This is a genomic window from Nocardioides sp. zg-DK7169 (assembly GCF_013155365.1).
Taxonomy (GTDB): domain Bacteria; phylum Actinomycetota; class Actinomycetes; order Propionibacteriales; family Nocardioidaceae; genus Nocardioides.
This window is the reverse complement of record NZ_JABJRA010000017.1, coordinates 1-54,889: the sequence shown is the minus strand read 5'-3', so window position 1 is coordinate 54,889 and position 54,889 is coordinate 1. Positions and strand designations below refer to the sequence as shown.

Genomic DNA, 54,889 nt, shown 5'->3' with positions numbered 1-54,889 from the left:
CGGCGACCGGGTGCTGACGTTCCGGCTCGTGGTGGACCGCTCGGGTGACCTGCGCGGCTCCCGCCAGCGCGTCGACGTGCTGGACTGCGCGATCTGGGGCGGTCGGGTGCGCGCGGCGGCGCGCGCCTGGGCGGCCGGCGACGTGGTGGAGGTGAGCGGCGCCGTGCGCCGCCGGTTCTTCCGGGCCGGGGCCGCGCCTGCGTCGCGCTACGAGATCGAGGTGCTCAGCGGCCGACGGGTGCGTCGCGCAGCGAGCGGATGAGCAGCCCGGGGGTGGGCTTGGGCTGGAAGGAGGTCGCCTTCTCCGGCAGCAGCCGCCCGGTGGTCGCGATCCTGGTCACCAGGTCCAGGTCGACCGCCGGCATCAGCACCGCGAGCGCGCGGCCCGGACGGGCATCGGCGAGGGCCGCCTCGACGGTGTGGCGGTACTCCACCGGTGGGGGGGTGCCACGGCGGGCCGGCAGCAGGTCCTCGTGGAGGATCTCGACCGCGGCCCGGTCGGTGGTCGAGGCGACCGCGAGCACCGCCCACTGCCGTCCGTCGGTGGCGACCACCGCGCTGGGACCGAGGGCCGCGAGCGCGTCGCGTCGTGCGACGTACGCGAAGTCGACGCCGGCGCTGCGCGCGGCGCTGGTGAGCGACTCGAGGCTGGTGCCCGGCAGCACCCGGTGGATCGGGCCGAGGAACAGCGGCGTGTCGTCCTGGTCGACCAGCATCGCCAGGCCGGTGTTGCGCCCGCCGCCGGGGTGCGCGCCCTGCAGGGCCAGGTAGGCGGCGTAGCGGTGGTGGCCGTCGGCGATCAGCACCCGCGCCCGGGCCAGTGCCTCCTCGACGGCCTCCAGCTGCTCACGGTCGCGCAGCGCCCAGAGCCGGTGCTGCTGCTGGGTGTGGTCGGTGAAAGTCGCGATCGGCTCGGACCGCCGTACGTCCGCCAGCAGCTCGCGCAGGCGCGCGGGCCCGCGGTGGACCAGCAGGATGGGGGCCGGATCGACCTCCATGTGGCCCATGCGGTCGGCGAGCTGGGTCACCTGGTCGCAGTGCACCCCCTCGTGGGGGAGCACGGCCTGCTCGGCGGGGTCCTCGGCGCGCCGGGAGACGTCGAGCGCCCCGACGAGCCCGCGGACGGTGATCCCGGCGGTGGTGTACTCGTGGAGGTAGAGGCCCGGCGTGTCGTCGTGGGTGAGCCGGCCCTCGGCCGCCCACCGGGCGAGCAGCTCCTCCACGCGTGCGCCGGGACGCCCCAGCGCCCGCTCGACCGTGCCACGGGGCCCGCGGGCAGGGGGCAGCATGAGCGCACGGAAGGGGAGCAGGCGCAGCGGGCGGGCCACGTGCGGGGGCACGACCACGGCGCGGGAGCTCATCGGTGCATCGTAGGGTGCTGCGGCAACCACTTCGCACCAAGGAAGGCCTCACATGCTCGGGTCGTCGGACCTGCCACTCGACCAGCGTCACGACCTGGTGATGCTCGACCTCGACGGCGTCGTCTACATCGGCGGCGAGGCCGTCCCGGGGGCCGCGGCTCACCTGCGCCGCGCCCGAGGGGCGGGGGCGCGTCTGGCGTTCGTCACCAACAACGCCTCGCGCACGCCGGAGGCGGTCGCGACCCACCTGCGCGACCTCGGGATCGAGGCCGCCCCCGACGACGTCGTCACCTCCGCCCAGGCCGCGTCGCGGGTGCTGCTGGAGCGGTTCGGCGTCGGCGCCCGCGTGGTCCTCCTCGGCGCGGTCGGCCTGCGCGAGGCGCTGCTGAGCGACGGCCTGGTCCCGGTCGGGGTCGAGGACGACGCGGTCGCCCTGGTCACCGGCTACGGTCCCGACGTGCTGTGGCGCGAGGTCATGCGCGCGGCGGTGCGGGTCCGCGACGGGCTGCCGTGGGTCGCGAGCAACACCGACCTGAGCATCCCCACGGCGTACGGCGTGGCGCCGGGCCACGGCGTGCTGGTCGAGACGGTCGCTCGGTTCGCCGGCGTCGTGCCGGTCGTCGCCGGCAAGCCCGAGCGCCCGCTGCTCGAGGAGACCGTGCGCCGCGTCGGCGGCACCCGCCCGCTGATGGTGGGGGACCGCCTCGACACCGACATCGAGGGCGCGCGCCGGATCGGCATCGAGAGCCTCCTGGTGCTCACCGGTGTCACCGGCCTCGCCGAGCTGGTCAGCGCCCCGGCCGAGCTGCGACCGACCTATGTCGGCTCCGACCTCGGCGCCCTCGCGACGCCTCATGAGGCGCCGCGGACGGAGGAGGGCCGGGCGGTGCTGGGCGGCTGGACGGCCAGCGCGCAGGACGGCCGTCTGGTCGTCGAGGGCGAGGGAGACGTGGAGTCGTGGTGGCGGGCGGTCGCCACGGCGGCGTGGGCCCATCTGGACGCCACTGGAGTGGTGCTCGACACGGCCGGGCTGGCCGTGCCCGGACCGGGTCCTGTCGGTTCGCAGCGGTAGCCTCGGGGCATGACTGAGACCGGCTCCGAGCAGCCCGAGCGACCGCCGCGGACCGGTGACGCCGGCGTCGACGGGGTCCTGGCGGCCGTCGACTCGCTCGCGGGACGCCCGCTCCAGGAGCACGTCGCGGTGTTCGAGGACGCCCACGACCGGCTGCGTGCCGCGCTCGACGTACCTACCCCCGCACAGCCCGGCGCCACGCGCCCGCACACGGACGCCTGAGGGGGACGCAGTGCCTCCTCGTCGTCAACGTCTCGACGCCGAGCTGGTCCGCCGCGGACTGGCCCGGTCGCGCGAGCACGCCAGCGAGCTGATCGCCGCCGGCCGCGTCAAGGTGCAGGGCGCCGTCGCCACCAAGCCGGCGACCGGCGTGACGACCGACGTCGCCCTGGTCGTGGCCAGCGACCCGGACCGCCCGGACTACGTCTCGCGCGGCGGGCACAAGCTGGCCGGCGCCCTCGCCGCGTTCGAGCCGCTGGGCCTGCAGGTCGAGGGGCGCCGCTGCCTCGACGCGGGCGCCTCCACCGGCGGCTTCACCGACGTCCTGCTGCGCCACGGCGCGGCCCAGGTGGTCGCCGTGGACGTCGGCTACGGCCAGCTCGCCTGGCGCATCCAGAGCGACGAGCGGGTGGTGGTCCACGACCGCACCAACGTCCGCGAGCTCGACGTCGCGATGATCGGCGGCAGCGTCGACCTGGTGGTCGGCGACCTGTCCTTCATCTCCCTCGAGATCGTGCTTGACGCCCTGCTCGGCGTCACTGCCGAGGACGGCGACCTGGCGCTCATGGTCAAGCCGCAGTTCGAGGTCGGCAAGGACCGCGTCGGCAAGGGCGGCGTCGTGCGCGACCTGTCGCTGCGCCACGAGGCGGTCCTCGGCGTGGCCGAGGCTGCGGCGCGCCGCGGCTGGGGCGCGCGTGCCGTCGTGACCAGCCCGTTGCCCGGCCCGTCGGGCAATGTCGAGTTCTTCCTGTGGCTGCGGCGCGGGCCGGCGACGATCGGCAGCGAGGAGATCCGCGCCGAGGTCGAGCGCGGCCCGGTCGCGGACCACGGCGGCCCAGCGAGCCGCGCGGATGCCCCGTCGGAGCCTGGTGAGAGGGTGGAGCCATGACTCGACGCGTCCTGCTGCTCACGCACACCGGACGCGAGGAAGCCCGCGACGTGGCCCGCGCCTGCGCCAAGGCGCTCACCGGCCACGGCATCGTCGTCCGCGTCCCGGCGGTGGAGGCGCACGATCTCCGGCTCGAGCCGGAGGCCTACGACCCGCCGCTGGAGCTCACCGGCGCCGAGCAGGGCGCCGGGGACGACTGCGAGCTCGCCCTGGTCATCGGCGGCGACGGCACGATCCTGCGCGCGGTGGAGATCACCCGCGACAGCGGGACCCCGGTCCTCGGCGTCAACCTCGGGCACGTCGGCTTCCTCGCCGAGGCCGAGCACGACGACGTCGAGTCCACGATCGAGGCCATCGTCGAGCGCCGCTACACCGCCGAGGACCGCCTGGCCCTCGACGTGCGCGTCTACCGCGACGGCGAGCTGGTCACCTCCACGTTCGCGCTCAACGAGGCGAGCGTCGAGAAGGCCGCACGCGAGCGGATGATCGAGGTCGTGGTGGAGGTCGACGGACGGCCGCTCTCGCGCTGGGGCTGCGACGGCGTCGTGTGCGCGACGCCGACCGGCTCCACGGCGTACAACTTCAGTGCCGGCGGCCCCGTCGTCTGGCCCGGTGTCGAGGCGCTGCTGATGGTGCCGATCAGCGCCCACGCGCTGTTCGCGCGCCCGATGGTGGTGGCACCCACCTCGGTGCTCGCCGTCGAGCTGATCGCCCGCACCGACGGGCGCGGGGTGCTGTGGTGCGACGGCCGCCGCGCCGTCGACCTGCCCCCCGGCGCCCGGATCGAGGTGCGCCGCGCCGCGACCCCGGTCCGGCTGGTGCGGCTGCACGAGGCCCCGTTCACCGACCGGCTGGTCGCGAAGTTCGGGCTCTCGGTCGAGGGCTGGCGCGGGTCAGCGGAGCGACGTCGACGACAGGGCTCCGATGTTTGAGGAGATCCGGATCCAGTCCCTGGGGGTCATCGACTTCTCCACCCTCGAGCTCGGTCCCGGCCTGACCGTGATCACCGGTGAGACCGGCGCGGGCAAGACCATGATCGTGACCGCCCTGGGCCTGCTGCTCGGCGGCCGCTCCGACAGCGGCGCGGTGCGCACCGGCGCCCGGTCGGCCCGCGTCGAGGGCGTCGTCGCCACCTGGGCGCTGCCGCAGTTCGCCGCGGCGGTCGAGGAGGCCGGAGGCGAGGTCGAGGACGGCCGGGTCGTGCTGGCCCGCAACGTCTCCGCCGAGGGCCGCTCGCGCGCGTACGTCGGCGGCGCCGGCGTGCCGGTGGCGACCCTCGGGCGGCTCACCGAGCCGCTGGTCGCGGTGCACGGACAGTCCGACCAGCACCGGCTGCTCCAGCCGCGCGCCCAGCGCGACGCACTGGACCGCTTCGGCGGTGAGGAGACCGCCGGGCTGGTGGCCGCCTACTCCGAGCTGTTCGCCCGCCTCGCCGCGACCGAGCGCGAGCTCGCCGACGTCGTCGAGCACGCCCGCGACCGCGCCCGCGAGGCCGACCTGCTCCGCTTCGGCCTCGACGAGGTCGAGCAGGTCTCGCCCGAGCCGGGGGAGGACGCCGCGCTGGCAGCCGAGGAGACCCGTCTCGGGTTCGCCGACACCCTGCGCCTGGCTGCCGAGCAGGCCCGCGAGGCCCTGTCCAGCGAGGACGGTTCCCCGGACGCCCTGGCCACCGTCACCGCCGCGCGCACCGCGCTGGACGGCGTCCGCGGGCACGACACCGAGGCCGGCGAGCTCGCCGACCGGCTCGCCGAGATCTCCTACCTGCTCTCCGACGCCGCCGCCGACGTGGCGTCCTACGCCTCGCGCATCGACGTCGACCCGGCCCGCCTGGCCGCGGTCTCCGAGCGCCGCGCCGCGCTGACCGCCCTCACCCGCAAGTACGGCGAGAGCATCGACGAGGTGCTGGCCTGGGCCGAGACCTCCTCGCGCCGCCTGCTGGAGCTCGACGGCACCGACGAGCGGATCGAGCAGCTGCGTGCCGAGCAGGAGCAGCTGCGCGTGGACCTCGCGGCCGCGGCCGCCGCGCTGTCCGAGGCCCGCCGGTCCTCGGCGACCAAGCTGGCCGAGGCGGTCACCGCCGAGCTGCGGCTGCTCGCGATGCCGCACGCCCGGGTGAGCATCGAGGTGCGCCAGCACGAGGTCGACGCGCCCGCCGCCCCCGCGCCGGGCGGTCCGCTGCGCGTCGGCAAGCGCTGGTTGCGCTACGCACCCTCCGGCATCGACGAGGTCGAGTTCCTGCTCGCCGCCAACGTCGGCTCCGAGCCGCGCCCGCTGGGCAAGGGCGCCTCCGGCGGTGAGCTGTCCCGGGTGATGCTCGCCCTGGAGGTCGCGCTCGCCGGTACCAGCCCGGTGCCCACCTTCGTCTTCGACGAGGTCGACGCGGGCGTCGGCGGCACCTCCGCAGTCGAGATCGGACGCCGCCTGGCCCGCCTGGCCCAGAGCGCGCAGGTCCTGGTGGTCACCCACCTGCCGCAGGTGGCGGCGTACGCCGACCGCCACGTCGTGGTGCAGAAGTCCCAGGACGGGTCGGTCACCAGCTCCGGGCTCACCGTGCTCGACCACGAGCAGCGGGTCAGCGAGCTGTCCCGGATGCTCGCCGGCATGACGGAGTCCGACACCGCGCTGGCCCACGCCCGTGAGCTGCTCGAGGTCGCCGCCCCGGTCCGCGCGCTCGGCTGAGCCGGACCGTGGCCTGGGGTGAGGACCGCCACACCGACGCGCCCACGCCGCGCACGTCCGGAGGACGGCCCTGCCGGTTTGTGACACTGGCAGGGCCATGAAGTCCCTTGCTCGTTCCCGGTCCGCAACCGCCCCTCCCGGTGTCGTCGGCACCGCCCGCGTCGCCCGTCGGGCGGGCGCGCTGCTCCCGCGCCTGCGCCCCGGCGACGTCGCGGTCCTCGACCATCTCGACCTCGACCGCGACACCGCGCAGGCGTTCCTCGACGCCGGCGTCGCCGCGGTCCTCAATGCCGCCCCGATGCTCTCGGGGCGCTACCCCAGCCAGGGCGCGGTCCTGCTCGCCGAGGCGGGCGTGCTGCTCGTCGAGGACGCCGGCGCGGCGGTCCTGACCGACCTGCGGGACGGCGGCGTCGTACGCCTCCACGAGGGCGCCGTGCACGCCGGCGGCGACGCCGATGCGCCCGCGGTCGCCACCGGCCACGTCGTCGACGCCGAGACCCTGCGGGCCCGCATGGAGCAGGCGCGCTCGGGCCTCGGCGCCCAGCTGGACAGCCTGACCCGCAACGCCGCGGAGTTCCTGCGCCAGGAGGAGGACCTGCTGCTGCACGGGCGCGGCCTGCCGCGGCTCGCGGTCCGCCTGGCGGGGCGCTCGGTGCTCGTCGTGGTCCAGGGCCACCAGCACGCCGAGGAGCTGCACGGTGCCCGGGTCTGGCTGCGCGAGCAGGCCCCGGTCGTGATCGCGGTCGGTCGTGCCGGCGACGACCTGCGCGAGCGCCGCCAGCGGGTGGACGTCCTGGTGGTCGACGCGGCCGACGAGGCCGCCATGCCCGCCGCGCAGACCCTCAAGGACGCCCGTGAGGTGGTGCTGCGCGTCGAGCGCGGCCGCCCGGCGCCCGTGGACCCGCTGATGCGGATGGGCATCAGCCCGCTCGTCGTCACCACCGCCGCGACCGCCGAGGACGTGGCGCTGCTGCTCGCCGACGCCGGCGACGCCGCGCTCGTCGTGGGCGTCGGGATGACCGCGACGCTCACCGACTTCCTGGACCGCCAGCGCTCCGGGCTGCCCAGCACCTTCCTGACCCGTCTCAAGCTCGGACCGCGCCTGGTCGACGCCACGGCGGTGCCGCGGCTCTACTCCGGACGCGTCCGCCCCCACCACCTGCTGCTGGTCATGCTCGCCGGCCTCGTCGCGCTGGGCGCGGCGCTCGGCGTCACCCCGGCCGGCCAGGAATGGTTCGACCAGCTCCGCGCACTCTTCGAAGGAACCGTCGGTTGATCTCCTACCGCCAGCACGTCGTCTCGCTCGTCGCCGTCTTCCTCGCCCTCGCCACGGGGGTGGTGCTGGGCGGGGGCCCGCTCAGCGAGCTCGGCCGGGACGGCTCGGCCACCGCGGCCGACGCCCCCGGGCCGCGCGAGGAGCGCACCCTCGCCTTCGCCGAGGAGTTCGCGGCCGCCGCCGGCCCGCGCCTGTACGCCGCGGGGCTGCGCCAGCGCCCCGTCGCCCTGCTCACGGCGCCCGGCGTCGAGGAGGAGACCGTGACCGGTCTCACCGCGCAGGTCGAAGCGGCGGGCGGCAGCGTCGCCGGTCGCTACGACCTCAGCACCGAGCTGGTCTCCGGGGCCTCCAAGACCCTCGTGGACACCCTCGGCACGCAGCTGGTCGAGCAGGTCGACCGCGGGTTGGTCGACGCGGGCGCCACGACGTATGCGCGCATCGGTGAGCTGCTGGGCCACGCCGTCGCCACCGCCGGTGCCCCCGAGAAGCCCGGAGCCGACGCCGAGACGATCCGCCAGAGCCTCCTCGCCGCCGAGCTCGTGACCGCCACCGACGAGGAGGCGGGCCTCGCACCGCTGGTGCTGCTGGTGCTGGGGGAGGAGAGCGAGCCCACCGTGCTGGCCGGCCTGGTCTCCGGGCTCGCCTCGGCCGCGACCGGCGTCGTGGTGGTCGCGGACAGCGACTCCGGCGCCGACGGTGACCTCGCCCAGCTGCGCGAGGACCCTGCCGCCGCCCAGGTCACCACGGTCGACGGGGTCGAGACGGTGCTCGGCCAGGTGAGCTCGGTGCTGGCCCTGGTGCGTGAGATGGACGGCACAGGCGGCGCCTACGGGGCGTCGGGTGAGGCAGGACCGGTTCCTCTGGGATAGCATGGAATCCCGTGAAGCCCGGGACCCAGACCAAGCACATCTTCGTCACTGGAGGCGTCGCCTCCTCGCTCGGCAAGGGACTCACGGCCTCGAGCCTGGGCCGCCTGCTGCGCTCGCGCGGACTCCGCGTCACCATGCAGAAGCTCGACCCGTATCTCAACGTGGATCCGGGGACGATGAACCCCTTCCAGCACGGCGAGGTCTTCGTCACCAACGACGGAGCCGAGACCGACCTGGACATCGGCCACTACGAGCGGTTCCTCGACACCGACCTCAACCAGATCGCGAACGTCACGACCGGCCAGGTCTACTCGAGCGTGATCGCCAAGGAGCGCCGCGGCGACTACCTCGGTGACACCGTGCAGGTGATCCCGCACATCACCAACGAGATCAAGGACCGCATCCGCGCCATGGCCGGCTCGGGCAACGACAGCGTCGACGTGGTGATCACCGAGGTCGGCGGCACCGTCGGCGACATCGAGTCGCTGCCGTTCCTCGAGGCCGCCCGCCAGGTGCGCCACGACGTCGGGCGCGACAACTGCTTCTTCATCCACGTCTCGCTGGTGCCCTACATCGGGCCCTCGCGCGAGCTGAAGACCAAGCCCACCCAGCACTCCGTCGCCGCGCTGCGCCAGGTCGGCATCCAGCCCGACGCCATCGTGTGCCGCGCGGACCGTGAGCTGCCCGAGGGCATCAAGGCCAAGATCGCGCTGATGTGCGACGTCGACACCGAGGCCGTCATCACCTGCGCGGACGCCCCGTCGATCTACGACATCCCCAAGGTGCTGCACCGCGAGGGCCTCGACGCCTACGTCGTGCGCCGCCTCGACCTGCCCTTCCGCGACGTCGACTGGAGCCTGTGGGACGACCTGCTGCGCCGGGTCCACCACCCGAAGGAGGAGGTCACGGTCGCGCTGGTCGGCAAGTACATCGACCTGCCCGACGCCTACCTCTCGGTGGTCGAGGCGCTGCGCGCCGGCGGCTTCGCCAACGAGGCCAAGGTCAACATCCGCTGGATCGCCTCCGACGAGTGCGCCACGCACGAGGGCGCCGCACGCCACCTGCACGACGTCGACGCGATCTGCGTGCCCGGCGGCTTCGGCATCCGCGGCCTCGAGGGCAAGCTCGGCGCGCTCACCTACGCCCGCACGAACAAGATCCCGACGCTGGGGCTGTGCCTGGGCCTGCAGTCGATGGTCATCGAGTACGCCCGCACCGAGCTCGGCCTGAGCCAGGCCGGCTCCACCGAGTTCGACCCGCAGACCCCCGAGCCGGTCATCGCCACGATGGCCGAGCAGGTCGACATCGTCGAGGGCGCCGGCGACCTGGGCGGCACGATGCGCCTGGGCCTGTATCCCGCGGTCCTCAAGGAGGGCTCGGTCGTGCGGGAGACGTACGGCGCGCCGCGCATCGAGGAGCGCCACCGCCACCGCTACGAGGTCAACAACGCCTACCGCGAGCGCCTCGAGAAGGCCGGCCTGGTCTTCTCCGGGACCAGCCCCGACGACACCCTGGTGGAGTTCGTCGAGCTGCCGCGCGAGGTGCACCCGTACTACGTCTCCACCCAGGCGCACCCCGAGCTGCGCTCGCGCCCGACCCGCCCGCACCCGCTCTTCGCCGGCCTGGTGAAGGCGGCACTGGTGCGCAAGGACGAGCTGCGCTTCCCGATCGAGTCGCCGGTCGCCGCCGAGGACTGACCCGGCGGCCCTGGGTCGACGCTGGGCCGACACTGGAGCCACGCAGGGATCGCGGCATGGGGGCCGGCTTGTACCGTGCCCCCATGACCGCGATCCCGGACCCGATCTCCGACGTCGACGAGCAGTGGCCGGTGGTCCGCAGCGCCGACCTGCACCGCGACGACTGGATCATGGCGCTGCGCGCGGACTGGGTGGACCGCCCCGACAGCCCCGAGGAGGAGCCGTTCCGGCGCGTGGTGCTCGAGCACCCCGGCGCCGTGATCGTGCTCGCGGTCGACGACGAGGACCGGGTCCTGTGCCTGTGGCAGTACCGCCACGCGGTCGGGCGCCGGTTCCTGGAGCTGCCCGCGGGCCTGTGCGACGTCGAGGGCGAGGACCCGGTGGTCGGCGCGCAGCGCGAGCTGCGCGAGGAGACCGGGTACGCCGCCGAGGAGTGGGAGCACCTGACCTCGGCGTACACCTCGCCGGGGATCCTCTCCGAGGTCATCCACATCTACCTGGCCCGCGGCCTGCGCGAGATCGGGCGCGGCGACTTCGAGCCGCACCACGAGGAGGCCGACATGCAGGTGCTGTGGGTGCCGGCGCAGGAGCTGGTCGAAGGTGTGCTGGACGGGCGCGTCACCGACGCTCCGGTGATCATGGCCACGCTGATCGCCCGCGGGCGCGGGCTGCTGGGTGGCGTCTCGAGCGAGAGGAGCGTGGCGAGATGAAGATCGGTGTCCCCACCGAGGTCAAGGTCCACGAGTACCGCGTCGCCATCACGCCGGTCGGCGTGCACGAGCTCGTCGCCGCCGGGCACGAGGTGCTCATCCAGACCGGCGCCGGCCAGGGCTCGCTGATCACCGACGAGGAGTACGTCGCCGCCGGGGCCCGGCTGTGCCCGGACGCCGACGAGCTGTGGGGGAGCGTCGACCTGGTGCTCAAGGTCAAGGAGCCGGTCGCGGAGGAGTACCACCGGCTGCGCCCGGGGCTGGTGCTCTTCACCTACCTGCACCTGGCCGCCGACCCGCGCCTGACCGAGGAGCTCGTCGCGCGCGAGGTCACCGCGATCGCCTACGAGACCGTGCAGCTGTCCTCCGGGGCGCTGCCGCTGCTCTACCCGATGTCGGAGGTCGCCGGCTGCCTGGCGCCCCAGGTGGGCGCGCACGCGCTGCTGCGTGCCGAGGGCGGGCGCGGCGTGCTGCTGGGCGGCGTGGGCGGCGTCGCGAACGCCAAGGTCGTCGTCATCGGGGGCGGCGTGGCCGGCCAGAACGCCGCCAACATCGCGCTCGGCATGGGCGCGGACGTGACGATCCTCGACAACGACCTGGACAAGCTGCGGATGTCGTTCTGGCGCTACCAGAACCGCGTGCACGGCCTGGCCTCCTCGCGCCTGGCCATCGAGCAGCAGGTGACCGAGGCCGACCTGGTCGTCGGCTCGGTGCTGATCCCCGGGGCGCGGGCGCCCAAGCTGGTGAGCAACGAGCTGGTCGCCGCGATGAAGCCCGGCTCGGTGCTGGTCGACATCGCGATCGACCAGGGCGGCTGCTTCGAGGACTCCCGGCCCACGACCCACGCGGACCCGACGTACACGGTGCACGGCTCGACGTTCTACTGCGTGGCGAACATGCCCGGCGCGGTGCCGAACACCTCGACCTACGCCCTCGCCAACGCCACGCTGCCCTACGTCGTCGCGCTCGCCGGCAAGGGCTGGCACCGCGCGTGCGTCGAGGACGCCGCGCTCGCGCGCGGCCTCAGCACCCACGTCGGCCGGCTGACGAACGCCGCCGTCGGGGAGGCGACCGGGATCGAGGCGATCACCGTGACCGAGGCGCTCGCTGCCGGTGGCTGAGGTCTCCCGGGCGGTCCGCACCTATCTCGACCACCTCTCGGTCGAGCGCGGGCTCGCCGCCAACACGCTCCAGTCCTACCGCCGCGACCTGCGCCGCTACAGCGCCCACCTGGCCGCGGTCGGCATCGACGACCTCGACGCGGTCACCGAGGCGACGGTCGCGGAGTTCCTGGCCCGGCTGCGCGAGGGCGACCCCGAGCACCCGCCGCTGAGCGCGACGTCGGCGGCCCGCACGGTCGTGGCGGTGCGCGGCTTCCACCGCTTCGCGGTGGCCGACGGGCTGGCGCAGACCGACCCGGCGGCCGCGGTGAAGCCGCCGACGCCGGCCAAGCGGCTGCCCAAGGCGCTGCCGCTCTCGGACGTCGAGGCGATCCTGGAGGCGGCCGGCGCCCCGGGCACCGTGCTCGCCCTGCGCGACCGCGCGCTGCTCGAGGTGCTGTACGGCACCGGGGCCCGCATCTCCGAGGCGGTCGGGCTCGACGTCGACGACCTCGACTGGGGGCCCGGGGGACCCGAGGCCTCCGAGACGGGCGGGACGCCCGGGCAGGGGACGGTGCTGCTGCGCGGCAAGGGCGGCAAGGAGCGGCTGGTCCCGGTGGGCTCCTACGCCCGCGAGGCGGTGGCCGCCTACCTGGTGCGCGGGCGCCCGGCGCTGCTGGCCGAGGGACGCGGCACCCCTGCGCTCTTCCTCAACGCCCGCGGCGGCCGGCTCTCGCGCCAGTCCGCCTGGGCGGTGCTCACCAAGGCCGCCGACCGGGCCGGCGTGACCCGCGACGTCAGCCCGCACACGCTGCGCCACTCCTTCGCCACGCACCTGCTCGACGGGGGCGCCGACGTCCGCGTGGTGCAGGAACTCCTGGGGCACGCGTCGGTGACCACGACCCAGGTCTACACACTGGTCACCGTGGACAACCTGCGCGAGGTCTTCGCGACCGCACATCCGAGAGCACGGGACTGATGACTGAGACCAAGACCGACGGTGCCGCCTGGGTCCCCCGGGTCGACGACCCGGACCGCGTCTACGAGGCGATCACCGACTGGGTCGGGCGCCAGGGGCTCGCCCTCTACCCGCACCAGGACGAGGCGATCATCGAGCTGCTGGGCGGGGGCAACGTCATCCTGGCGACCCCGACCGGGTCCGGGAAGTCGCTGGTCGCCATCGGCGCGCACGCCGCGGCGCTGGCCGGCGACCGGGTGAGCTTCTACACCGCGCCGATCAAGGCCCTGGTGAGCGAGAAGTTCTTCGCGCTGTGCGAGGTCTTCGGCGCCGAGAACGTCGGCATGCTGACCGGCGACGCCTCGGTCAACGCCGACGCCCCGATCATCTGCTGCACCGCGGAGGTGCTCGCCAACCTCGCGCTGCGCGAGGGCGCCACCGCCGACGTCGGCCTGGTGGTGATGGACGAGTTCCACTTCTACACCGAGCCGGACCGCGGCTGGGCCTGGCAGGTCCCGCTCCTGGAGCTGCCGCAGGCGCAGTTCCTGCTGATGTCGGCGACCCTCGGCGACGTCAGCGAGCTGGCCCGCGACCTCACCACGCGCAACGGCCGCGAGACCGCCGTCATCGACGACGCCGAGCGCCCGGTGCCGCTGACCTTCAGCTATGCCCTCACCCCGCTCTCCGAGACCCTCGAGGAGCTGGTCACCACCGGGCAGTCCCCGGTGTACGTCGTGCACTTCACGCAGGCCGCGGCCGTCGAGCACGCGACCTCGCTGCTCTCGCCGTCCTCGGGCATCGGCCAGCCCAGCGCCGAGGTGCGCGCCGAGATCGCCGAGCGGATCGGCGCGTTCCGCTTCGGCGCCGGCTTCGGCAAGACCCTCTCCAAGCTGCTGCGTCGCGGGATCGGCGTGCACCACGCGGGGATGCTGCCGCGCTACCGGCGCCTGGTCGAGCAGCTGGCCCAGAGCGGGGTGCTGCGGGTCATCTGCGGCACCGACACCCTCGGGGTGGGCATCAACGTCCCGATCCGCACGGTGCTGTTCACCGGGCTGGCGAAGTTCGACGGCAACCGCCAGCGGATCCTGCGCAGCCGGGAGTTCCTCCAGATCGCCGGGCGCGCGGGTCGCGCCGGCTACGACACCGCCGGGTACGTCGTCGTACAGGCGCCCGAGCACGTGATCGAGAACGAGCGCGCGAAGGCGAAGTCGGCGGCCAAGAACGCCGCGAACCCGAAGAAGAAGTCCAAGGCCCAGCTCAAGAAGGCGCCCGAGGGCGCGGTGGTGTGGAGCGAGCAGACCTTCGACAAGCTCGTCTCCGGCCAGCCCGAGCAGCTGGTCTCGCGGATGAAGGTCGACAACTCGATGCTCATCAACGTCCTGGCCCGCGACGAGGACGCCTTCGCGGTGATGCGCCGCCTGCTCACCGACAACCACGAGGACGAGCGCCAGCAGCGCCGCCTGGCCCGCCGGGCGCTGCGCCTGGCCCGCTCGCTGCTGCACTCCGGGGTGATCACCCGCCTCGACGAGCTCGACGAGCACGGCCGGCGCTACGTGCTCACCGTCGACCTCCCGGTCGACTTCGCGCTCAACCAGCCGCTCGCGCACTTCGCGCTCGCGGCGCTGGACGTGCTCGACCCCGACTCGCCCGACCACGCCCTCGACGTGGTGTCGGTGATCGAGAGCGTGCTCGACGCGCCGCGCCAGATCCTCTTCGCCCAGCAGCACGCCGCCCGCGGCGAGGCGATCGCGGAGATGAAGGCCGACGGGTTGGAGTACGACGAGCGGATGGCGCTGCTGGAGGAGATCACCTGGCCCCAGCCGCTGGCCGAGCTGCTCGGCGCGACGTACGAGATCTACCGCCAGCGCCACCCCTGGCTGCCCGAGGACGCTCTCGGCCCGAAGTCGGTCGTGCGCGAGATGTACGAGCAGGGGATGAGCTTCACCGACTTCGTGCGCCGCTACCAGCTGGCGCGCTCGGAGGGCCTGGTGCTGCGCTACCTCACCGACGCCTACCGCACGCTGCGCCAGACCGTCCCGGAGGCGCACCGCACCGCCGAGCTGGAGGACCTCCAGGAGTGGCTGGGGGAGACGGTGCGCCAGACCGACTCCTCGCTGCTCGACGAGTGGGAGGCGCTCACCGACCCCGCCGCGGTGGAGCGGCGCGCCGCCGAGCTGGCCGAGAACGGCCCGCCCACCTCCGCGCGCCCGATCTCGCGGCAGGAGCGGGCCTTCGCGGTGATGGTCCGCAACGCGATGTGGCGCCGCGTCGAGCTGGTCGCCCGCGACGACCTGGACGGCCTGATGGCCCTCGAGCGCGCCGCCGCCGACCGCACCGAGCCCGCGCGCGAGGTCGTGATGACCCGCTCCGCGTGGGACCGCGCGATCGAGGACTACTACGCCGAGCACGACCGGGTGGAGACGGCGGGCGACGCCCGCGGCCCGCAGCACCTGGTGGTCGAGCACGCGACCGGGGTCCCGCTGGGCGTGGACCCCGACGAGCACGAGGAGGCCCGCCCCGGCGGCTCCCGGCTGTGGCGGGTGCGCCAGACCATCGAGGACCCCGAGGGCCACCACGACTGGGTGATCGAGGCCGTCGCGGACCTCGACGCCTCCGACGAGGCGGGCGAGCTGGTGCTGGCGACGGAGGCGATGCGGCGGCTGTGAGGTCGCGACGCCTCAGACAGGCGCCGCGACGCGGTCCTTGGCCCGCAGGAAGGGCTGCTCGACGAGGCGGAAGCTCAGTGCCGCGAGGGTGAACGTCAGCACCACCTGGGCGGGGACCATCAGCGGCCCGGGGAGCGGGCTGGCGACCACCACCCCGACCACCGGGAGGTTCCAGAGGTACAGGCCGTAGGAGCGTCGCCCGATCCAGCCGAGGAGCGGCGTCGAGCCGAGCCTCGCCAACGGCTGGTCGGGATGCTGCACCAGACCGGCGATGAGCACGGCGGCGGCCAGCGCGACCAGGGTGGAGCCGCCGCCGAGGTAGAGCGGCTGCCCCAGCTCGCCGGGCAGGAGGCTGAAGAGCACGAACGAGAGGGCGGCGAGCGTCGTCGCCCGGCTGCCGACACGGATCATGCCCGCCCGCAGGAGCAGCGCCAGGAGGCAGCCGATGAGCAGCTGCTCGGCGCGGGTGTCGGGGGCGTAGTAGATCCGGGCCGGGCTCCAGTCCGTCGCGTACGCAGCGAGCAGGCGCCAGACCACGGCCAGCCCGGTCAGGAGCGCCACCGCGACTACCGGACGCCGGCGACGGGCGACGAGCACCAGCGCCAGCGGCCACACGAGGTAGAAGTACTCCTCCACGGCGAGCGACCAGGTGTGCAGCATCCAGCCCAGCACGGTGCCGGAGGCCGCGACGGGCGAGGAGGTGTAGGTCAGCGCGGTGAAGATGCCGAGGAGCGAGTCGTCGCGGTGTGCCAGGCCGGGGACCAGCCAGAAGACGAGCCCGGCCACGAGGCACACCGTGAGGAGGGCCGGGAAGAGCCGCAGCGCTCGCCGCAGGTAGAACCTGCCGAGCGCGACCCGGCCGGTCCGGCCCACCTCCCGAGCGAGGATGCCGGTGATCAGGAAGCCGCTCAGCACGAAGAACAGGTCGACGCCGATGTAGGCGCTCGGCATGAGGTCCTCACGGGCGTGGAACGCCACGACCGCCAGCACCGCGACGGCGCGGACCCCGTCCAGGCTCGCCACGTGGGTGGCGGCGGGGTCGACCGGGTCGTGGGGCTGCGGGCCTCTGAGCCGGAGCTCTGCGGATGTCATGCGCCAGACCGTGTGCGGTACGGGTGAGAGCGCGGTGCACCGACGCGTGCGGCTACCGCAATCTGGTGAGCCCGTGGTCGCTCGGGCCGCGGGCTAGGGTCTGGGCATGAGTGAGATCGACGTCGCTGACGCACCCGAGAACAGCCGCTACGAGGCCCGCATCGACGGGGAGCTGGCCGGCTTCGCCGACTACGTGCTGCGCGAGGGCCGCATCGTGTTCACCCACACCGAGGTCGACGACGCGTTCGAGGGCCGGGGCGTGGGCTCCGCGCTCGCCCGCGGCGCGCTGGACGACGTACGACGCTCGGGGGAGCGCGAGGTGGTGCCGATGTGCTCCTTCATCAAGGGCTGGATCGACAAGCACCCCGACTACACCGACCTGGTCGCCGACCCGGTCTGAGCAGCCCCACCGCTCGGCCCAGCCGTCGCGCCGCGCCACGAGCGCCGACTCGGCGCGCCACAAGGGCCGACTCGGCGCGCCACGAGGGCCGACTCAGCGCGCCACAAGGGCCGACTCGGGGTGATTTCCTCCACAGGTCTGTGCACAGGGGAGGGGTGGCCTGTGCACGGCCCGTGGGGGCTCTGCACAGATGTCGGCCGCGCGAAGGCCGGGGGGCTGGAGCGCTTGTTCGGCGTCGGCGGGCGGTCCTAGGCTCCCCGAGTCGGTCACAAGTCGTCGTGTCGACATAATGGGACGGGAGCAGCAGATGAGCGATGGCGGTATCCACTTCGGGTCCGGCGCCCCGGAGATGCCCCCGCTGGTGCGCACCCCGCGCCCGACCCCGCCGGCAGCACCGGCACCACCGACCCCTTCCGGAGATGACCACGTGTCCGACCCCCTGCCGTTCGAGCAGCCCCTCGTGCCCGAGCGACCCACCGCCGCCCCGACGCCGGAGGTGGTGCTCGGCCCCACCGGACGTCCGATGCCGGTGATCCCCGAGCCCAAGCCGCTCACCGAGCACGGCAACGGCCGGGTGATCGCGATGTGCAACCAGAAGGGCGGCGTCGGCAAGACCACCACGACGATCAACCTCGGTGCCGCACTGGCCGAGTACGGCCGCAAGGTGCTGCTCGTCGACTTCGACCCGCAGGGCTCGCTCTCCGTCGGCCTGGGCCTGAACCCGCACGAGATGGACTTCACCGTCTACAACCTGCTGATGGAGCGCGACGTCCACGTCGACGACGTCATCGTGCCGACCAACGTGCCGGGCATGGACCTGCTGCCCTCCAACATCGACCTCTCCGCCGCCGAGGTGCAACTGGTCCACGAGGTCGCCCGCGAGCAGACCCTGGCGCGCGTGCTCGGCCCCGCGGTCAAGAACTACGACGTCGTCCTGATCGACTGCCAGCCCTCGCTCGGCCTGCTCACCGTCAACGCGCTCACCGCCGCCGACGGCGTGATCGTGCCGCTGGAGTGCGAGTACTTCGCGCTGCGCGGCGTGGCGCTGCTGAAGACGACCATCGACAAGGTCCAGGAGCGGCTCAACCCGCGCCTGGAGGTCGACGGCGTGCTCGGCACCATGTTCGACGGGCGCACCCTGCACGGCCGCGAGGTCATGGAGCGTCTCGTGCAGGCGTGGGGCGACAAGGTGTTCCACACCGTCATCCGACGCACCGTGAAGTTCTCCGACTCCACCGTCGCCGGCGAGCCGATCACCTCCTACGCCTCGAGCTCGAACGGCGCGGAGGCCTACCGCCAGCTCGCCCGGGAGGTGCTCGCACGTTGTCTCGACGGGTGAGCCTGCCCTCGGCCGACGACCTGTTCCGGCCGACGGTCCCGCAGGCCGAGGCCACCCCGCCCCGGCCCCCGGCGGTGCGCGCCGTGCCCGACGCCGTACCGGACCGGGCCCCTGCCACCGACGCTGCCGACGCCGGCGCTGCCGACGCCGGCGCGGTCGACGCCGCGAAGCCGGCCAGGAAGCCGCGCAAGCCCAGCGGCCGGGTGCGCCACGACGAGAAGATGACCGTCTACGTCACCTCCGAGGAGCTGCTCGAGATCGAGCACGCCCGGCTCGCGCTGCGCCGCTCGCACGGCCTGGCGGTCGACCGCGGCCGGCTGGTGCGGGAGGCGGTCTCGCTGGTCCTGGCCGACCTCGAGGCGAACGGCGAGGACAGCATCCTCGTGCGCCGGCTGAGCGAGGGATGACCACGCCCGCCGCCACCTCCGACGACGCGGGCCGCGCCGGGTTCGAGGTGCGGCTGGACAACTTCGAGGGCCCCTTCGACCTGCTGCTGAACCTGATCGCCAAGCACCGCCTCGACGTCACCGAGGTCGCGCTGTCGCGTGTCACCGACGAGTTCATCGCCCACGTCAGGGCCGGAGGACCGGTCTGGGACCTGGAGCAGACGACGTCGTTCCTGCTGGTCGCCTCCACCCTGCTCGACCTCAAGGCCGCACGGCTGCTGCCGCAGGGCGACGTCGAGGACGAGGAGGACCTGGCGCTCCTCGAGGCCCGCGACCTGCTCTTCGCCCGGCTGCTGCAGTACAAGGCGTTCAAGACCGTCGCGGCCGCCCTGGGCGAGCGGCTCACCGGCGAGGCGCGGCGCCACCCGCGCGCGGTCGGGCTGGAGGAGCGCTACGCCGGGCTGCTGCCGGAGGTCCTGATCGGGATCGGCCTGGAGCAGTTCGCCGCCCTCGCGGCGCGCGCCCTGGCACCCAAACCGGTGCCGCAGGTGGGCCTGGCCCACATCCACGCCCCGCAGGTGAGCGTGCGCGAGCAGGCCGCGATCGTCGTGGAGCGGCTGCGCCGCCACGGCGCGATGACCTTCCGGGCGCTGTGCGGGGACTCCCCGGACCGGCTGACCACCGTGGCGCGGTTCCTGGCGCTGCTGGAGCTGTTCCGTGAGAGCGCGGTGGCCTTCGACCAGGTCACCCCGCTCGGCGAGCTGACCGTGCGCTGGACCGGCGACGACGGGGACGGCGTGGAGGTGGTCGACCTGATCAACGACGAGTTCGACGGCGCCCCGCCCGAGGCGCCCACCGAGGGGGACCAGCCATGAGCGAGCCGACCGACAGCGCCCCCGAGGCCCCGGAGGTCCCGGAGGTCCCGGAGGCCCCGGAGGTCCCAGCGACCGCCCTGCGGCCCTCGCTGGAGGCGGTCCTGATGGTCGCCGACCAGCCCCTGGACGCCCCGACCCTCGCGACCGCGGTCGGGCACCCGGTCGAGGACGTGGTGGCCGCGCTCCAGCTGCTCGCCGAGGAGTACGCCGAGCAGGACCGCGGCTTCGAGCTGCGCCACGTGGCCGGTGGCTGGCGCTACTACACCCGGCCCGAGCACGCCGCGGTCGTCGAGCGGTTCGTGCTGGAGGGCCAGCAGGCGCGGCTGACCCAGGCGGCGCTGGAGACCCTCGCCGTGGTGGCCTACCAGCAGCCGGTCTCGCGCGCCCGGGTCTCGGCGATCCGCGGCGTCAACGTCGACGGGGTGATGCGCACCCTGCTGACCCGCGGCCTGGTCGAGGAGGCCGGCCAGGACCGGGAGACCGGTGCGAACCTCTACCGGACCACGGGATACTTCCTGGAGCGGATCGGCGTCACCTCCCTCGACGACCTCCCCGAGCTCGCGCCGTACCTGCCCGACCTCGACGACCTGGACGACATGGAGGAGGAGCTGGCCGCCATGACCGCTCCCTCCGCGGCGCCCTCGGCCGCGAGCGGCGCCGCCGCGAGCAGCCCCACTTCCACCGACACCCCCACCGACAGCAGCAACCCGAAGGACATGACGACGTGAGCCCCCAGATCGAGACCGACGACGACGGCCTGATCCGCCTGCAGAAGCTGCTGGCGCAGTCCGACGTGGCCTCCCGGCGCAAGTGCGAGCAGCTGATGCTCGACGGGCTGGTCGTGGTCGACGGCGAGGTCGTCACCCGGCTGGGCACCAAGGTGGACCCGCGCACCGCGGTGATCCACGTCGACGGCAAGCGGCTGCCGCCGATCTCGGAGAAGGTCTACCTGGTGCTGAACAAGCCGCGCGGGGTCGTCTCCACGATGTCGGACCCCGAGGGCCGACGCACCATCTCCGACCTGGTCGCGGACCGCCCCGAGCGGCTCTTCCACGTCGGGCGCCTCGACACCGACACCTCCGGGCTGCTGCTGCTCACCAACGACGGCGACTTCGCCAACCGGATGGCGCACCCCTCCTACGAGGTCGACAAGACCTACGTCGCGGAGGTGGAGGGCACCATCAGCCGGGCCACCGTGAAGCGCCTCCTCGACGGGGTCACCCTCGAGGACGGGCCGGTGACGGTGAAGAAGGCCCGCCTGATCGGCGGCAACCAGAAGGCGTCGGGCAGCTCGATCATCGAGCTGGTCATCCACGAGGGCCGCAACCGGATCGTGCGCCGCCTCCTCGACGAGGTGGGCCACCCGGTGCGCCGGCTGACCCGCACCGCCTTCGGCCCGGTGCTGCTGATGGGCATGAAGCCGGGCGACATCCGCGACCTCAGCCGCGAGGAGCTCGGGCTGCTGCTCGACAGCGCCAAGCTCTGAGCCGCCGTACGGTGGGGGGATGGGCAGCCCGGTCCACCCCGCGCTCGCGCCGTACGTCGCCTCGCTGACGGCGTACGACGTCGACCTCGGCGCGCCGGGCGTGCACCGCGGGCTGCCCGGCACCACCCTCACCCTGGTGCTGCCGGTGGGCGAGCCGCTGGACGTCGGCTGGGCCGGCACGCCCGCGGCCCGGGCGCGGCGCTGGTCCACGGTCTCGGGGCTGCACGTCGGCCCCGCCCAGATCCACCACGACGGGCACCAGACCGGGGTGCAGCTGGAGCTCACCACCGCAGGCGCCCGCGCGCTGCTCGGGGTCCCGGCGGCGGCGCTGGCCGGTGCGCTGGTCGAGCTCGGGGATGTCGACCCCGCCCTGCGGCACCTGCCCGAGCAGCTGGCCGGCACCCGGGCCGAGGACCGCGGGGCCGTGGTGCAGCAGGCGCTGCTGGCCCGGCTGCGAGGAACGGCGGCGGCGCCGCGCGCGGAGGTCGGGCGCGCCCTGGCCGCCCTCACCCGAGGCGCCCGGGTCGAGCAGGTCGCCGCGGAGGTCGGCTACTCCCGCCGGCACCTCGCCGACCTGGTGCGCGCCGAGTGCGGGCTCACCCCGCGCTCCCTGCGCCGGCTGGGCCGCTTCGAGCGCTCACGCGGCGTGGTCGGCGCGATGCCGCTGGCCGAGGCGGCGTACCGCTGCGGCTACGCCGACCAGGCCCACCTGACTCGCGAGTGGGTCGCACTGGCCGGCTGCGCCCCGACGACCTGGCTGCGCGAGGAGTTCCCGTTCGTTCAAGACCGGGGGAGCGGTCTCGACGCAGGCTGAACCCATGAGCAACGCAACCGACATCCGACTCTGGCACACCCTGAGCTTCTCCGACGCCGACGCGGCGATCGCGTGGTTGAGCGCGATCGGCTTCGTCGAGCACGCGACCTACCGCGACGAGTCCGACCCCGGCACCGTGGTCCACGCCGAGTGGCTGTGGCCCGGGGGCGGCGGGATCATGTTCGGCAGCCGGCGCCCCGACGCGGCCGTCGACAACGTCGGGGGCTCCGCGGCCTACCTGGTCACCCCCGACCCGGACACCGTCTTCGCCAAGGCCGTCGCGGCCGGCGCCACGGTGCTGCGCGAGATGGTCGACCAGGACTACGGCGGGCGCGGCGGCAGCGTGCTGGACCCCGAGGGCAACCACTGGTCCTTCGGCGACTACCAGCCCGGCTGAGCGCCGTCCCCGGCCCGCGGGTGCGGGTGTCCAGCGGCCCGCACCCGGCCGCGCCGCCCGGACGCGCGCCAGTAGCCTTGCCCGGTCAGGCAGCCGGAGGCAGGGAGCGACGTGGCGCACGCAGACAGTGACGGCCCCAGCGGGCCGAGCGAGCTGAGCGGACCGGTGGAGGTCGTCGGCGCGGGGCTGCTCGGCACCTCGATCGCGCTGGCGTGCCGCCGGGCCGGGCTCGAGGTCCTGCTCAGCGACATCTCCTCCGAGCACCTGCGCACCGCCTCCGGGCTCGGCGCCGGACGCCCGCGCCGCGACGAGGACCGCCCCGCGCTGGTCGTGGTCGCGGTGCCGCCGGACCACCTGGGCGAGGCGATCGGCGAGGCACTGGACCGCACCGCGGGCACCGGCGCGGTCGTCACGGACGTCGGCTCGGTCAAGGGCCGCCCGGTCGCCGCGGTCGCCGCGCACCCCGGTGTGGGGCGCTACGTCGGCAGCCACCCGATGGCCGGCAGCGAGCGCTCCGGCCCGCTCGCCGGCAGCGCATCGCTCTTCGACGGCCGCCCGTGGGCGATCACCCCGCACCCCGGCTCCGACGTCGACGCCGTCGAGGTGGTCGAGGCACTGGTACGCCTGTGCGGCGCGACGCCGGTGTGGCTGACCCCCGAGGAGCACGACCGGGCCGTCGCGCGCACCTCCCACGTGCCGCACCTGATGGCGGCGACCGTCGCCTCGCGGCTGGCCGTCGCGCCCGAGAACCACCTCGCGCTGTCCGGGCAGGGCGTGCGCGACGTCACCCGGGTGGCCGGCGGCGACCCCGCGCTCTACGGCCAGATCGTGTCCGGCAACGCGGAGGCGGTGCTCGCGCTGCTCGGCGAGGTCCGCGACCAGTTGGACCGGGTGATCGAGGCGATCGGCGCCGGTGACCGCGCGGCGCTGGAGTCGCTGCTGGCCGAGGGCGTCGCCGGCACCCGGGCGATCCCGGGCAAGCACGGCGGGCCTCCGCGCCCGATGGGCTCGGTGTGGGTCTCGGTGCCCGACGTCGCGGGCGAGCTGGCCCGGCTGCTGGCCGACGCCGTCGCCAGCGAGGTCAACATCGAGGACATCCGCATCGACCACGACCCCGCCCGACCGGTCGGACTCGTGGAGCTCGTGGTCGAGGAACCCCGCGTCGAGCGGCTGCTGGTCTCCCTGGAGTCTCGCGGCTGGGTCACTCACCGGTAGGCTCACCCCCCGTGAGCAACGGGATCGTCAACGGAATCGTCGTGGCCGTGGACGGGCCGTCCGGCTCGGGCAAGTCCAGCACCTCGCGCGGCGTCGCCGCCCGCCTCGGGCTGCGCTACCTCGACACCGGCGCGATGTTCCGCGCGATGACCTGGGCGATGCTGCGTGACGGCGTGGACATCCACGACGCCGCGGCGCTCGCCGCCCGCGCCGGCGCCCCGCGCATCGAGTCCGGCACCGACCCACTCGGCCCCACGATCGCCGTGGACGGCACCGACGTCGCCGAGGCGATCCGCACCGAGGAGGTCACCCGCGCGGTCAGCCCCGTGAGCGCGGTGCCCGAGGTGCGCGCCCGGCTGCTGGAGCTGCAGCGCCGCGTCATCGCGGACGCCACCGGCACCGGGCCCGGGATCGTGGTCGAGGGCCGCGACATCGGCTCGGTCGTTGCGCCCGACGCACCGGTCAAGGTCTACCTCACCGCGGACCCCGCCGCCCGCGCCGCGCGCCGCGCCGCCGAGGAGGGCGGCTCCGACCTCGCCGCCACCGAGCAGCTGCTGCTGAGCCGCGACAAGATCGACTCCTCGAGGGCCACGGCCCCGCTGGTGCGCGCCGACGGCGCGGTCCACATCGACACCACGCCGTACACGCTCGACGAGGTGGTCGACCAGGTCGTCGCGCTGGTGAGAGCGGTCGAGTGAGCGGCCCCCGCCAGGCGCGACCGTGCACGACGCACGGGGCGCTGCCACGCAGCACCGGGGTCCGCCACCCGTTCCGCGGCGCACTGCACGGACCGCTGCGTCCGTTCGCACGGTTCCTGATCCGGCGCCGCTACGACGTGCACGTGCACGGCGGCGAGCTGATCCCGCGCACCGGTCCGGTGATCTTCGCGGCCAACCACATCGGCATCGCCGACGGCCCGTTCCTGGCGATCCTCACGCCGCGGCGCCCGGTGCACGCGCTGACCAAGATCGAGATGTTCCACGGACCGCTGGGCGCCTTCCTGCGCTTCGCCGGGCAGATCCCGCTGGACCGCTTCCACAGCGACCCGCGTGCGGTGAAGACCTGCCTGCGGGTGCTGCGCGACGGCCATCCGGTCGGCATCTTCCCCGAGGGGCGGCGCAACACCGGCGACCTGTCGCGCTTCCACCGCGGCGCGGGCTACCTCGCGCTGGTCTCCGGAGCCCCCGTCGTTCCGGTGATCATGCTGGGCACCCGCCCGCCCGGCGGGCACCGCTCGTCGCTGCCGCCGAAGGGCGGTCGCGTCGACCTGGTGTTCGGCCCGCCCTACCACTGTGATCCTGTCCCGTGGCCCCGAACCCGGGAACAGGTGGAGCGCACGTCGTTGTTGCTCCGTGAGCACATGCTGGTCCACCTGGACCATGCCCTGGCCCTGACCGGGCAGTCGCTGCCCGGTCCGTTGCCTGGCGATGAGAAGGACCCCGACCCCGACACGGGGGTCACCGACCGAGGAGCACCATGACCGAGGGCTACGACCTGCCCGAGCACGACACCGACCCGACGACCGACGGGGGCGCGTCCGGACCGGTGCCCGTCCTTGCCGTCGTGGGACGTCCGAACGTCGGCAAGTCGACGCTCGTCAACCGCATCATCGGCCGCCGCGAGGCGGTCGTGGAGGACATCCCCGGCGTCACCCGCGACCGGGTCTCCTACGACGCCAACTGGAACGGCCGCGCCTTCACCGTCGTCGACACCGGCGGCTGGGACCCCGACGCGCAGGGCCTCGCCCTGTCGATCTCGGCGCAGGCCGAGGTGGCGGTCAGCCTGGCCGACGCGGTGCTGTTCGTCGTCGATGCGACCGTCGGCATCACCGACTCCGACGAGGCGGTCGTCAAGATCCTGCGCAAGTCCGGCAAGCCGGTCGTGCTGGCCGCCAACAAGGTCGACGACCAGCGCACCGAGGCCGAGGCCTACGGCCTGTGGAACCTCGGTCTCGGCGAGCCGTACCCGGTCTCCGCCCTGCACGGCCGCGGCTCCGGCGACATGCTGGACGCCGTGCTCGCCGCGCTGCCCGAGCCGCCCCCGCAGCCCGAGGCCGAGGTCGGCGGCCCGCGCCGCATCGCGATCGTCGGCAAGCCCAACGTCGGCAAGTCCTCGCTGCTGAACAAGCTGGCGGGGGAGAACCGCGTGGTCGTCGACAACGCCGCCGGCACCACCGTCGACCCGGTCGACGAGCTGATCGAGCTCGGTGGCAAGACCTGGCGCTTCATCGACACCGCCGGCATCCGCAAGCGCGTGAAGTCCGCGTCGGGCCACGAGTACTACGCCTCCCTGCGCACCACCACCGCGATCGACCGCGCCGAGGTGGCCGTGCTGGTCGTCGACGGCGGGGAGTCGATCTCCGAGCAGGACATCCGCATCATCCAGACCGTCCGCGACGCGGGCCGGGCCCTGGTCATCGCCTTCAACAAGTGGGACCTGGTCGACGAGGAGCGCCGCTACTACCTCGAGCGCGAGATCGAGCGCGAGCTCGTGCAGGTGCAGTGGGCGCCGCGGATCAACATCACCGCGCGCACCGGCTGGCACATCGACCGGCTGCTGCCGGCGCTGGAGAAGGCGCTGGCCGGCTGGGAGACCCGCGTGGGCACCGGCGCGCTCAACACCTTCCTGGGCCGCCTGGTCGCCGAGCACCCGCACCCGGTGCGCAGCGGCAAGCAGCCCAAGATCCTCTTCGGCACCCAGCCGACCACCGCGCCGCCGACGTTCGTGCTGTTCACCTCAGGCAAGCTCGACGCCTCCTACGAGCGGTTCATCGAGCGCCGCCTGCGCGAGGAGTTCGGGTTCGCCGGTACGCCGATGGTGATCCTGCTGGGGGTGCGGGAGAAGCGCAAGCGCTGATCTGACGCCTCGTCGGGCGGGCGGGTCGAGGGCGATGTGGCCTCGACCCGCCCGCCCGCTGCATTTCTGGCAACGGGGAGTCGACTGAGGTCAGAAGCTGACCGCTTCGGCTCCTAGCGTGGTCGACATGACACACGACACAGTGAACCCCGATCAGACCACCCCCCAGATGAGCGCCGAGCGCCGCGACCTGCTGGACCTGCTGGGCAAGCACCGCGGCTTCCTGCGCTACGCCGTCGCCGGCGTGAGCGACGCGCAGGCCGCGACCCGGCCGACCGCGAGCGAGCTGTGCCTCGGCGGCGTGCTCAAGCACGTCACGGCCACCGAGCGGAACTGGGCCGACTTCGTCGTCAACGGTGCGGGGGACGCCGTCGACTGGGAGTCGGTCGACTGGGCCGACCCGCCGCCGGAGATCCTCGCCCACCAGGCGGAGTTCCAGATGACCGGTGAGGACACCGTCGCCGGCCTGCTCGCGGCGTACGACGAGGTCGCCGCGGCCACCGATGAGCTGGTGGCCAGCGTCGATCTCGACCGCGCGCAGCCGCTGCCGCAGGCACCGTGGTTCGAGGCGGGCGCGTCGTGGACGGCGCGGCGCGCCTTCTTGCACATCGTGGCGGAGACCGCCCAGCACGCCGGGCACGCCGACATCATCCGCGAGACGATCGACGGTCAGAAGACGATGGGCTGAGGGGGGGCCGGCGCGGGCGGCCACCGAGGCTCAGGCGTTGATCGCGGCGCGGCCCTCTCCGTCGTCCTCGGACCCGCCGGCGATCTGGATCTTGCGGGGCTTGGCCTTCTCCGCGACCGGGACGACCAGGCGGAGCATGCCGTCGGCGTAGGTCGCCTCGATCTGCTGCAGGTCGAGGTTGTCCCCGAGCACCAGCTGGCGGCTGAAGACGCCGGTGGGCCGCTCGGAGGCGAGCATCTCGGCGTCACCGGCGCGCGTGGTGCGCTCGGCGCGGATGGTCAGCACGTTGCGCTCGACGTCGAGGTCGATGCTCTCGCGCTGCACGCCGGGCAGGTCGAACTCGATGACGAAGCGGTCGCCCTCGCGCCACGCGTCCATCGGCATCACCGCGGGGCGGTTCGAGGTGCCGAGGACCTGCTGGGCGAAACGGTCGAGGTCACGGAACGGATCGGTCGTACGAAGCAACATCACATGCCCTCCTGGGTGCTGGGGTCCGCGGACTCCCGCCGTGGACCTGTAACGGCTGTTAGAGATTTCTTATACTCAGGGCATGACGACAACGCAAGCGGGTGATCGCCGCCGCGGCGTGTTCGCGATCTCGGTCGCCGCGGACATGGTGTCCATGCAGATCCAGAACCTGCGGGTCTACGAGCGCCGCGGCCTCGTCGAGCCGGACCGGACGCCGGGCGGCTCGCGCCTCTACAGCCCCGACGACATCGACCGGCTGCACCGCATCCGCGACCTGCTCGCCGACGGGCTCAACCTGGCCGGTGTCGCGCGCGTGCTCGCCCTGGAGGAGCGGGTGCGGGTGCTGGAGGAGCGGCTGCGCCGCCACGAGCGCTCCAGCCGCTCCGGCGGGGAGGGCTGAGGCGGGGCCGGGGCATCCGCACGGGCTGCTCGGGTACCGGCCGGGCTCACCCACCCGAGCCCCGACACCGGAGGTATGCAAGTGCGAGCAGTCACGTGGCAAGGCCGGCAGGACATGCGCGTCGAGGAGGTTCCCGACCCCACGATCCAGGAGCCGACCGACGCGATCGTGCGCATCACGAGCACCGGGCTGTGCGGTTCCGACCTGCACCTGTACGACCCGCTGACCCCGTTCATGACGCCCGGCGACATCGTCGGCCACGAGCCGATGGGCGTCGTCGTGGAGGTCGGGCCCGGGGTCCGCGAGCTCAAGGCCGGCGACCGGGTGGTGGTGCCGTTCAACGTCAGCTGCGGCTCGTGCTGGATGTGCTCCCACCAGCTGCACAGCCAGTGCGAGACCACCCAGAACCGAGACCAGGGCACCGGCGCCAGCCTCTTCGGCTTCAGCAAGCTCTACGGCCAGGTCCCGGGCGGGCAGGCCGAGCTGCTCCGGGTGCCGTTCGCCGACTTCCTCCCCGTCAAGGTCCCGGACGGCCCGCCGGACGAGCGCTTCCTCTACCTCTCCGACGTGCTCCCCACCGCCTGGCAGGGCGTGGAGTACGCCGCGGTGCCCGACGGCGGCACGCTGCTCGTGCTCGGCGCCGGGCCGATCGGCGACATGGCGGCGCGGATCGCGCTGGACCGCGGTCACCGGGTGGTCGTCGCGGACCGGGTCCCCGAGCGCCTGCACCGGGTCGCGGCCCGGGGCGCCGAGGCCGTCGACATCGACAAGGTCGACGACGTGCCGGGCCTGATCCGCGAGCTCACCGGCGGCCGCGGGGCCGACTCCGTCATCGACGCGGTCGGCATGGAGGCCCACGGATCCCCGGTCGCGGAGACCGCGCAGCGGGCGCTGGGCCTGCTGCCCAAGAAGGTCCAGGAAGCGGTGATGACCAGGGCTGGCGTCGACCGGCTGAGCGCGCTGTACCTCGCCATCGAGAGCGTGCGCCGCGGCGGCACGATCTCCATCTCCGGGGTCTACGGCGGGGCCGCCGACCCGATGCCGCTGATGCAGATGTTCGACAAGCAGATCCAGCTGCGGATGGGTCAGTCCAACGTGCGCTCCTGGACCGACGACATCCTCGAGGTGCTGAACCAGGACGAGGACCGCCTCGGCGTGGAGGACTTCGCCACCCACCGGCTGCCGCTGGACGAGGCGCCGGAGGCCTACGCGAAGTTCCGCGACAAGGCCGACGGCATGGTGAAGGTCGTCTTCAAGCCCTGACGGACGGGCTGGACCGTGACGGTCGAGCCTGTCGGGACCGCGGTCTCGACGGGCTCGACCGACGGGGTGGGCTACGCCGGGTGCAGGGGCGAGAGGTGGGCCTCCCAGTCGATGTCCAGCAGGTCGCCCGGTCCGTCGACGACCGCGGCCGCGCCGGCGGCGAGCAGCTCCTCGCGTCCGAATCCGCCGGAGAGGACCCCGAGGCAGCGCAGGCCGGCGCGGCCCGAGGCCTCCACGTCGTACGGCGTGTCGCCGACGAACACCGCCCGCTCGACGCCGCCGAGGCGCGACAGCGTCTCACCGACCAGGTCCGGCTCGGGCTTGGAGGCCTCGACGTCCTCGGAGGTGGTGAGCAGCTCGACGTCATCGCCGATCCCGACCAGCTCGACGGCCTCCCGGGAGAACTGCGGGTCCCCGGAGGAGGCCAGGGCGACCCGGTGGCCGCGCGCCCGCAGCCCGCGGACCAGGTCGGCGGCGCCGGGCAGCGCGAGGACCTCCTCGCGCACCGCGGCGTACTCCTCCTTCCAGGCGTCTCGCAGCTTGTCACCGGAGCGCTGCTCGACCTCCTCCCCGGCGACGTGGGCGACGAGCTTGTCGCCGCCCATGCCGATGGTGCGGTGGATGCGCCAGATCGGTGGGGCGCTCTCGTGGCGCGCGAACGCACGGTGCCACGCCAGGGCGTGGTGGTAGGTCGAGTCGACGAGGGTCCCGTCGATGTCCAGCAGCACGGCGGTGGTGGAGTCGCTCATCGCGGGCCGGTACCCCGTCGTGGCGCCGCATGTCCCGGGTCTCCTCGGGTTACCGCGGTCACGACCAGGAACCAACGAGGAGAGCGGATGCGCATCGGGTTCTTCCTGTCCACAGAGGAGTACACCCCCGCCGAGCTGGTCGCCCAGGCCCGCGCGGCCGAGGAGGCGGGCTTCGCTGGCCTGTGGATCAGCGACCACTTCCACCCCTGGAACAACGAGCAGGGCAACAGCGCGCACGTGTGGAGCGTGATCGGCGCGGTCAGCCAGGTCTGCGACCTGCACGTCACCACCGCCGTCACCTGTCCCACGGTGCGGCTGCACCCCGCGATCGTCGCCCAGGCCGCCGGCACCTGCGCGGAGCTCCTGAAGGGCCGCTTCACCCTCGGCGTCGGCACGGGGGAGGCGCTCAACGAGAGCATCCTCGGCGGGCCCTGGCCCGGCGCCGACGTACGCCTGGAGATGCTGGAGGAGGCAGTGGAGGTGATCCGCCGGCTGTGGACCGGCGAGGTGGTCAGCCACCGCGGGCGCCACTACACCGTCGAGCACGCCCGGATCTACAACGTGCCCGAGACCCCGCCGGAGATCTTCGTGTCGGCCTTCGGGCCCAAGGCGGTCGAGGTCGCCGCGCGCATCGGCGACGGCTACATCGGCACATCCCCGGACGCCGAGCTGGTCGCGGCCTTCAAGCAGGCCTCCGGTGGCCGGCCGGCGCAGGGCGGTGCGAAGGTCGCCTTCGCACCCACCAAGGAGGAGGGCTGGGAGCACGCCCACCGGCTGTGGCCCAACGCCGGCCTGCCGGGGGAGATGGCGCAGATCCTCCCGACGCCCGAGCACTTCGAGCAGGCCACCCAGCTGGTCACCATGGAGTCCACCCGCGAGTCCGCGGTCGCCGGCAACGACCTGGACGACCACCTCGACCTCGTGCGGGAGTACGCCGAGGCGGGCTACGACGAGCTCTACCTGGCCAACATGGGGCCGCACACCCTGGAGATGATCGAGTTCTACGGCACCCACGTGCTGCCCGCAGTGGACGAGGAGAGGACCCGCTGATGTCGACCAACGAGACGGTGATCCACGCCAGCCCCGAGCGCGTGTGGGAGGTGCTCGCCGACGGCTGGACCTACCCGCTGTGGGTCGTGGGCGCGTCCCGGATGCGCGCGGTCGAGCCGAGCTGGCCGGAGGTGGGCGCCCGGCTGCACCACTCGGTCGGCACCTGGCCGGTGCTGATCGACGACTACACCGAGGTCACCGACGTCGACCCCGGGGTCTCGCTGAGCCTGCGGGCCCGCGCCCAACCCAGCGGCGTCGCCTCGGTGACGCTGCGCCTGGAGCCGCACGGCCCCGACACCCGGGTGGTGATGGAGGAGGACCTGGTCTCCGGCCCGGGCACGCTGATGCCGAAGCCGCTGCGCGACGCCTCGCTGGCGTGGCGCAACAACGAGAGCCTGCGGCGCCTCGCCTACGTCGCCGAGCGCCCGGTCACGGCCCCCAGTGACTGACTGGGACGCGGTCGTCGTCGGCGCCGGGCCCAACGGCCTGGTCGCGGCGAACCTGCTCACCGACGCCGGCTGGTCGGTGCTCGTCCTCGAGGCGCAGGAGACGCCGGGCGGCGCCGTGCGCAGCGACCGCGACGTGCACCCGGACTTCGTGCACGACACGATGAGCTCCTTCTACCCGCTCGCGGCGGCCTCGCCGGTGGTGCGCGGGCTGGGGCTCGAGGAGCACGGGCTGGCCTGGAGCCACGCCCCGGGCGTGCTGGGCCACTTCCACCCGGGGTCCGAGAGCTGGGCGGTCCTGCACCGCGACCGTGAGGTCACCGCACGCGGTCTCGAGCAGCTGCACCCCGGCGACGGCGAGGCCTGGCTGGAGCTGTGCCGCACCTGGGACGTCATCGGCGACTCGGTCGTCGGGGCGTTGCTCTCGCCGTTCCCGCCGGTGCGCAGCGGCGTCTCCGCGGCGCTCGCCGTACGCCGGGCCGGCGGGCTCGACCTGGTCCGCACCCTGCTGACGCCGGCGTCCGCGCTGGCGCGCGAGCGCTTCGGCGGCGAGCCGGGGCGGCTCCTCATGGCCGGCAACGCCAGCCACGCCGACATCCCGCTCGACGCCCCCGGCTCCGGGCTGATGGCCGTGCTGCTGGCGATGCTCGGCCAGACGGTCGGGTGGCCGGTGCCCCAAGGCGGGGCCGGTCGCCTGGCCGAGGCGCTGGTGCGCCGCCTGGAGTCCCGGGGCGGCACGCTGCGCTGCGCAGCAGAGGTCGTCGGGATCGAGGTGGACCGGGGCCGGGCCCAGGGGGTGCGGCTCGCCGACGGCGAGCGGATCCGGGCCCGCGCGGTCCTCGCCGACGTCTCCGCGCCGCTGCTGTACGGCGGCCTGGTGCGCCCCGAGGACCTGCCGGCGCGCACCCTGCGCCGGATGGAGGGCTTCGAGCTGGACCCCTCCACGATCAAGGTGGACTGGGCGCTGTCCGGCCCGGTGCCGTGGGCGGTCGAGCCGTCGCACGCGCCGGGCACGGTGCACGTCGCGGACTCGGTGGCCGAGCTGACGGAGACCTACGCCCAGATCGAGGCCGGCGCGGTGCCGTCGCGACCGTTCCTCCTGCTGGGGCAGATGACCACCACCGACCCGGGTCGCTCGCCGGCCGGGACCGAGTCGGTCTGGGCCTACACCCACATGCCCCAGAAGGTGCTGCGCGACGCCGGTGAGGACAAGATCACCGGCCGCTGGGACCACGACGACCTGGAGCGGATGGCCGACCGGATGCAGGCGCGCGTCGAGCGCCTCGCGCCCGGGTTCGGGGACCGGGTGCAGGCGCGCCGGATCCTGGGCCCCCACGAGCTCGAGGCGCGCAACGCGAACCTCATCGGCGGGGCCATCGGCGGCGGCACGGCGCAGCTGCACCAGCAGCTGGTCTTCCGCCCGGTGCCGGGCACCGGGCGCCCCGAGACCCCGGTGCGCGGGCTCTTCCTCGCCTCCGCCTCTGCCCACCCCGGCGGCGGCGTGCACGGGGCGGCCGGCAGCAACGCCGCTCGCGCGGCCCTGCTCGCCCGGCGGCTGCGCCGGGTGTAGCCGAGACGTCACATGCCCGCGGGGCCGGCGGGTACCGAGCCGGCCCCGGCCCTGATCGAGGAGGATCCATGCGCGTGGTCGTCACCGGTGCGTCCGGCAACGTCGGTACGGCGCTCGCGCGGCGGCTGCGCGCGGGCGGTCACGAGGTCGTCGGCATCGCCCGCCGCCCGCCGGCCCCGGGTGCCGACGACGGCCCGCAGGAGTGGGTGCGCGCCGACCTGTCGCGCGAGTGCCACGACGAACTGGTCGCCGCCTTCCGCGGCGCGGACGCCGTCGTGCATCTGGTGTGGGGCTTCCAGCCCACCCACCGCATCGACTACCTCGAGGAGGTCGGGGTCGGCGGGACCCGGCGGGTGCTCGACGCGGTCGCCGCCGCCGGGGTGGGACAGCTGCTGCACCAGTCCTCGATCGGGGCGTACTCGCCGCGCCTGGACGACCGGCCGGTCACCGAGGACTGGCCCACGGGTGGGATCCAGGCCTCGCCGTACAGCCGGCACAAGGCCGCCGCCGAGCGGCTGCTCGACGACTTCGAGGCCGGGCACGGTGTGGTGCTCACCCGCACCAGGCCCGGGATCATCGGCCAGCGCAGCGCCAGCAGCGCCCAGCTGCGCTACTTCCTGCCCACGGTGGTGCCCGCGCGGGTGCTGCGCCACGTGCCGGTGCTGCCGCTGGACCGCCGGGTGACCCTGCAGGTGGTGCACGCCGACGACGTCGCCGACGCGATGACGCGGATGCTCCAGGCGCGGGCGCCGGGGGCGTTCAACCTGGCGACCGATCCGGTGCTGGACCACGGCGACATCGCCGGGGTGCTGGGCGCCCGGCCGGTGCACGTGCCGTTCCCGGTGCTGCGGGCCGCCGCGGACCTGTCCTGGCGCGCCCACCTCCAGCCGATCGACGCGGGCTGGCTGGACATGGCGTACGGCGTCCCGGTCCTCGACACGACCCGGGCACGCACCGAGCTCGGCTGGGAGCCGCGGAAGGCCGCGCACGACGTCCTGGCCGAGGCGGTCGCGGGCATGGCGGACGCGGCTCATGGCGACGCCGAGGTGCTGCGCGAGCGCACCATCGCCGACGGGCTGCGCCGGGCCGTGCGCCAGGGCACGGTGAGCCGGCGCCGGATGCCCTGAGGCCTCCCCGGGGCCGGGGGCGCATGCGCGCCGCCGCGGTGGAGACCGGGCGGCATGGACTCCCACACCGACGCCCCGCTCGCCCTGGTCACCGGTGCCTCGACCGGTATCGGACGGGCCCTGGCCCGCCAGTTCGTCGATCACGGCTTCGACGTCGTGGTGGTCGCGGAGGAGGACCGCATCCACGACGTCGCCCGTGAGCTCGAGTCGTCGGGGCGCCGGGTGGTGCCGGTGCTCGCCGACCTGCGCACCCCCGGCGGGGTCAACAGCACCTGGGCGGCGGTGGACGCCGTCGGTGCCCGGTTGGAGGCGGTCGCGCTCAACGCCGGGGTCGGCGTGAGCGGCCGCTTCGACCAGATCCCGTTGCAGGACGACCTCGGCCTGATCGACCTCAACGTCCGCTCGACCGTGCACCTGGCCAAGCTCGCGACCCGCGTGATGGTCCCCGCGGGGCGCGGCCGGGTCCTCATCACCTCCTCGATCGCCGCCGTCGCGCCCGGGCCGTTCCAGGCGACGTACGCCGCCTCGAAGGCGTTCGTGCACTCCTTCGCCGAGGGACTGCGCCGGGACCTGCGCGACACCGGGGTGACGGTGACCTCGATGATGCCCGGCCCGACCGACACCGAGTTCTTCGCGCGCGCCGACATGGAGGACACCAGGCTGGGTCAGATGAAGGACAAGGACGACCCGGAGACCGTCGCGAAGGAGGGCTTCGAGGCGATGATGGCCGGGCGCTCGAGCGTGGTGCCGGGGTCGTTCAAGAACCGGCTCCAGGCCGAGATCGGCACCCACCTGCCCGATGCGCTCGCCACGCCCCTCCTGGCCCGGCTGACGAAGCCGCGCGACTGAGCGGAGGTGGCGGGAGCGAGGTCACCCATTTGGGGGTCGTGCCGCGGGATGCGCTCGGGTACTTCGAGCCAGTGACCACCACCAGCAGCGCCCCCGGACGGCACCGGAGCGCGACCCCCCACGACCGGCCGGTCCGGGTGGCGTCGGTGCCCTCCGGGCACGTCTACGTCCGCCACCTCGCCCCCGAGCACGGCACCGCGCCGTACCGCCTCCCCGACCCGGACCCGGCCCACCCCGACCGTCCGGCCGGGGCGACCTGGTGGCCGCCGGTGATGCTGGACCCGGAGTGGGCCGCGAGCGCGGACTTCGACCTGTTCCACCTGCACTTCGGCTTCGACGCCTGCGACCCCGCCCGGCTGCGCGAGCTCGTCGCGGTGCTGCGCGAGCGCGGCGCGCCGTTCGTCTACACCGCCCACGACCTGCGCAACCCCCACCACCTCGACCGGGCGGCCCACGACGCGCACCTCGACGTGCTGGTCCCGGCCGCGGACGCGCTGGTCACTCTCACCGAGGGCGCGGCACGGGAGATCGAGCGGCGCTGGGGACGCGAGGCGATCGTGCTGCCGCACCCGCACGTCGTCGAGCTGTCCACGATGGCCCGGCTCCAGCGCGAGCGCGCGGCCCGCACCGGAGCGCCGTTCCGGGTCGGCGTGCACGTGAAGAGCCTGCGCGCCAGCATGGACCCGCTGGCGGTCCTGCCGACCCTGGTCGAGACGGTGGCGGCGCTGCCCGACGCGGTGCTGCAGGTCAACGGCCACCGCGACGTGCTCGACGACGACGGCGCCCGCCGCGACCCCGAGCTTGCGGACTACCTGCACGCCGAGGCCGGGCGCGGCCGCCTCGAGCTGCACGTCCACGACTTCCTGCCCGACGACGAGCTGTGGCGCTACCTGTCCTCGCTGGACGTCTCGGTGCTGCCCTACCGCTTCGGCACCCACTCGGGATGGCTGGAGGCCTGCCGCGACCTGGGCACCACGGTGGTGGCGCCCAGCTGCGGCCACTTCGCCGACCAGGGACCCGTGCTGGGCTACGTCCACGACGAGGACGGCGTCGACACCGCCTCGCTCGCCGCCGCGGTGCGCGAGGCCTGGAGCGAGCGCCCCCGCCTCGGCGCCAGCGTGGAGTCGCGGCGCGCCCAGCGCGCCGCGGTGGCCGCCGCCCACGACGCCCTCTACCGCTCGTTGCTCGGGTGAGTGCATGCGCGTCTGCCTGATCGCCTCGAGCCGCTACCCGGTGCGTGAGCCGTTCGCCGGCGGGCTGGAGGCACTGACCCACCAGCTCGCCCGGCAGCTCGCCGCCCGCGGGCACGAGGTCTCCCTCTTCGCCGCGTCCGGCAGCGACCCGGACCTGCCCGTCACCCTCATCGACGCCGGGACCTTCGAGGCCAGCCCGGCCGCCCAGCGCGACGTCAACGCCCCCGCGGCGACCTGGATGGCCGAGCACCACGCCTACCTCTCGCTGATGCTGGACCTCGCCCGCGACGGCGCCGGGCGCTTCGACCTGGTCCACAACCACAGCCTCCACCACCTGCCCGTCGCGATGGCGCCGATGCTCGACGTCCCGCTGCTCACGACCCTGCACACCCCGCCGGTCCCGTGGCTGGAGTCGGCGATCGCCACCGCGCCCGGCGCCTCGGCGTTCACCGCGGTGAGCCGGCGCACCGCGCAGGCCTGGTCCCACGTCGTCGCCAGCGACACCGTGCTGAACGGCGTGGACGTCGAGACCTGGTCGCTCGGGCCCGGCGGGGGACCGGCGGTGTGGTCGGGCCGGCTGGTGCGCGAGAAGGCGCCGCACGTCGCGATCGACGCGGCCCGCGCCGCCGGGCTGCCGATCGTGCTCGTCGGCCCGGCCCCCGATCCCGACTACTTCCGCGAGCACGTCGCGCCGCGGCTGGGACCCGACGCGGTCCACGCCGGACACCTCGACCACCGCGCGCTCGCGCGGCTGCTGGGGCGCGCGGCCGTGGCTGTCGTGACGCCGGAGTGGGACGAGCCCTACGGGCTGGTCGCCGCGGAGGCGATGGCCTGCGGGACCCCGGTCGCGGCGTACGCGCGCGGCGCGCTGCCCGAGCTGGTCGACGAGGGCGTCGGCGCCCTCGCCCGGCCCGGGGACCCCGCGGACCTCGCGGCGGCGATCGACCGGGCCCGGCGCTGCGACCGGCGCGCGGTGCGCCGGCACGCGGTGGAGCGGCTCTCGGCGGACCGGATGGTGAGCGAGTACGAGCAGCGCTACGCCCGCCTCGTCGGGGCCGAGGCCGCATGATCGGCTACTACGTCCACCACCAGGGCCGCGGGCACCTGCACCGCGCCCTGGCCGTGCAGGAGGCGCTCGGCGAGCCGGTCACGGTGCTGTCCTCGCTCGAGCCGCCGCCCGACCAGCGGGTCGGCTGGGTGCGGCTGGAGCGCGACGACCTCGGTGTCGAGCCGGGAGACGAGGGGGGCCGGGAGTCCCGCGACGTCACCGCCCGGGGTCGGCTGCACTGGGTGCCGCGCGGCGACACCGGCCTAGCGGCGCGGATGCAGCAGGTCTCCGCGTGGCTGGTCGCCGCCCGCCCGCGGCTGCTGGTCGCCGACGTGTCGGTCGAGGTCGCGCTGCTCGCGCGGCTGCACGGCGTACCGGTGGTGGGCGTGGTGCTGCCCGGTCGCCGCGACGACGCCGCGCACCTGCTCGGCTTCGACGTCGCCGACCGGTTGGTGGGAATGTGGCCGCCCGAGGTGACCCCGGCGATGCTGCCCGGCCTCCCCGCGCCCGTCGTACGACGGGTGCACGCGGTCGGTGCGCTGTCGCGTCGACCGGTGGTCGAGCCGGGCACCCGCCGGCCGGGACCGCCGCGGGTCGTGGTGCTCGGCGGCGCCGGGGGCTCGCAGATCTCCGAGGCGGCCCTCGCCGAGGCGATGCGCTCCGCGCCGGGCTGGGAGTGGCGGGTCTGCGGACCGCCCGGCCCCTGGGTGGAGGACCCGCACGCCCTGGTCCGCGACGCCGACGTGGTGATCACCCACGCCGGGCAGAACGCCGTCGCCGAGGTCGCCGCGGCCCGGCGCCCGGCGGTGCTCGTGCCGCAGGAGCGCCCGCACGAGGAGCAGCGGGTCTCCGCGGCCGCGATCCGCGCCGGCGGCTGGCCGGTCCTGGTCGAGCAGGACCTCCCGACCACCGGCTGGGCCGAGCGCCTCACGCGCGCCGCGGCGCTCGACGGGACCCGCTGGGCGACCTGGTGCGACGGCGCCGCCGCGCAGCGGTTCGCCGCGGTGCTGGCACCGGAGCGGGCGGGGGAGCCCGTGGAGGTGCCGGCGTGACCGCGGTCGGCGTGGTGAGCGTCGTGCACGGGCGCCACGACCACCTGCGCGCCCAGCAGGCCACCCTCGCCCGGGGGGAGCGGGCGCCCGACGTCTACGTCGTGGTGGCGATGGGCGACCCCGAGGTCGAGCGGGTGCTGGCGGGCGGCGGCGCGCAGGCGCAGGTGCTGGCCCTCGAGGCAGACCCGCGTCGGCTGCCGCTCGCGGCCGCCCGCAACCGGGGCTTCGAGGCCGCCTTCGCCGCCGGCTGCGACGTGGTCGTCGGCCTCGACGTGGACTGCCTGGCCGGTCCCGGGCTGGTCGCCGGCTACGCCGACGCCGTGACCACCGACCCCGACCGGGTCTGGTCGGGCCCGGTGACCTACCTGTCCCCGCCTGGCCCGGGCGGCTACCCGCTGGACCGCCTCGAGGAGCTCGACGACCCCCACCCCGCCAGGCCCGCCCCGGCACCCGGGGCGGTCGAGACCGGGGGAGACCCCGACCTGTTCTGGTCGCTGTCCTTCGCGCTGTCGGCGCAGGCATGGGAGCGCACCGGCGGCTTCGACGAGGCCTACGCCGGGTACGGCGCGGAGGACACCGACTTCGGGCGCCGGGTCGTGCGCGCGGGGCTGGACCTGGCCTGGGTCGGCGCCGCGCGGGCCTACCACCAGCACCACCCGGTGAGCAGCCCTCCGATCGAGCACCTCGACGACATCCTGCGCAACGGCCGGCTCTACCGCGCCCGCTGGGGCAGCTGGCCGATGCGCGGCTGGCTGGAGGAGTTCGAGCGCCGCGGCCTGGTGGCCCGCCGTGGTGAGGACTGGGTGCGCCTCGGCTGACCTCGCCCCCCGGGGCGCGGCGTCGTGGCCGCGGGTGGGTACCGGCCCGGCGTGTACGAGGACGAGAAGCCATGTGAGGTCTGCGGATCCCCGGTCCGGCTGCGGGCGCGCCGCGACGTCGGCGCCGCGGAGGCGGCGAGCGACGGGCCGGTGGGGCCCGCCGACGGTGTGGTCGGCGCCGGGGACGACCCGGTGGACGAGCGGGTCTGCCAGAACCCCGACTGCCCGACCCGCACCGGCGGCGGCTGAGCCACCGCCGGCGGCTCGGGTCGCCGAGGCCGCGGTGGCGGAGGATCAGCGGGCGGCCACGTGCCCGGTGTCGTCGGTCCGCCGCGCGCTCGCCGTCCCGCGTCGCTGGAGCAGCTCGCCCACGACCACCAGCACCGCGCCGAGGGCCAGGAACCCCAGGTCCCACGACAGCGGGCCGCCGAGGTCGTCGCGCACGTGGTGCACGCCGAGCAGCTGGTGGTTGACCAGCCCCTCGGCGAGGTTGAACAGCCCCCAGCCGCTCAGCACGCCGCCTGCGTGGAAGGTCCACGACGGGGCGAGGCGGCCCTGGCGCCACAGCGCGACGGTGACGATCGAGGCGGCGACCACGACGAACCACGTGAAGATGTGGAAGAACCCGTCGGCCATGGTGTTGACCTCCAGGCCGGCGAGGGTGTCCGGGTCGTGCGAGGTGGCGCTCGCCATGTGGTGCCACTGCAGGACCTGGTGCAGGACGATGCCGTCGAGGAAGCCACCGAGGCCGATGCCGAAGAGCAGGCCGGGGGCGCGGGAGGGACGCTGATCCTCGATCAGCGGGGTCGTGTCGGTCATGGGTGCCCTGTTCCCGTCCGCGCGCCGCGACACGCGCCTCCGGTCAGGTGACCTGCTCGGCCGTCAGCGGGTGACGATCCGCTTCCACGGCCCCCGCGGGACGTCGCGGGCGTCGACGAAGCGCCAGGAGACCCGGTCGCGCATGCCGTTGAGCGCGCGGAAGCCCAGGCACCCGTTGAGGGCGGGGGAGACGTCCATGCCGGCGTTGTTGTAGCGCTTCGAGGCCGGGCGGGCGTCGCGGTGGCCGAAGACGTAGCGGGCGTCGTGGTACTTCCCGGGCCCGGCGTCCTGCACCTGGCCGTAGCAGGTGCGTCCCCGCGAGCGGACCTGCACCCAGCGGTTCTTCATCAGGCTCACGGAGCGGTCGTCGACGAGGTCGGCGTACCGCGGGCGGGACGCCCAGGGGACCACCGCGCCGCGGCGGCGGAAGCCGATGCGGTCGTTGAGGTCGTCGTAGGGCACGTCGAGGTAGAAGGGGTTCTGCTTGGGCGTCATGTGCCGCGGGAACCAGCCGTCGCGCCGGAGGCGTCGCTCGGTGCGGCACACGCCCTTGCGGATGCGTCCGTCGCAGCCGCCGTAGCTGGCGTACCAGTCGTCGTCGTAGGTCGAGATCATCTGGCTGCCGTCGGGGGCGTCCGGGTCGAAGACCTCCCCGACCCAGAACGTCGTGGCCACGATCCGCGTGTGCCAGGGGTACGTCGCGCGCTTCGGCGCCGCGGCGCCCGGGCTGTCGGAGACCGGACCGGCGAGCGCCGGGGCGCCGGCCAGCACGGACGCGAGGAGCACCAGCACGCTGACGGTGGCGCTCGCGGTGGTGTGCCACCGGGTCGCGGTCGGTCGGGCCACGGGAACCTCCAGGATGTCGACTGCGAGGCACGCCACGCTAGCGGCCGTCGCCCCTGTTCAGGGATGCGGCGGCCCTACTCCAGCACCCCGAGCACGTTGCCGAGGACGAGCGCGAGGACGAACGCCCAGCCGCCGCCGGTGCGGGGCCGTGCCGGGCGCGCGACCGGCCTGGCCGACAGGACCCCCGACAGCGCCAGGAAGGCCAGCGAGCCCACCGGCCCGGTCAGGAGGATCAGCCAGAACCACCCCCACGGCGTGACCCGCCGGGGCTCCGGGCTCAGCGCGAGCAGCACCAGGGTGGCGAAGCACGCCAGGGTGTACGCCCATCCGGTGCCTGCAGGGGCGACCCAGCCGAGGGCCGCGGGACCTTGCGGGTGGGGGCCCCTGGTGCGACCGACCTCGAGGTCGGGGTCGAGCGTGCGCAGCGCGTCGGGCACCGGCTACCTCAGGACGGCGCTGACCTCGCCCCAGTTCGGCACGGGACGACGCGGGCTCGCCTCGATGACGGTGGTCGTGTGGTCCACCCACCCCTCCCGCCAGGTGATCCGGACGGTGACGGAGCCACGGCCGCGCAGGCCCGGGGACACCTCGACCGCACTGACGTCGCCGTCGCGGATCGCGGCCCGCAGGTCGTCGTACGACGAGGCGCGGTGGCCCTCGAGGACGCTGAACGTCAGGAGAGCCAGCCAGGCGCCGAGCAGCAGGACGGCCACCGCCTGGGTCACCCGCAGCAGCCGGCGGTCCCAGCGTCGCGTCGGGCCCTGCGAGGCAGGGGCGGGGCCGGTCGCGGGCGCGTGCTCGAGGGAGCGTGCAGGTTCCACAGGTGCCCTCTCGGCAGCGGATGTCGAGCGGAGCCTACGGGGCTCAGCCGCCCGGTCGGGGTGACCCAGCGGCCGCCCCGGTTCTTCCAGAACTCCAGCACCCGGGAGTCCAGGCGCACCCGCGTGCTGACGGTCCGCCCCGGCAGGGATGCTGGCGGGCCCCCTGTCCCGGCCCGCCCGCCCTGGCGCGTGCCGTGGGTGCGGTACGCCGGCGGACCGTCGCGGTGGAATCATCGGGTTCCCCACCCCCGAGGAGAGACCCCGATGGACCTGTACGACGTCATGGCGCGGCGGCGCGACACCCGCGCGGAGTTCACCGGGAGGCCGCCGCGCGCGGAGGTCCTGGAGCGGGTGCTCGGCGCGGCCCACCTGGCCCCGAGCGTGGGGACGTCGCAGCCGTGGGTGTTCGTGACGGTGCGCGACCCCGACCGGCTGGCGGCCTTCCGCGATCACGTGGAGACCGAGCGGCAGGTGTTCGCCGCCTCGCTGGACGGCGAGCGCGCCGAGACGTTCGCGCGGATCAAGGTCGAGGGGATCCTCGAGTCCGGCCTTGGGGTCGTGGTCGGCTACGACCCGACCACCGCGGGGGAGCAGGTGCTCGGGCGCCACGCCATCGCCGACGCCGGGCTCTACTCGGTGTGCCTGGCCATCCAGAACCTCTGGCTCGCGGCCACCGCCGAGGACCTGGGCGTGGGCTGGGTGAGCTTCTACCGCGAGGAGTTCCTCCGCGACCTGGTCGGCTTCCCTGCGCACGTGCGGCCCGTCGCCTGGCTCTGCGTCGGTGAGGTGGCCCACCTCCCCGCCGTACCCGACCTGGAGCGGTTCGGGTGGCGCGACCGCGGGCCGCTGGTGGTGCACGAGGAGACCTACGTCCCCGCCGGTGGAGCCTGACGGGAACCACGCTCGGGGACGACGAACCGGTGCAGTGAGATGGTGACGGGGTGAGCGCGCCGTCGCAGGCTCCCGGGACCGGCCTCGGTGGCGCGCGCAGCGGCCTGCTCGTCCTCGCCGTCGCGGTCTTCGCCGCCATCACCACCGAGCTGCTGCCGGTCGGCCTGCTTCCCCAGATCGGCACGGCGTTCGGGGTCAGCGACGCCACGGCCGGCCTGCTCGTCAGCGCGTACGCCGTGATGGTCGCAGTGCTGTCGGTCCCGCTCGCGCTCGCGACCCGGCGGCTGCCGCGCAAGCCGGTCCTGCTCGCCACCCTGGTCGGCTACCTCGTGAGCAACGCGGTGTCGGCTGCCGCGCCGAGCTTCGCCGTCCTCGCGGCCGGTCGGGTCGTCGGCGGCGTCACCCACGCCCTCTTCTTCTCGGTGTGCATCGGCTACGCGGCCCGGCTGGTCCCGGCGACCCGGACCGGCCGGGCGATGGCGCTCGCGTCGGTCGGGATCTCCGGCGGCCTCGTGCTCGGGGTGCCGCTCACCACGGCGCTGGGCGACGCCTTCGGCTGGCGGGCCGCGTTCGGCGTGCTCGCCGGGCTGGTCGTCCTCGTCCTGGCGCTGGCGGCGGTCGTGCTGCCGCCGGTCGAGGGACCGCGCGACGACGACGCGGCGTACTCGGGACGGCGCGGCGACCTGGCCACCGTGGTCGCGGCGAACGGCGTGACCTACCTGGGCACCTACGTCCTGTACTCCTACGTCAGCATCCTGCTGCGCGACGCCGGGGCACCCGCCGGGTGGACCGGCCCGATCCTGCTCCTCTTCGGCGTCTGCGGGCTCGTCGGGCTGCGCGTCGCCGCGACCGGGCTCGACCGCCGCCCGCACGGCAGCGCGGTCGTTATCCCGGCGCTGATGGCGGCGGGCACGGTCGCCGTGGCGCTGGCCTACCCGCGGCTCGGCCTTGTCGTCGTGGCCGGCATGTGCTGGCTGGCGGCCTTCGGGCCGGCCGCGTCGCTGTACCAGTCCGCCTCGGTCCGCACGGCGGCGAGCGCGCCGGAGACCGCCGGCGCGTGGATCAACGCCAGCAGCAACGCCGGCATCGCCACCGGCGCCGCCCTCGGGGGAGCGGTGATGGGCGCCGCGGGGCTCACCTGGATGGCCTGGACCTCGGCCGGGATGGTCGCGGTCTCCGCGGTCCTCGCCCTGGTGGCCCGCTCGGCCTTCGAGCCCCGCGAGACCGTGCCCGGCCCCGGGTCGCCGCCCACGAGTCCGTACGGTGGGCGCGGCGGAAAGGAGTGGGACGTGGCTGATCGGGACCGGAACGCCGACGGGCGGGCCCAGCAGGCGCGGCCGCGCGACGCGCTCGGGCGACCGCTGGCATACGGCGCGGTCGGCGTCGAGCCGATCTCCGAGGAGCCGCGCCCGCCGGCGGAGACCCTCGCCTACGCCCGCGAGCTGCTGGACCAGGGGCGCCCGTTCGCGGCGCACGAGGCCCTGGAGGTGCGCTGGAAGTCGTGCCCGGAGCCGGAGCGCGAGCTCTGGCAGGGCCTCGCCCAGCTGTGCGTCGGCCTGACCCACCACGAGCGCGGCAACGCGGTCGGTGCCGCCCGGCTGGTCGAGCGGGCCGCGGGCCGGCTCGCGGCGTACGCGCGCAGCGGCGGACCGACGTACGGCCTCGACCTCGACGCGGTCGTCGGGTGCGCCCGGGAGCGGGTGGAGGAGGGGTGAGGACCCGGTCGGTCTACGTCCGCCGGGCGAACCGGATGTCGCCGTTGGGCATGCGTTGGTGCAGGTAGCGCTCGTCGTGGACCAGGTGATGGTGATGGGCGCAGAGGAGCAGGCCGTTGGCCAGATCGGTCCGCCCGCCGGAGGCCCAGGGGCGTAGGTGGTGTGCCTCGCACCACGTGGCGGGGATCGTGCAGCCGTCGGCGCGGCACTCGCGGTCGCGGATCGCCAGCGCCTTGCGCTGCCCGGGACTGAACAGCCGGGTGGCGTGGCCGAGGTCGAGGGGCACCGAACGGGTGCCGAGGACTGCGGGCACGAGGTTGGCCGTGCAGGCGAGTCGCCGGGCGTCGCCCGCGGTGATCCGGGACCCGTCGGCCAGGGTCGCGGACCCGAGCCCCTCGATCAGCGACGTGAGGTCGATGGTGATCACCAGCGTCGTGGCGTCGCCGCCGTGCAGCGGCAGCCTCGCGGGGTCGAGGGCCTCCAGCAGGGAGCAGAAGGCCTCCCCGAGGCGCCGCTCGTAGGGCACCCGCCGCCCGTCGTCCGCGGGATCGGAGCCAGCGTCGTCACCGGCTCGGCGCGGGTTCGTGAACGCCTCCAGCGCGGTGGCCAGTCGCAGCGCCGTCGCTTCGGGGACGCGCGCCTTGACCAGCGCGGTCCCGTCGCCCAAACGCTGCGTCCTCAGCCAGGTACGCCGCCGCGCGTGGCGCTCCGCGTCCCGCAGGCGCCGTTCCTCGAGCTGCTCGGCCCACCGGGGCGCGACGACCTCGAGGATCCGCTCACCCAGGCGGTGCAGCGCGCGGGGGCCGAACTCCGCGGCCTGCTCGACCAGGTGGGTCTCCGCCCGATCCAGCACCTCGGCCCATTGCGGGGCCGTCGCGTCGACCAGGGCGCCGGCGTGGGCCAGGTCGTCGAGCGCGGCGACGATCACGTGGCCCTGGTCCACGCTCACCGCGCCGCGCAGCAGCGCCGCGCCGAGGTGGTGGAAGTGCTGCTCGCACGCGACCCCGAGCCGCTGCGCGCGCCGCGTCGTGGCGGACGACTCGTGGGTGCGGTGGGTCAGCCAGGACGCGACGTCGCGGTGCCCGTCGGCGTCCGCGACGTCCTCGGCACACGCGATCACCCGCGCTCGCAGCGCCTGGGCGCGGGAGCAGACCTGCGCCATCATCAGCAACGCCTGGCGCTTCTCCGTCAGCGACAGGAAGACCGGATCCCGCGCCGCCAGCTTGTCGAGGAACTCGCTGACGCAGCCCACTTCGGCGAGGTAGGGATGAGCCATGTCGGCCATCGGAGCCTCCCGAGACGGAGTGTGAGAGTGGTGCGATCAATGCCTCCATCGTACAGGTGTTCGAGGACAGTTTCGGGGGCGCGAGCCCGGCTGTGGAGAACCACCGCGGGTGCTCGGCGGCGTACCGTGGCCGCCCGGCCGTGACGGAAGGATGTGCGCGCATGAGGATCCCCGGGACGACACCGCACCTGCGGACCCCGCGCACGTTGCTGCGACCGTTTCGACCCGATGACGTCGACGGGATGATCCGCTGCGGCAAGGACCCCGAGATCGTGCGGATGTTCGGCGGCTCTCCGGACTTCGACGAGCCGGTCCCGATGTCTCGCGACGAGGCGTCGGCGTGGTTCGAGCACGTGACGGCGGACGCGAACCCGCTCCACTGGGCGGTGCAGCACGACGGACGGTTCATCGGCACGGCGCGGTTGCACGGCGTCGTCGAAGACGACCGACGCGCCAGGTATGCGGTCGGCTTCCACGACCGTGTCGTTCTCGGCAGGGGCCTGGGCCTCGAAGTCACCCGAGCGGTCGCGACCTACGGCTTCACGGTGGTCGGGCTGCACCGCATCGACCTGCGCGTCCTGGCGTACAACACCCGGGCAATCCGCTGCTACCGGCGGGCCGGATTCGTCGAGGAAGGGCGCGAGCGCGAATCAGCCTTCGTCGACGGCACGTGGCACGACGACGTCATCATGGCGATGCTGGAGCACGAGGTCGCAGCCGGGCGGTGAGCCCCGAGCGGGCGCCGCGGGACGGGTCTCAGGCGCCGGCCGACGAGCCCGGCCCGGGCGTGGCGTACCGGGCGGCGGTGGTGCGGACGGCCTCGTCGACCACCTGAGCGACGCGTTCGGCGAGCCATGTGCGTGCCTTCCAGCGGAGGGGGCGAACGTGGTGATCGGGGACATCGAGCCGAAGGCGGCGCCGCCCTCGCCGACGAGCTCGGGACCCGCGCCCGCTTCACCCACCTCGACGTGACCGACGAGAGCTCGTGGTCCGCCGCCGTGCTGGCTGCCGAGAGCGCCTTCGGCGGCCTGGACGTGCTCGTCAACAACGCGGGCGTGCAGAACCCGCCAGACGGGACGCCGCACCGGCCGGCCGCGCCGCATCGAGATCTTCTTCTGCCGCGCTGTGGGCTCCACCTACCTGTGCAGCGGCGCCGGTGGGGGTGCCACCGACTGGCACGCGAACCTCCTCGCCGATCCCGCCTTCACCTTCCACCTCAAGAACGGGGTCCGTGCAGACCTCCCGGCACTGGCCACGCCGGTCACCGACCCGGCCGAACGTCGGGCCGTGCTGGAGGAGATCGTCGCGGATCTCAACCAGCCCCACGACCCTGGCACCATCCGACCGACTCGCCTCGCGGACTGGGCCGACGGTCGGCTGATGCGGATCAGCTTCCTCGACCGGCCGTGAGCGGGCCATCTCGGGCGGCGCGGGACCGCGCAGCAACGAGACAGCGGTGCCGCGCAGCCACCTGGTGACTGCGCAGCACCGCTGTCCGGTGCGGGCCGGTCTCAGGCAGCCTCGAGCCGGGCGACGAACGGCGCCACCGTGCGCTCGACGAGGACCCGACGCGCTGGGCGCGGCAGCATCAGGCACTGGAGGGTGACGCCGTCGATCATCGCGAAGAGCTGGGACGCCGCGTGGTCGGTCAGGCCCTGGTCGGCGAACCAGCGGCGAAGCTCCTCGTCGAGCCGAGCCGACGTCGCCGCCAGGTCCGCGTCCACGGCTGCGATCGCCGCGTACGCCAGCCAGACGCGGGCGCGGCGCTCGCGGGGCTCGTCCAGCGGCAGCCACTGCTCCACGACACCCATCAGCGTGGTGGGCTTCGCGGCCGCGACGTCGGCGAGGAGCTGTTCGCCTGCGTGGTCGAAGGCGGCGCGCACCAGCTCGCTCTTCGTGCGGTAGTAGTACTGCACCTGCGCCGCAGACACGCCCGCGGCCGCGGCGACGCTGCGGACGCTGAGCGCCCCGACGCCCTGCTCGGCGAGCACCGCCAGCACGCCGTCGAGCACGCGAGCGGCGCTCATCGATCTTGCGGTCGCCGCGACCGGCCGATCGACCACCCGGTCGCAGCGAGCTCGACCAGCCCGAGCACCGCGATCACGAGTCCGGCCTGACGCAGGCCGACCACCGGGGTCTCGACGTCATGGAGGAGGAAGAACATCGCCAGGCCGCCGAGGGTCATGACCGCGCCGATGCACAGGTCCCGTCCGTGTCTGCTCATGCTGTGCTCCGTCCTGTACGTATGTACAGGACGAACGCGGGACCGGCCGGGCATGCACAAGCCGCTGCTCAGCGCAGCAGCTCCGCACCGGATCTGGTCCGGTGCGGAGCTGAGCGGTACGGCGCACGACGAGGCGAGCCTCAGTGAGCGGCGACCACCGCGTCGGTCGGCGGCGCGACCGCGGCCCTCGGGCCACGGATGAGCGCGAAGGAGGTGACGGCGCCGAGCACCATCACCCAGGCGGCGGCGAACAGGACGTCGCCGTACGCGCCGGCGAGCGCGGGCATCCGCGCGGTGCCCGAGCCCAGGGCGTCGGTCAGCGAGGAGCTGTAGAGCGCGGTGAAGACCGCGACCGCGATCGAGCCGCCGACGTGCATGGAGGCGTTGGCGAGCGCGGAGGCGACGCCGGCGTCGTGCGGGTCGACGCCGGAGAGGGCGAGGTTCTGCAGCGGCACGAAGATCAGCGAGAAGCCGAGGCCCATCACGACCATGCCGGGGAGCACCTCGGACCAGTAGCTGCCCTCGGCGGTGATGCCGCTGAGGAAGAACAGCCCGGCCGCCGCGAGCAGCGGGCCGACGGTGAGCACCACGCGCGGGCCGAAGGTGGTGAAGAGCTTCGTGGAGATCGGCGCGGTCGCCATGATGACCACGGTCATCGCGACGTTGCCGAAGCCGGCGGCCAGCGGGCTCATGCCCAGCACGATCTGGAAGTGGAAGGTCAGGTAGAGCATCGCGCCGACCATGACCACGCCGACGAAGGCCTGCAGCAGGAACGCGCCGCCGCGCACCCGGTCGCGCACCACGCGCAGGGGCAGCAGCGGGTGGGAGGTGCGGCCCTGCCACCACACGAAGACGGCCAGCAGCACGACGCCGGCAGCCAGGAAGCCGAGCGTGTCGGCCTCGCCCCAGCCGTGCTCGGCGCGGGCGAAGCCGTAGATCAGCGCGCCGAGGCCCAGCGCGACGGTGAGGGTGCCGAGCACGTCGTAGCGGGTGTCGCCCTGCGCGCGGCTCTCGACCAGCAGCAGCTTGCCGCCGATGAGCCCCGCCACCACGAAGAACACGTTGACCAGCAGGCACCAGCGCCAGTCGGCGTACTGGGTGAGCGCGCCGCCGAGCAGGAAGCCGAACGCCGCTCCGGTGCCGGCGATGATGCCGAAGACGGCGAAGGCGATGTTCCGGTCCCGACCGCTGGGGAACAGTACGGCGACCATCGCCAGCGCGGCCGGCGCGAGCAGCGCGGCGAACACGCCCTGCAGCCCGCGGGCGGCGATGAGCTCTGCGCCCGACTGCGCGAGGCCGCCCCACGCGGAGGCGACGCCGAAGCCGAGCATGCCGACCATGAAGGTCCGCTTGCGCCCCCAGTAGTCCGCGATCCGACCACCGAGCAGGAGCAGCGCGGAGAAGGTGACGGCGTACGCGGTCACCACCCACTGCCGCTGTCCGTCGTCGATGCCGAGGTCGGCCTGGGCGGCCGGGAGGGCGATGGCGACGATCGTGCCGTCGAGGACGACCATCAGCTGGGTGAGGCCGAGCACGACGAGGGCCCACCAGCGCGTGCTGGGGGCAGGGGAGGGTGAGGACATGCAGGAGGCTCCAGTGGTGCCGGGAGGGCTCTGGAGGTTTCCAGCCTCGGACCGCCGGCGCGAGAGCGCACGTTCGCCTCACCCGGTCCGTCCCGGGTCAGAAGGAACAACGTAGCCCACGGCACGGCCGGGGTCCGGCTCCGGCGGGCGTGACCTCGGCGACAGCTCGCCGTCGGACGGGAATCCGGTTCCAGATCGTGAAATCCCGGACCCGAGGAGGCCTAGCCGACCCTCGATCTGGTTAAGAGACAGCCATGAGGACTCGAAACTTCGCCATCGCCCTGAGCGCGGCCGCGCTCGCGCTGGGCGCGGCAGGCTGCGCCAAGGACGACACGACCACCGTGACCGAGTCCGGTGCCAAACTGCTCGAGGACGGCACGCTGACCATCTGCACCCACCTGCCGTACAAGCCGTTCGAGTTCCAGCAGGGAGGCGAGGTCGTCGGCTTCGACCCCGACGTGCTCACGATCGCCGCCGACGCGCAGGGCTGGGACACCGAGGTCGTCGACCTGGGCTGGGAGAGCATCTCCTCCGGCGAGGCGCTCAACACCGGCAAGTGCGACGTGGCCGCCGGCGCCATGACCATCAATCCCGAGCGGGAGGCGGTCATGGACTTCACCGACCCCTACTTCGAGGCGACCCAGGCGCTCATGGTCAAGACCGGGTCCGGCATCTCCTCCCTCGACGATCTGGCCGGCAAGACGATCGCGGTCCAGGACGCGACCACCGGCGCGGACTTCATGCGCGAGAACGCTCCGGCGGACGCCGAGATCATCTCCTTCGAGGACTCCGCGCTGATGCAGCAGGCGGTCAAGACCGGCAAGGCCGACGCCGGCGTCAACGACAATGGCCTGCTCAACTTCTTCGTCAGCCAGAACCCCGACGTCGAGGTCGTCGAGGAGTTCTCCACCGACGAGTCCTACGGCTTCGCGGTCAAGAAGGACGACAACGACGGGCTGCTCACGATCATCAACGACGCGATCGCCAGCGACGACTACGACAAGGTCTACGAGAAGTGGTTCGGCAAGGCGCCGACCGAGTGAGCGCGCCGATGAGCCTCCTCACGACCCTCACCGCGAGGAGCTGAGCGGTGGCGAGCCCACGACAGCGCGCCCAGCGGTGGCGCGCGGTCCAGTACGCCGTACTCCTGCTGATCGTCGTCGCGGTCGTCCTGCTCGCCGACTGGGGCCAGCTGCGACGCGCGTTCTTCAACTGGGAACTGGTCCAGGAGCAGTTCCCCGACGTCATCACGATCGCGTTGAAGAACACGATCATCTACACGGCGTGCGGCTTCGCGTTCGGTCTGGTGCTGGGCCTGGTGCTGGCGTTGATGCGGCTCTCGAGCGTGGGGCCGTACCGCTGGCTCGCGACGTTCGTGATCGAGCTGTTCCGCGGCCTGCCGGCCCTGGTGGTCTTCATCGGGCTGAGCGTGGGGTTCAGCCTGGCGTTTCCCGACCGGGAGATCCCGTTCGGCAACCTCGGCATCGTGACCCTGGCGTTGGGTCTGGTCGGCGGCGCCTACATGGCCGAGACCATCCGGGCCGGCATCCAGGCGGTGCCGAAGGGGCAGATGGAGGCGGCGCGGTCGCTGGGCATGTCCCACTCGCGCGCCATGATCAGCGTGGTGATCCCGCAGGCCTTCCGGATCATCCTGCCGCCGCTGACCAACGAGCTGATCCTGCTCACCAAGGACTCCTCGCTGGTCTACATTCTCGGCCTGGCGCTCGCGGACTACGAGCTCACCAAGTTCGGTCGTGAGGCTATGAACGCCAACGCCAACATGACGCCGCTCGTGGTGGTCGCACTGTGCTACCTGCTGATCACGGTGCCGCTGTCGATCGTCGTACGTCGCATGGAGAGCCGTGCGGAGAGGGCCCGTTGATGAGCAACGCTCAGACCAGCACCGAGACCAGCACCCTGCGCAGCGACGCCGCGATCGACGTGCAGGACCTGCACAAGTACTTCGGTGACAACCAGGTGCTCAAGGGCATCGACTTCCACGTCGGCAACGGCCAGGTCGTCTGCGTGATCGGCCCCTCGGGGTCGGGCAAGTCGACGCTGCTGCGCTGCGTGAACCTGCTGGAGGTCCCGACCAAGGGCAAGATCCTGATCGAGGGGGAGGAGATCACCGACCCTGACGCCGACGTGGACAAGCTCCGCTCGCGCATCGGGATGGTGTTCCAGCAGTTCAACCTGTTCCCGCACATGACCGTGCTGAAGAACCTCACGATCGCCCAGCAGAAGGTCGCGCACCGCAAGAAGGACGAGGCGGTCGAGATCGCGCGGGCCAACCTCGCGAAGGTCGGGCTGGCCGAGAAGGAGTCGGCCTATCCCGCGCATCTCTCGGGCGGACAGATGCAGCGCGTCGCGATCGCGCGGGCGCTGTCGATGCAGCCGGACATGATGCTCTTCGACGAGCCCACCTCCGCGCTCGACCCCGAGCTGGTCGGCGACGTCCTGGCCGTCATGAAGGACCTCGCCGCCGAGGGCATGACGATGATGGTCGTCACCCACGAGATGGGCTTCGCCCGCGAGGTCGGCGACAAGCTGGTCTTCATGGACGACGGGGTCATCCTCGAGGAGGGCGACCCCGCCGCGGTCCTCGCCGACCCGCAGCACGAGCGGACGCGGTCGTTCCTGTCGAAGGTGCTGTAGGCCTTTCACCTGGCGCCCGCCCGCGCGAGGAGCGGCCCGTCGTTGCGGGTTCAGGCCACCCCGTTGAGCACGCCGTACCCCAGGCTCAGCACACCGGTGGCCGCCGCGGCGCTGGCGACGACACCTGCCGCGGCGGCAGGCGTGCGCAGGCGTGTGGCCGTGACTGCGACCAAGGCGGCGCCGGCCACGAGGCAGGCGGTCCAGTAGACCGGGCTCGTGGTGGAGCGGACGAGGGTCAGGCCGTAGATCCCGTCCGCGATCAGTACGCCCGCGAGGGCTCCGGCGCCGAGCGCGGCGTGGACGGCGCGGCGGCCTACGACCGCGGCTGCCGCGATGCCGACGAAGGGACCGGCGATGATGCCGACCACGCCCCAGAACAGCGGGTCGTAGGCGAGCCCGCGCAGCTCGGAGGCGACGGTGTAGCCCAGCACCAGGACAACGAACGAGGCCACCCCGAGCACCGCGCCCAGAGCCAGTGACGGCCGCGCCGCAGCGACGAGCAGGGCGGTCAGCGCCGTCCAGCCGGAGGGCGAGTTGGCGAACGACGCGAGCGCATCCGGCAGCACGCCCTGGGCCCACGAGGTCAGGCCGCCGAGCAGCAGGCTCGCGCCGACGACGGCCAGGACGGAGAAGAGGATGCGCGGGAAGGGGGTCACGGGCCCATCTTGGGCGCCGACTGCGTGCGATCGGCGTCGTTCGGGCCCGCGCGGTACCTGGGTCCAGGAAGTCGGTACCTGCGAAGGAGATGACGTCCAACACTCGAGCGGTCGACTCCGCGGGCGCGGCGTGATCAGGGCCCGCCCATCAGGGCGTACGCATGGACGTGCGCTCCGTCCTTCACGACGATGACGGTGCTGGTGCCTGCGTCGCGCCGGGACGTGTAGATCTCGCCCCCGCCCGGCGTCTCGCCTTCGAGAACGTAGCGACTGGGAACCGCGTCGGACTGCTCGCCGCCGCGGTGGTAGTCGCGGCCCTCGAAGTGGATCTTGGGCGGGGCCGCTGATGGGGTGAGGGTCCATTCCCAGCCATAGCGGTGGTTCTCCGTCAGGCGGACGCCAAGCGCAACGGCGGCTACCGCCAGCACCAGGGCGAAGAGGACTAGGACGTGCCGTCGCCCGCCGACATTCGTCATGGCTGGAGAGTACGGGTTGGCGCGATCCCTTCGCGCCCGTCCGGGCAGAGTGCCCGCACCACCGGCAGATCCAGCCACTGTCGTGCGTGCCATCGCGGTGCTAAGACGCACCTCTCGAAGCGCGCGGATCGCGGCATGTGCGGACGTGTTCTGGAGACGCGTTACGAGATCCGGGCTTGTGGTCAGTTCCGCCGTGCCATCAAGTAGCAGCGGCGGCTGGGGTACTCGGAGTCGCTGAACGGCTGTCGAATGGTCGTCAACATCACCGTGAAGCCAGCGGCCTCGACGTCGCTGGTCACCGCATCGGGTTCGAGGAAGTACCCGTCGATGTGGACTGCATGACCGAACCAACTGGTCGCGTGGTTGACCGTACCCACGGCGAACTCGGGACTGTCGATGTGAAAGGCGAGCAGCAGCCAACCACCCGGTCGTACGGTCCGGGCGAACTCACGGCACGCGGTTGTCCGCTCGTCGGGGGTGAGGTGGATGATCGAGTACAGGGCGATCGCACCGGACCAAGCGCTGTCGATGACCGGGAGTTGAAGCATCGAGCCTGCCGCGAACGCTATCTCTGGCGCATGCTCGCGTGCGACGTCGAGCATGCCGACCGACAGGTCGACGCCGATCACGTCGGCCCCGCGTTCGGCCAAGAATCTGGTGACGTGTCCCGGGCCGCAACCCAGGTCCGCGATGGGTCCCCCGTCCACCAGACTCAAGAAGCCTTCCAGCAATGCGCGGTCCAGTGGTTTGAGGGTGAGTTCGTCGCTATACGCCGAGTCGTAAGCGCGGGCGACCGCGTCGTAGGTCCCGCGAACGTCGTCAGCCATGCAGTGCCCCCAACGGGAACCTGGCTGCCCTGCCCCAAGCGCCGCCTGCCTCGGTTTGAGTCATGAGCGTGACTTGTCTGGCGCATCCATAGATGGGCAGCAGTCCTTCCACCGCACGCTCGGCGGCGTGCATCTCTACTGGGTCGCAACCGTGAGCGATTGTCAGGTGAGGGACCACGTCAGCGAACTGGCCCGCGAACGGCGGAAAGTCGGGAAACGCGCTGTAGACGTGTTCTGTCAACGTCCGGAACGGTTGGGGATCCTCCGGCGCGAGCCACAAGACATCGTGGTCGAACCATGACGTGTGCGTCAGTTTGACGTCGAACGGCTTCGCAGCGGCGAAGAGTTGCCGGAGCCGGGCCAAGATCGTCGAATCGATCTGAACCGGTGGCATGAACGGGAAGAGCACCGTGATGTGCGCAGGAACGCCGAGCCGGGCGTTGGCGTCCAGAGCGTCGCGGTGCCGATCCACCGCCGTCTCCGACTCAGGGTCGATTATCAACCCGCTCTGGGGGAGCACCTCACTCATGCCCGGAGCCTATGCGAGGACTCGGACAGGACGACGGTGCTGCGGGCCGCTCATCGGCTGCGCGGAAAGCGACAAATCCGGGTGTCGGACTTGTCAGGACCTTGCATATGGCGCGAGTGAGCGTCGGCCCGCCATGGCGTCCGCACATCGGCATGTGAGTACGTTTCGACTCGCGCCGATAGGCGGCGAAATGACGCGCTGTACCAACGGCCCCTGCTGTCGGCGGAGGTTGCTGGCGTGTGAGCTCGGACTAGCCAGGCTTCACCTCGGCCTGGGCGCTCCGCGTTCCCACCAATCGATTGCCGATTCTCCTCGGAGCTGGCTTGCGGTGATCTCGACGTCGCCCAGGTTGCAGAACTGTCGCGTGCCGGGTCTGATGGAGGCTCTCATTCCACGGAAGGATGAGAGTCATGGCAGCACCGAGGAAGTACCCGGACGAGCTTCGGGAGCGGGCGATCCGGATGGCGGTCGATCTGCGGCGTGAC

Annotated in this window: 61 protein-coding genes and 1 pseudogene (1 of these 62 cut by a window edge); 46 read left to right on the top strand and 16 right to left on the bottom strand. The window is 73.6% G+C overall.

Annotation, left to right across the window (positions count from 1 at the left end):
* On the top strand, positions 1-262 hold the 3' portion of the coding sequence (locus tag HOQ23_RS19890; protein ID WP_172217260.1) for a single-stranded DNA-binding protein. 113 nt of this gene lie to the left of the window's left edge; only the last 262 of its 375 coding nucleotides appear in the window; its start codon lies off the left edge, out of view; its stop codon occupies positions 260-262.
* On the opposite strand, the gene HOQ23_RS19885 is transcribed toward HOQ23_RS19890, so the two are convergent.
* Complete coding sequence (locus tag HOQ23_RS19885) at positions 225-1,391, bottom strand: DUF1015 family protein (RefSeq protein ID WP_367650595.1); 1,167 nt, start codon at positions 1,389-1,391, stop codon at positions 225-227. The genes HOQ23_RS19890 and HOQ23_RS19885 overlap by 38 nt on opposite strands.
* Before the next feature lie 22 nt (positions 1,392-1,413).
* Here HOQ23_RS19885 and HOQ23_RS19880 point away from each other — a divergent pair, with 22 nt between their 5' ends.
* From HOQ23_RS19880 to HOQ23_RS19825, 12 genes are all read left to right on the top strand, one after another.
* Positions 1,414-2,433 carry an HAD-IIA family hydrolase gene (locus tag HOQ23_RS19880; protein WP_172217256.1) on the top strand — a complete coding sequence of 340 codons (1,020 nt, stop codon included), beginning with the start codon at positions 1,414-1,416 and terminating at the stop codon, positions 2,431-2,433.
* Between the two features lie 9 nt (positions 2,434-2,442).
* Positions 2,443-2,655, top strand: coding sequence for a hypothetical protein (locus HOQ23_RS19875; RefSeq protein ID WP_172217246.1), 213 nt, complete (start codon positions 2,443-2,445; stop codon positions 2,653-2,655).
* A gap of 10 nt (positions 2,656-2,665) precedes the next feature.
* Positions 2,666-3,541, top strand: a complete 876-nt coding sequence (locus tag HOQ23_RS19870; protein WP_172217244.1) for a TlyA family RNA methyltransferase — start codon at positions 2,666-2,668, stop codon at positions 3,539-3,541.
* Positions 3,538-4,473 carry an NAD kinase gene (locus tag HOQ23_RS19865; protein ID WP_172217242.1) on the top strand — a complete coding sequence of 312 codons (936 nt, stop codon included), beginning with the start codon at positions 3,538-3,540 and terminating at the stop codon, positions 4,471-4,473. The genes HOQ23_RS19870 and HOQ23_RS19865 overlap by 4 nt, the downstream gene beginning before the upstream one ends.
* A complete protein-coding gene (recN, locus tag HOQ23_RS19860) occupies positions 4,466-6,220 on the top strand; it encodes a DNA repair protein RecN (RefSeq protein WP_172217240.1) in 1,755 nt (584 codons plus the stop codon). The genes HOQ23_RS19865 and recN overlap by 8 nt, the downstream gene beginning before the upstream one ends.
* A 97-nt stretch (positions 6,221-6,317) precedes the next feature.
* The gene (steA, locus tag HOQ23_RS19855) at positions 6,318-7,496 is read left to right on the top strand and encodes a putative cytokinetic ring protein SteA (RefSeq protein WP_172217238.1); all 1,179 of its coding nucleotides are present in this window, start codon (positions 6,318-6,320) and stop codon (positions 7,494-7,496) included.
* A complete protein-coding gene (locus tag HOQ23_RS19850) occupies positions 7,493-8,365 on the top strand; it encodes a copper transporter (RefSeq protein ID WP_172217236.1) in 873 nt (290 codons plus the stop codon). Before steA ends, HOQ23_RS19850 begins: the two co-directional genes overlap by 4 nt.
* Positions 8,366-8,376: 11 nt before the next feature.
* Positions 8,377-10,062, top strand: a complete 1,686-nt coding sequence (locus tag HOQ23_RS19845) for a CTP synthase (RefSeq protein ID WP_172217234.1) — start codon at positions 8,377-8,379, stop codon at positions 10,060-10,062.
* An 83-nt stretch (positions 10,063-10,145) separates the two neighbouring features.
* Positions 10,146-10,772 carry an NUDIX domain-containing protein gene (locus tag HOQ23_RS19840; RefSeq protein WP_172217232.1) on the top strand — a complete coding sequence of 209 codons (627 nt, stop codon included), beginning with the start codon at positions 10,146-10,148 and terminating at the stop codon, positions 10,770-10,772.
* Complete coding sequence (ald, locus tag HOQ23_RS19835; protein WP_172217230.1) at positions 10,769-11,893, top strand: alanine dehydrogenase; 1,125 nt, start codon at positions 10,769-10,771, stop codon at positions 11,891-11,893. The genes HOQ23_RS19840 and ald overlap by 4 nt, the downstream gene beginning before the upstream one ends.
* Positions 11,886-12,851, top strand: a complete 966-nt coding sequence (locus HOQ23_RS19830) for a site-specific tyrosine recombinase XerD (RefSeq protein WP_172217228.1) — start codon at positions 11,886-11,888, stop codon at positions 12,849-12,851. Before ald ends, HOQ23_RS19830 begins: the two co-directional genes overlap by 8 nt.
* Positions 12,851-15,496, top strand: coding sequence for an RNA helicase (locus HOQ23_RS19825; RefSeq protein ID WP_172217226.1), 2,646 nt, complete (start codon positions 12,851-12,853; stop codon positions 15,494-15,496). The genes HOQ23_RS19830 and HOQ23_RS19825 overlap by 1 nt, the downstream gene beginning before the upstream one ends.
* A 12-nt stretch (positions 15,497-15,508) precedes the next feature.
* Here HOQ23_RS19825 and HOQ23_RS19820 read toward each other — a convergent pair whose 3' ends face one another.
* Positions 15,509-16,588, bottom strand: a complete 1,080-nt coding sequence (locus tag HOQ23_RS19820; RefSeq protein WP_172217224.1) for an acyltransferase — start codon at positions 16,586-16,588, stop codon at positions 15,509-15,511.
* Positions 16,589-16,694: 106 nt separating this feature from the next.
* On the opposite strand from HOQ23_RS19820, the gene HOQ23_RS19815 reads away from it, so the two are divergent.
* From HOQ23_RS19815 to HOQ23_RS19755, 13 genes are all read left to right on the top strand, one after another.
* Positions 16,695-16,988, top strand: a complete 294-nt coding sequence (locus HOQ23_RS19815) for a GNAT family N-acetyltransferase (protein ID WP_172217222.1) — start codon at positions 16,695-16,697, stop codon at positions 16,986-16,988.
* Positions 16,989-17,511: 523 nt separating this feature from the next.
* Complete coding sequence (locus tag HOQ23_RS19810) at positions 17,512-18,327, top strand: ParA family protein (protein ID WP_253945728.1); 816 nt, start codon at positions 17,512-17,514, stop codon at positions 18,325-18,327.
* Positions 18,312-18,734, top strand: a complete 423-nt coding sequence (locus HOQ23_RS19805; RefSeq protein WP_172217218.1) for a hypothetical protein — start codon at positions 18,312-18,314, stop codon at positions 18,732-18,734. Before HOQ23_RS19810 ends, HOQ23_RS19805 begins: the two co-directional genes overlap by 16 nt.
* Positions 18,731-19,588 carry a ScpA family protein gene (locus HOQ23_RS19800; protein WP_172217216.1) on the top strand — a complete coding sequence of 286 codons (858 nt, stop codon included), beginning with the start codon at positions 18,731-18,733 and terminating at the stop codon, positions 19,586-19,588. The genes HOQ23_RS19805 and HOQ23_RS19800 overlap by 4 nt, the downstream gene beginning before the upstream one ends.
* A complete protein-coding gene (gene scpB, locus HOQ23_RS19795) occupies positions 19,585-20,316 on the top strand; it encodes an SMC-Scp complex subunit ScpB (protein WP_172217214.1) in 732 nt (243 codons plus the stop codon). Before HOQ23_RS19800 ends, scpB begins: the two co-directional genes overlap by 4 nt.
* Positions 20,313-21,074 carry a pseudouridine synthase gene (locus HOQ23_RS19790; RefSeq protein ID WP_172217211.1) on the top strand — a complete coding sequence of 254 codons (762 nt, stop codon included), beginning with the start codon at positions 20,313-20,315 and terminating at the stop codon, positions 21,072-21,074. Before scpB ends, HOQ23_RS19790 begins: the two co-directional genes overlap by 4 nt.
* A 19-nt stretch (positions 21,075-21,093) precedes the next feature.
* On the top strand, positions 21,094-21,888 hold the full coding sequence (locus HOQ23_RS19785) for an AraC family transcriptional regulator (RefSeq protein WP_172217209.1): 795 nt from the start codon (positions 21,094-21,096) through the stop codon (positions 21,886-21,888).
* A gap of 4 nt (positions 21,889-21,892) precedes the next feature.
* A complete protein-coding gene (locus HOQ23_RS19780; protein ID WP_172217207.1) occupies positions 21,893-22,285 on the top strand; it encodes a VOC family protein in 393 nt (130 codons plus the stop codon).
* Positions 22,286-22,396: 111 nt separating this feature from the next.
* Positions 22,397-23,500, top strand: coding sequence for a prephenate dehydrogenase (locus tag HOQ23_RS19775; RefSeq protein WP_172217205.1), 1,104 nt, complete (start codon positions 22,397-22,399; stop codon positions 23,498-23,500).
* Positions 23,501-23,511: 11 nt separating this feature from the next.
* Positions 23,512-24,198 (top strand): (d)CMP kinase, encoded by a 687-nt coding sequence (gene cmk, locus HOQ23_RS19770; protein WP_367650594.1) that lies wholly within the window; start codon positions 23,512-23,514, stop codon positions 24,196-24,198.
* Entirely contained in the window at positions 24,195-24,980 is a 786-nt protein-coding gene (locus HOQ23_RS19765; protein ID WP_367650593.1) for a lysophospholipid acyltransferase family protein, read from the top strand. Before cmk ends, HOQ23_RS19765 begins: the two co-directional genes overlap by 4 nt.
* Positions 24,977-26,356, top strand: coding sequence for a ribosome biogenesis GTPase Der (gene der / locus HOQ23_RS19760; RefSeq protein WP_172217203.1), 1,380 nt, complete (start codon positions 24,977-24,979; stop codon positions 26,354-26,356). Before HOQ23_RS19765 ends, der begins: the two co-directional genes overlap by 4 nt.
* A 127-nt stretch (positions 26,357-26,483) precedes the next feature.
* Entirely contained in the window at positions 26,484-27,044 is a 561-nt protein-coding gene (locus tag HOQ23_RS19755) for a DinB family protein (RefSeq protein ID WP_216654470.1), read from the top strand.
* A 30-nt stretch (positions 27,045-27,074) separates the two neighbouring features.
* Here HOQ23_RS19755 and HOQ23_RS19750 read toward each other — a convergent pair whose 3' ends face one another.
* Positions 27,075-27,512: an Hsp20/alpha crystallin family protein gene (locus tag HOQ23_RS19750; protein WP_172217201.1), complete on the bottom strand. Its 438-nt coding sequence runs from the start codon at positions 27,510-27,512 to the stop codon at positions 27,075-27,077.
* A gap of 82 nt (positions 27,513-27,594) precedes the next feature.
* Here HOQ23_RS19750 and HOQ23_RS19745 point away from each other — a divergent pair, with 82 nt between their 5' ends.
* Both HOQ23_RS19745 and HOQ23_RS19740 read left to right on the top strand, forming a co-directional pair.
* Positions 27,595-27,912: a MerR family transcriptional regulator gene (locus HOQ23_RS19745; RefSeq protein WP_172217199.1), complete on the top strand. Its 318-nt coding sequence runs from the start codon at positions 27,595-27,597 to the stop codon at positions 27,910-27,912.
* Positions 27,913-28,026: 114 nt separating this feature from the next.
* Positions 28,027-29,175: an alcohol dehydrogenase catalytic domain-containing protein gene (locus HOQ23_RS19740; protein WP_253945724.1), complete on the top strand. Its 1,149-nt coding sequence runs from the start codon at positions 28,027-28,029 to the stop codon at positions 29,173-29,175.
* Positions 29,176-29,246: 71 nt separating this feature from the next.
* Here the strand turns inward: HOQ23_RS19740 and HOQ23_RS19735 are convergent, their stop codons facing one another.
* Positions 29,247-29,924 (bottom strand): HAD family hydrolase, encoded by a 678-nt coding sequence (locus HOQ23_RS19735; RefSeq protein WP_172217195.1) that lies wholly within the window; start codon positions 29,922-29,924, stop codon positions 29,247-29,249.
* A gap of 87 nt (positions 29,925-30,011) precedes the next feature.
* Between HOQ23_RS19735 and HOQ23_RS19730 the strand changes: the two genes are divergently transcribed.
* From HOQ23_RS19730 to HOQ23_RS19685, 10 genes are all read left to right on the top strand, one after another.
* Positions 30,012-30,974: a TIGR03557 family F420-dependent LLM class oxidoreductase gene (locus HOQ23_RS19730; protein ID WP_172217193.1), complete on the top strand. Its 963-nt coding sequence runs from the start codon at positions 30,012-30,014 to the stop codon at positions 30,972-30,974.
* On the top strand, positions 30,974-31,423 hold the full coding sequence (locus HOQ23_RS19725) for an SRPBCC family protein (protein WP_172217191.1): 450 nt from the start codon (positions 30,974-30,976) through the stop codon (positions 31,421-31,423). Before HOQ23_RS19730 ends, HOQ23_RS19725 begins: the two co-directional genes overlap by 1 nt.
* Positions 31,416-32,990 carry an NAD(P)/FAD-dependent oxidoreductase gene (locus HOQ23_RS19720; RefSeq protein WP_172217189.1) on the top strand — a complete coding sequence of 525 codons (1,575 nt, stop codon included), beginning with the start codon at positions 31,416-31,418 and terminating at the stop codon, positions 32,988-32,990. Before HOQ23_RS19725 ends, HOQ23_RS19720 begins: the two co-directional genes overlap by 8 nt.
* Positions 32,991-33,058: 68 nt before the next feature.
* A complete protein-coding gene (locus HOQ23_RS19715; protein ID WP_172217187.1) occupies positions 33,059-34,117 on the top strand; it encodes an NAD-dependent epimerase/dehydratase family protein in 1,059 nt (352 codons plus the stop codon).
* 54 nt (positions 34,118-34,171) lie between these two features.
* Positions 34,172-34,966 (top strand): SDR family oxidoreductase, encoded by a 795-nt coding sequence (locus HOQ23_RS19710; protein WP_172217185.1) that lies wholly within the window; start codon positions 34,172-34,174, stop codon positions 34,964-34,966.
* 71 nt (positions 34,967-35,037) lie between these two features.
* Entirely contained in the window at positions 35,038-36,159 is a 1,122-nt protein-coding gene (locus HOQ23_RS19705; RefSeq protein ID WP_216654468.1) for a glycosyltransferase, read from the top strand.
* A gap of 4 nt (positions 36,160-36,163) precedes the next feature.
* A complete protein-coding gene (locus HOQ23_RS19700; protein ID WP_172217183.1) occupies positions 36,164-37,228 on the top strand; it encodes a glycosyltransferase in 1,065 nt (354 codons plus the stop codon).
* On the top strand, positions 37,225-38,259 hold the full coding sequence (locus HOQ23_RS19695; RefSeq protein WP_172217181.1) for a glycosyltransferase: 1,035 nt from the start codon (positions 37,225-37,227) through the stop codon (positions 38,257-38,259). Before HOQ23_RS19700 ends, HOQ23_RS19695 begins: the two co-directional genes overlap by 4 nt.
* Positions 38,256-39,077, top strand: coding sequence for a galactosyltransferase-related protein (locus tag HOQ23_RS19690; RefSeq protein WP_172217179.1), 822 nt, complete (start codon positions 38,256-38,258; stop codon positions 39,075-39,077). The genes HOQ23_RS19695 and HOQ23_RS19690 overlap by 4 nt, the downstream gene beginning before the upstream one ends.
* Before the next feature lie 51 nt (positions 39,078-39,128).
* Positions 39,129-39,326: a hypothetical protein gene (locus tag HOQ23_RS19685; protein WP_172217177.1), complete on the top strand. Its 198-nt coding sequence runs from the start codon at positions 39,129-39,131 to the stop codon at positions 39,324-39,326.
* Positions 39,327-39,371: 45 nt separating this feature from the next.
* Here the strand turns inward: HOQ23_RS19685 and HOQ23_RS19680 are convergent, their stop codons facing one another.
* The 4 genes from HOQ23_RS19680 to HOQ23_RS19665 form a co-directional block, all read right to left on the bottom strand.
* On the bottom strand, positions 39,372-39,896 hold the full coding sequence (locus HOQ23_RS19680; RefSeq protein WP_172217175.1) for a DUF2243 domain-containing protein: 525 nt from the start codon (positions 39,894-39,896) through the stop codon (positions 39,372-39,374).
* Between the two features lie 63 nt (positions 39,897-39,959).
* Positions 39,960-40,742 carry a hypothetical protein gene (locus HOQ23_RS19675; RefSeq protein WP_172217173.1) on the bottom strand — a complete coding sequence of 261 codons (783 nt, stop codon included), beginning with the start codon at positions 40,740-40,742 and terminating at the stop codon, positions 39,960-39,962.
* A gap of 74 nt (positions 40,743-40,816) precedes the next feature.
* Positions 40,817-41,179: a hypothetical protein gene (locus tag HOQ23_RS19670; RefSeq protein ID WP_172217171.1), complete on the bottom strand. Its 363-nt coding sequence runs from the start codon at positions 41,177-41,179 to the stop codon at positions 40,817-40,819.
* Between the two features lie 3 nt (positions 41,180-41,182).
* Positions 41,183-41,563 (bottom strand): hypothetical protein, encoded by a 381-nt coding sequence (locus HOQ23_RS19665; protein WP_172217169.1) that lies wholly within the window; start codon positions 41,561-41,563, stop codon positions 41,183-41,185.
* A 264-nt stretch (positions 41,564-41,827) separates the two neighbouring features.
* Between HOQ23_RS19665 and bluB the strand changes: the two genes are divergently transcribed.
* Positions 41,828-42,454 (top strand): 5,6-dimethylbenzimidazole synthase, encoded by a 627-nt coding sequence (gene bluB / locus HOQ23_RS19660; protein WP_172217167.1) that lies wholly within the window; start codon positions 41,828-41,830, stop codon positions 42,452-42,454.
* A 50-nt stretch (positions 42,455-42,504) separates the two neighbouring features.
* Positions 42,505-44,169 (top strand): MFS transporter, encoded by a 1,665-nt coding sequence (locus HOQ23_RS19655; RefSeq protein ID WP_367650592.1) that lies wholly within the window; start codon positions 42,505-42,507, stop codon positions 44,167-44,169.
* Positions 44,170-44,182: 13 nt separating this feature from the next.
* Here the strand turns inward: HOQ23_RS19655 and HOQ23_RS19650 are convergent, their stop codons facing one another.
* A complete protein-coding gene (locus tag HOQ23_RS19650; RefSeq protein ID WP_172217157.1) occupies positions 44,183-45,445 on the bottom strand; it encodes an HNH endonuclease signature motif containing protein in 1,263 nt (420 codons plus the stop codon).
* Between the two features lie 170 nt (positions 45,446-45,615).
* Here HOQ23_RS19650 and HOQ23_RS19645 point away from each other — a divergent pair, with 170 nt between their 5' ends.
* The 3 genes and pseudogenes from HOQ23_RS19645 (at position 45,616) to HOQ23_RS19635 (ending at position 46,864) form a co-directional block, all read left to right on the top strand.
* Positions 45,616-46,182 (top strand): GNAT family N-acetyltransferase, encoded by a 567-nt coding sequence (locus tag HOQ23_RS19645; protein WP_172217155.1) that lies wholly within the window; start codon positions 45,616-45,618, stop codon positions 46,180-46,182.
* Positions 46,183-46,308: 126 nt separating this feature from the next.
* Positions 46,309-46,461, top strand: a pseudogene (locus tag HOQ23_RS19640) (hypothetical protein); the annotation flags it as partial.
* Positions 46,460-46,864 carry a nitroreductase/quinone reductase family protein gene (locus HOQ23_RS19635; protein WP_172217270.1) on the top strand — a complete coding sequence of 135 codons (405 nt, stop codon included), beginning with the start codon at positions 46,460-46,462 and terminating at the stop codon, positions 46,862-46,864. The pseudogene HOQ23_RS19640 and the gene HOQ23_RS19635, both read left to right, overlap by 2 nt.
* Before the next feature lie 101 nt (positions 46,865-46,965).
* Here HOQ23_RS19635 and HOQ23_RS19630 read toward each other — a convergent pair whose 3' ends face one another.
* The 3 genes from HOQ23_RS19630 to HOQ23_RS19620 all read right to left on the bottom strand — a co-directional run bounded on the left by HOQ23_RS19630 (position 46,966) and on the right by HOQ23_RS19620 (position 49,261).
* Positions 46,966-47,481, bottom strand: a complete 516-nt coding sequence (locus tag HOQ23_RS19630; RefSeq protein ID WP_172217153.1) for a TetR family transcriptional regulator C-terminal domain-containing protein — start codon at positions 47,479-47,481, stop codon at positions 46,966-46,968.
* Positions 47,478-47,678, bottom strand: a complete 201-nt coding sequence (locus HOQ23_RS19625) for a DUF5708 family protein (protein ID WP_172217151.1) — start codon at positions 47,676-47,678, stop codon at positions 47,478-47,480. Before HOQ23_RS19625 ends, HOQ23_RS19630 begins: the two co-directional genes overlap by 4 nt.
* A gap of 140 nt (positions 47,679-47,818) precedes the next feature.
* Entirely contained in the window at positions 47,819-49,261 is a 1,443-nt protein-coding gene (locus HOQ23_RS19620) for an MFS transporter (RefSeq protein ID WP_172217149.1), read from the bottom strand.
* Between the two features lie 254 nt (positions 49,262-49,515).
* Between HOQ23_RS19620 and HOQ23_RS19615 the strand changes: the two genes are divergently transcribed.
* The 3 genes from HOQ23_RS19615 to HOQ23_RS19605 are packed head-to-tail and all read left to right on the top strand — an operon-like array spanning position 49,516 to position 51,916.
* Positions 49,516-50,304, top strand: a complete 789-nt coding sequence (locus HOQ23_RS19615; protein WP_172217147.1) for a transporter substrate-binding domain-containing protein — start codon at positions 49,516-49,518, stop codon at positions 50,302-50,304.
* Between the two features lie 47 nt (positions 50,305-50,351).
* A complete protein-coding gene (locus tag HOQ23_RS19610; protein WP_172217145.1) occupies positions 50,352-51,143 on the top strand; it encodes an amino acid ABC transporter permease in 792 nt (263 codons plus the stop codon).
* Entirely contained in the window at positions 51,143-51,916 is a 774-nt protein-coding gene (locus tag HOQ23_RS19605) for an amino acid ABC transporter ATP-binding protein (protein WP_172217143.1), read from the top strand. The genes HOQ23_RS19610 and HOQ23_RS19605 overlap by 1 nt, the downstream gene beginning before the upstream one ends.
* A 50-nt stretch (positions 51,917-51,966) precedes the next feature.
* Here HOQ23_RS19605 and HOQ23_RS19600 read toward each other — a convergent pair whose 3' ends face one another.
* The 4 genes from HOQ23_RS19600 to HOQ23_RS19585 form a co-directional block, all read right to left on the bottom strand.
* Positions 51,967-52,572 (bottom strand): DUF6518 family protein, encoded by a 606-nt coding sequence (locus HOQ23_RS19600; protein ID WP_172217141.1) that lies wholly within the window; start codon positions 52,570-52,572, stop codon positions 51,967-51,969.
* A 134-nt stretch (positions 52,573-52,706) separates the two neighbouring features.
* Positions 52,707-53,048, bottom strand: a complete 342-nt coding sequence (locus HOQ23_RS19595) for a hypothetical protein (protein WP_172217139.1) — start codon at positions 53,046-53,048, stop codon at positions 52,707-52,709.
* Between the two features lie 182 nt (positions 53,049-53,230).
* Positions 53,231-53,875 (bottom strand): class I SAM-dependent methyltransferase, encoded by a 645-nt coding sequence (locus HOQ23_RS19590; RefSeq protein ID WP_172217137.1) that lies wholly within the window; start codon positions 53,873-53,875, stop codon positions 53,231-53,233.
* Positions 53,868-54,404 carry a 2'-5' RNA ligase family protein gene (locus HOQ23_RS19585; RefSeq protein ID WP_172217135.1) on the bottom strand — a complete coding sequence of 179 codons (537 nt, stop codon included), beginning with the start codon at positions 54,402-54,404 and terminating at the stop codon, positions 53,868-53,870. The genes HOQ23_RS19590 and HOQ23_RS19585 overlap by 8 nt, the downstream gene beginning before the upstream one ends.
* Between the last annotated feature and the right edge of the window lie 485 nt (positions 54,405-54,889).

Bases quoted from the DNA above. Each gene is read 5' to 3' on its own strand.
- HOQ23_RS19880 (WP_172217256.1), top strand. From the start codon at position 1,414: ATGCTCGGGTCGTCGGACCTGCCACTCGACCAGCGTCACGACCTGGTG.
- HOQ23_RS19875 (WP_172217246.1), top strand. From the start codon at position 2,443: ATGACTGAGACCGGCTCCGAGCAGCCCGAGCGACCGCCGCGGACCGGT.
- HOQ23_RS19865 (WP_172217242.1), top strand. From the start codon at position 3,538: ATGACTCGACGCGTCCTGCTGCTCACGCACACCGGACGCGAGGAAGCC.
- recN (WP_172217240.1), top strand. From the start codon at position 4,466: ATGTTTGAGGAGATCCGGATCCAGTCCCTGGGGGTCATCGACTTCTCC.
- steA (WP_172217238.1), top strand. From the start codon at position 6,318: ATGAAGTCCCTTGCTCGTTCCCGGTCCGCAACCGCCCCTCCCGGTGTC.
- HOQ23_RS19840 (WP_172217232.1), top strand. From the start codon at position 10,146: ATGACCGCGATCCCGGACCCGATCTCCGACGTCGACGAGCAGTGGCCG.
- ald (WP_172217230.1), top strand. From the start codon at position 10,769: ATGAAGATCGGTGTCCCCACCGAGGTCAAGGTCCACGAGTACCGCGTC.
- HOQ23_RS19825 (WP_172217226.1), top strand. From the start codon at position 12,851: ATGACTGAGACCAAGACCGACGGTGCCGCCTGGGTCCCCCGGGTCGAC.
- HOQ23_RS19820 (WP_172217224.1), bottom strand. From the start codon at position 16,588: ATGACATCCGCAGAGCTCCGGCTCAGAGGCCCGCAGCCCCACGACCCG.
- HOQ23_RS19815 (WP_172217222.1), top strand. From the start codon at position 16,695: ATGAGTGAGATCGACGTCGCTGACGCACCCGAGAACAGCCGCTACGAG.
- HOQ23_RS19810 (WP_253945728.1), top strand. From the start codon at position 17,512: ATGCCGGTGATCCCCGAGCCCAAGCCGCTCACCGAGCACGGCAACGGC.
- HOQ23_RS19800 (WP_172217216.1), top strand. From the start codon at position 18,731: ATGACCACGCCCGCCGCCACCTCCGACGACGCGGGCCGCGCCGGGTTC.
- scpB (WP_172217214.1), top strand. From the start codon at position 19,585: ATGAGCGAGCCGACCGACAGCGCCCCCGAGGCCCCGGAGGTCCCGGAG.
- HOQ23_RS19785 (WP_172217209.1), top strand. From the start codon at position 21,094: ATGGGCAGCCCGGTCCACCCCGCGCTCGCGCCGTACGTCGCCTCGCTG.
- HOQ23_RS19780 (WP_172217207.1), top strand. From the start codon at position 21,893: ATGAGCAACGCAACCGACATCCGACTCTGGCACACCCTGAGCTTCTCC.
- der (WP_172217203.1), top strand. From the start codon at position 24,977: ATGACCGAGGGCTACGACCTGCCCGAGCACGACACCGACCCGACGACC.
- HOQ23_RS19755 (WP_216654470.1), top strand. From the start codon at position 26,484: ATGACACACGACACAGTGAACCCCGATCAGACCACCCCCCAGATGAGC.
- HOQ23_RS19750 (WP_172217201.1), bottom strand. From the start codon at position 27,512: ATGTTGCTTCGTACGACCGATCCGTTCCGTGACCTCGACCGTTTCGCC.
- HOQ23_RS19745 (WP_172217199.1), top strand. From the start codon at position 27,595: ATGACGACAACGCAAGCGGGTGATCGCCGCCGCGGCGTGTTCGCGATC.
- HOQ23_RS19740 (WP_253945724.1), top strand. From the start codon at position 28,027: ATGCGCGTCGAGGAGGTTCCCGACCCCACGATCCAGGAGCCGACCGAC.
- HOQ23_RS19735 (WP_172217195.1), bottom strand. From the start codon at position 29,924: ATGAGCGACTCCACCACCGCCGTGCTGCTGGACATCGACGGGACCCTC.
- HOQ23_RS19730 (WP_172217193.1), top strand. From the start codon at position 30,012: ATGCGCATCGGGTTCTTCCTGTCCACAGAGGAGTACACCCCCGCCGAG.
- HOQ23_RS19725 (WP_172217191.1), top strand. From the start codon at position 30,974: ATGTCGACCAACGAGACGGTGATCCACGCCAGCCCCGAGCGCGTGTGG.
- HOQ23_RS19715 (WP_172217187.1), top strand. From the start codon at position 33,059: ATGCGCGTGGTCGTCACCGGTGCGTCCGGCAACGTCGGTACGGCGCTC.
- HOQ23_RS19710 (WP_172217185.1), top strand. From the start codon at position 34,172: ATGGACTCCCACACCGACGCCCCGCTCGCCCTGGTCACCGGTGCCTCG.
- HOQ23_RS19700 (WP_172217183.1), top strand. From the start codon at position 36,164: ATGCGCGTCTGCCTGATCGCCTCGAGCCGCTACCCGGTGCGTGAGCCG.
- HOQ23_RS19695 (WP_172217181.1), top strand. From the start codon at position 37,225: ATGATCGGCTACTACGTCCACCACCAGGGCCGCGGGCACCTGCACCGC.
- HOQ23_RS19680 (WP_172217175.1), bottom strand. From the start codon at position 39,896: ATGACCGACACGACCCCGCTGATCGAGGATCAGCGTCCCTCCCGCGCC.
- bluB (WP_172217167.1), top strand. From the start codon at position 41,828: ATGGACCTGTACGACGTCATGGCGCGGCGGCGCGACACCCGCGCGGAG.
- HOQ23_RS19650 (WP_172217157.1), bottom strand. From the start codon at position 45,445: ATGGCTCATCCCTACCTCGCCGAAGTGGGCTGCGTCAGCGAGTTCCTC.
- HOQ23_RS19645 (WP_172217155.1), top strand. From the start codon at position 45,616: ATGAGGATCCCCGGGACGACACCGCACCTGCGGACCCCGCGCACGTTG.
- HOQ23_RS19630 (WP_172217153.1), bottom strand. From the start codon at position 47,481: ATGAGCGCCGCTCGCGTGCTCGACGGCGTGCTGGCGGTGCTCGCCGAG.
- HOQ23_RS19625 (WP_172217151.1), bottom strand. From the start codon at position 47,678: ATGAGCAGACACGGACGGGACCTGTGCATCGGCGCGGTCATGACCCTC.
- HOQ23_RS19620 (WP_172217149.1), bottom strand. From the start codon at position 49,261: ATGTCCTCACCCTCCCCTGCCCCCAGCACGCGCTGGTGGGCCCTCGTC.
- HOQ23_RS19615 (WP_172217147.1), top strand. From the start codon at position 49,516: ATGAGGACTCGAAACTTCGCCATCGCCCTGAGCGCGGCCGCGCTCGCG.
- HOQ23_RS19605 (WP_172217143.1), top strand. From the start codon at position 51,143: ATGAGCAACGCTCAGACCAGCACCGAGACCAGCACCCTGCGCAGCGAC.
- HOQ23_RS19595 (WP_172217139.1), bottom strand. From the start codon at position 53,048: ATGACGAATGTCGGCGGGCGACGGCACGTCCTAGTCCTCTTCGCCCTG.
- HOQ23_RS19590 (WP_172217137.1), bottom strand. From the start codon at position 53,875: ATGGCTGACGACGTTCGCGGGACCTACGACGCGGTCGCCCGCGCTTAC.
- HOQ23_RS19585 (WP_172217135.1), bottom strand. From the start codon at position 54,404: ATGAGTGAGGTGCTCCCCCAGAGCGGGTTGATAATCGACCCTGAGTCG.